A 57,671-nucleotide genomic window follows, 5' to 3' on the forward strand; every position below is an offset into this window, starting at 1 on the left:
CCATACCTGTTCTGCGCCCGCTTTATCCTCAAACCGCAGGGCATTGGCATTGTCCACGGAACCGTCTTTCGTGCGGCTCATAAAGCCCATCTGCGTCGCCGCAGCCGGCAGCGCCCACGGCGGCATGCTCGCGTCGTTGTACACGCGACCGGTAATGATCGGACGGTCCGGGTCGCCGTTGATAAAGTCCACCACCACCTCATCGCCCACGCGCGGGATTTGCACCCCGCCGTAGCCCTGGCCCGCCCACGCGCTCGACACGCGCACCCAGCAGGAACTGGTGTCATCGCCCTTCGCCAGACGGTCCCAGTGGAACTTCACCTTCACCCGGCCGTATTTGTCCGTCCAGATACTCTCGCCCTTCGGCCCCACCACTTTCGCCGTCTGCGGGCCGTAGGTGCGCGGCCACGCCGTGGTCTGCGCCGGACGGTACACCACCGCCGACGGGATGACCGTGAAATCGGTCCGGTGTATGGTTTCCCCCTCGCCGCTGGCGTAGCGGTTCTCTTCGAAGTGGTAGCCCGCCGCCGTCACCAGATACTCCCCGTTGTCGCTGAAGAACGGCGCGTTGGTTAAGGTGAAGGTGTGCCCGGGCGCAATCCCCGCCGCCGTGGCGGTGGCCTGAATCTGCTGATGCTCCACCTGCCAGCGCTCCTGACGGATACGGGCATAGAACTCCCCGTGCCCCTTGTCCACAAAGCGACCCGGCCAGTCGTACACGTCGATGCTGCCCGGCTTCGGCGACGCCGGGTTCTGCTGGGCCTGAAACAGCCACGCGTTCGGCTTGCGGAAGTCATAGTCGTCGAGGCTGTAAATCCCCGGCGTCACGCTGTCCTCCAGCGCCCACTGGCTGATGCCCTCTTCGTCCGTACTGCCGCCCGACGGCGTCTGGTGGTACGGAATGACCTCATAGCCGCTGAACGGCTGGTACTGCGTGGCGGCGTCGGTGAGCACCAGGGTGTGCTTGTCCGCCTCATGGCGGAAGTGATACGCAATCCCCTCCAGTTCCATCAGGCGGCTGATGAAGTCCAGGCTCGACTCCTGATACTGCACGCAGTAGTCCCACACCCGGTAGCTGCCGGTGAGTTTATCCTCAACGTTGACCTGATGCTCACCGAGCAGGGTTTTCACAATCTGCGGCACCGTCTGCCCCTGGAAGATACGCAGGTTACGGTCGCGCTTCATCGGCCACAGGTCCGGCTCCACCGTCAGCTGGTACACCGCATAACGGGTGCCCGTCAGCTCAACGGCGCTGACCGCCACGCGGGTAATCTTGCCGTTAATATAGCGGGACGTCAGCAGATTCTGCGTCGGGATAGCCACCGTGACCGGCTGGCCCAGCAGCTTACTGCGGTCAATGCGTGCGTCCGTGCCGAGCACGGTCAGCGTCAGCGCGAACGATTCGGACATCGCCTCGCGGCCCGTCAGTTTCCAGAACAGAAGCCCCTCCACCGGGAGCTGAACGGTAATTCGGTTGAGCATAATCTTTATTCCATCTAGCTTATGCGATGCAGAAAAGGGGTTCGCATCTGTGATAAAGCGTCATTCAAGAAAGGGGCTTTTCCCTCTTAATCATCCAAAAAACAAGAGAGTAGATTTTCAGTGACTCTGATGTGACAAATAAACCTACATTCAACCAGATGTTTGAAATATCAAACATACTTACTAAAAGAGGGAACAATGAGACCGAACATCTGAATGAAATCAAGCGAAATAATTCCTGAGCAAGGGCAAATTTAACCGCTCCAATCTTTCGCTTGAAGAATAACCAGGCCGAAGTAAACAAAGAGAGTAATAAAAGTAAGTCAAGCACAAAAAAAAGCATGACCAAAATGCTGAAACCATCACCTGCATAATAATGCAACGAATCACCAAACGCTTTTGCATCAGAAATGAATGGAATTCTGTCGTGGCGAACTGAATTCACGCAATAAAGTAACATTGCGAGAAGATCCATGCTTCCCCAGAAATACCATAGATTGCTATTTAAATGAGCGAGGTTGTTTTGTGTACGCCCGATATTATTATTTATAAAAATGGGGAGGCACATGTTGGCTTCAACTCAACTCTCCAGATTAGGGTTAAATTCAAAACGCATAAACAGGAGAGACAACCTTCTCACATTCCTTTGGATGTGAAGCCTCTGGCTTCGAAGATTGTACACTTCCATAGTATCTCCTGTTTATATTCCTACGGATTCACCAGCCAGGTGCCCGGCTTGGCAATATCCAGCGTCTGGCCACGCGTTCTTCCGTTGCCCTGCAGTTCAATCTTCGCCTCACCGGCCGGCAGCTTGAGCGATGCATAACCGTTGGTTCCCGGGCGCAGCGCTTTTGGCTCGCCGTTTACTTTCAGCGTTTCGCCCTCGAGGATGCGGATATAGACCAACGCAACAGGGCTCGCGGCAGGCGGTGGCGTCTGCTGTGCCGTCGCCGGTTCGCTCACCTTCGCCGTTTCTGGCTTCACGTCTGGGGCGTTCGCGGCGGTTTCAGTCGAACGCGTCTCAGCCGGTGCCTGCGCAGCCTGCTCTGGCGCATCGTTACCGCCGCTGAACAGCATCGCGCCAGCGACAACGCCGACCAGCACGCCTGCGGCAACCATGCCCGGGATCCTGTAGCGACGCCAGTCGAGCAGCGAAGCAGGTTGTTCCTCCTCCACCGGTACCAGCATCGTGCCGGGCTTTTTCGCGGTCAGCACATCGTTGATACCCGCGACCGGCATCTCAATCAGCGCGGCGAACTCGTCGATGGACTGCGGACGATCCTCCATGTGCAGCGCCAGCGCGCGGTCAATGGCCTGGAGTAGCGGGATGGAATAGCCCTGCGGCATGATTTCCACCAGCGGTTTGCAGGTATCCTGAATAGAGCGCACCACGCTGACCGGCGGCGGAGAACCCACAATCAGGGTACGCAGCACGGCGCCGAGGGCGTAAATATCCGTCCACGGGCCCTGCTCGCTTTCGTTGTCGTCGGTGTACTGCTCAATAGGCGCAAAGCCCGGGCGCAGCATGGTTTCCGTTTCGTCGGAGAGGTTACCAATCGTGCGGCGTGCGGAGCCGAAATCGAGCAGCACCGGCAGGCCGTTATCCTGAATCTGGATGTTATCCAGAGAGATGTCGCGGTGCAGGTAGCCTTCGTCGTGGATGGTCTTGATCGCACCGAACAGCATCGGCAGCGTGCGGCGGATCCAGGCTTCGTTGATCAGCTCCGGCTTTTCTTCACGCAGGCGTGACAGCGTGGTGCCGCTGTAAAACAGCGTCCCCATGTAGGCCGTGTCGTTTTGCACCCAGAAGCGCAGGACGTGCAGCAGGTTCGGGTGGTTAAAGCGCGCCAGCAGACGCGCTTCCTGAATGAAGCTGTTCAGGCCCGCGGAGAACGCTTTGCCAAAGCGCTCGCTGCGCAGCACCAGGGTCATGTCGTCGCCGCGAACGGCGAGCGAGGAAGGCATAAATTCTTTGATAGCGATAGTGCGTTCGAGCTGGTGATCCCACGCGCGATAGACAATGCCAAAACCGCCGCCGCCGATCACCTCTTTGATTTCAAACTCGTTGAAGCGGTACCCGACCGGGAGCGCGTTTGGGACAGTCCGATTGTTATCATTATCCGTCATCTTTTACAGTTCTCTTGATGATTATTACGCGGCAAACTGACAGTGAAACTCGCCCTGCTCGCAGGTGACATGCAGACGTCGGTACTGCTCGTCGCTGCGGCTGGCGGTAAGTAAGATCTGGCTCATCTGGGGCAGCAGGGTGTTGGTCAGAATAGCATCCACCATGCGTCCCCCCGACTCCACCTCGGTACAGCGCTGAACAATTTGTTCCACCACGCTGTCGTCAAACTCAGAAATAATGCTGTGATTCTCTTCCAGACGACGCTGAATGCGCCTGAGCTGCAGGCGAACAATCTGCCCCAGCATCTCGTCGCTGAGCGGGTAATACGGCACCACCAGCAGACGGCCCAGCAGCGCGGGCGGGAAGACCTCCAGCAGCGGCTGGCGCAACGCGCCGCTTAAGGCCTCAGGCTCCGGCATGAGGTCCGGATCGGCGCACATGGCGCTAATCAGCTCGGTACCGACGTTGGAGGTCAGAATAATAATGGTGTTGCGAAAATCAATGTGGCGCCCCTCGCCGTCCTCCATCCAGCCTTTATCAAAGACCTGGAAGAAGATCTCGTGGACGTCCGGGTGCGCTTTCTCAATTTCGTCCAGCAGCACGACACTGTATGGACGGCGGCGGACGGCTTCGGTTAATACCCCGCCTTCACCATACCCTACGTACCCTGGAGGCGCACCTTTTAAGGTGGAGACGGTGTGCGCTTCCTGGAACTCGCTCATGTTGATGGTGATGACGTTCTGCTCGCCGCCGTACAGGGATTCGGCGAGCGCCAGCGCGGTTTCGGTTTTACCGACGCCGGACGGGCCGCACAGCATAAAGACGCCTACCGGCTTGTTCGGGTCGTCGAGCTTAGCCCGCGAGGTTTTCACGCGGCGGGCAATCAGATCCAGACCGTGACGCTGGCCGATAACGCGCTGGTTCAGCGTGTCGGCAAGGTTGAGTACCGCGTCGATCTCGTTTTTCACCATCCGGCCCAGCGGGATCCCGGTCCAGTCAGAGACCACCGCGGCAACCACGTTTTCATCCACCGCGGCAAACAGCAGCGGCTCGTCACCCTGTAAGGCGTTCAGCGCCTGCTGCTGTTCCGCCAGCAGGCCGCGCAGCTCAGCGGTATCTTCCTCGCCCGCCGCGAACAGCGCGGCGCGCAGGCGGATAATCTCCTGCACCAGGCTGCGTTCTTCTTCCCAGCGCTCGGCCAGGGCTGCGCGTTTTGTCTCATACGCGTCGCGTTCGGCGCGTAATGCCGTGACGCGATCGGCATCACCGGCCCCCACGCGCGCTTCGCGTTCAGCAATCTCAATTTCCACATCCAGCGCGGCAAGATGGCGCAGGCAGTCTTCCAGCTGCGCCGGCGGCGCGCTCTGGCTGACCGCGACGCGGGCGCAGGCGGTATCGAGCAGCGCAACGGCTTTGTCCGGCAACTGACGCGCCGGAATGTAGCGATGCGACAGCTTCACCGCCGCGCTGACCGCTTCGTCGAGCAGCAACACCTGGTGATGCGTCTCCAGCGGCGACACGGTGCTGCGCAGCATCAGAATGGCTTTCGCTTCGTCCGGCTCGTGTACCTGCACCGTCTGGAAACGACGGGTCAGCGCCGGATCTTTCTCAATGTACTTTTTGTATTCTGCCCAAGTGGTGGCCCCGATGGTGCGCAGCTGGCCGCGCGCCAGAGCTGGCTTCAGCAGGTTCGCCGCATCGCCGGTCCCCTGCTGGCCGCCTGCGCCAATCAGGGTGTGGATCTCATCGATAAACAGAATGATCGGCGTGGCGCTGGACTGGACTTCATTAATGAGCGCCTGCAGACGGGCTTCAAACTCGCCTTTCATGCCTGCACCGGCCTGCAGCATGCCGATATCCAGCAGCCACAGCTGAATGTTCTGCAGCGGCTCCGGCACGTCGCCGTCGGCGATACGCAGCGCCAGACCTTCCACCACCGCCGTTTTGCCGACCCCGGCTTCCCCGGTCAGCAGCGGGTTGTTCTGGCGACGACGCATCAGGATATCGACCATCTGGCGGATCTCCTCGTCGCGCCCGACGACCGGATCAATCTTCCCTTCCCGGGCGCGGGCGGTCAGATCCTGGCCGTACTGGGCCAGCGTCCCCTGCGCAGCCGGTACCGTACCCGCCGGTGCATCGACGGCAGCAGCGGCCTGCTGCGTCTCTTTGCTGTTGGCGCAGATGATATCGAATTGCTCAATCAATACCTCCACGTTAAGGCGGGTAAACTGCGCCGAAACGCTTTTCAGCACGTTGGCCAGGTTCCAGGTTTTCAGCATGCCGATCAGCAAATGGCCGCCGCGAATGCGGCTGACGCCAAACTTCAGCGAGCCGAAGACCCAGGCGCGCTCCACGGCGCTGTCGATATGCTCCGAGAGATCGGAAACGGAACTCGCCCCGCGCGGGAGCACATCCAGCGCGGCAACGATATCGCGCGTCAGCTGCTGTTCATCAAGGGCAAAGTGGCGGATGACCTGCTGCAGATCGCCATCCTGCTGCTGCATCAGCTGATGCAGCCAGTGCACCAGCTCAACATAGGGGTTGCCGCGCAGCTTGCAGAACGCAGTGGCGCTTTCCAGAGAGGTAAATAACAGCGTATCCAGTTTGCCGAAAAGCACGGCACGGCTAATTTCTGACATGTTAGTTTCCATTAACAATGATTCGGTATACGGAAGGATTACCGCTCTGCGCGATACACCAGATCGCCGCGCGGGACAGGCTGCGGCTGAAGGCCCAGCCAGGTGTTATAGCCTAATCGCGCATGACTGCCGAGCGTGGCGCCCTGCACCGCGTCTGCGCGCAGGATCACCCGCGTTTCCCATTCAAACTCCACTCCGGCGTACTGACGCACCCAGTCGCGCAGCTCGGTGACCCACGCTTCACCCGGCAGAAAGCGGTTGTACTCCTCCGCGCTCAGCGGGCCAATCTCGATGCGAAACTTATGCTGCACGTCGCGGACGGCGACGCCGAGAAAGGCGGATTCACCCATGCGCGGCATGCGGCGTCCTGCTCCCAGCTGCGCCTGCTCGCGCGTGGAGAGTGGCATCCACTGCGGCACGTTGCTGACCAGTTTGACCGGCGCCTTAAAATAGCTGCGCAGGATCTTCTCCAGCCCCTCAGGATCCCGCCCGTGACGGGTCAGGTGCCCGGCGTGGGTAAAGCGCGCGTGTGAGCTCAGGCTGCCGTTGTCCATCTGACCCGGCTGGCCCATACCAATCAGCGACGCCAGATAGCCCTCAAAGCGCTTGTTATCGGCGCGGTCCAGCGAGACGGTTGGCTGCGCATCCGCCCAGGCGCGGTAAAACAGCAGCGCCAGACGATGGTGGAACAGATCGGCAAACGCGCTCAGGCTGGTGTCCTGATGATGATAAATACGCTCGCGGGCGTACTCGGTCATGTGGACAGGCAGCGGGCCGTTCGGGCCAAACAGGCCGAAGCTGAGGATAGACACCTCATGCAGCCCGCTCTCTTCCCGCTGACGCACCCTGGCCAGCGTCGACGGGGCAAAACTCATCGACGGCTGCTGGCCGATGCGCAGCGGTTCAAATTTTGGCAGCGGCGCGCGGCCCAGCGGGTAGCGCTCGCCGCCCTGGGCATCAATGCGCCTTAACAGCTGAAACAGATCGTAGCGCCAGGGCGTCTCACGGACGCCGTGCCAGAACGCATCCGGCAGCTTCGTCAGGCGATGCACGCGCAGCGGTGCAGTGGCAGCGTCACTCATATCAGCGCCCTTTTACCCATGCGCGGCGCCCAGTAGCCAATCTCGCCGCGCTGCTGACTTTTCAGGGTGAACTCGGTGAAGCTGTTGATAGAGACCAGACGGGCAAAGAGGCGCTCCATCACGCTGCCGAAGAGCCACGGACTGGCCCCCGAAAAGGCTCGCTCATCCACCGTCAGGGTAATGCCGATCCCGCGGGCGAACACCACCGGGCCGGGTTCAGGCACGCGGCGGTGAACCGGCTCCAGCACGCAGTGACGAACGCCTTCCACCTGGCGCGCAACGGGCGTTTCGGCCAGGTTGGCGTACAGCCCTAGCAGCTGGCGCAGCGCGGCAGCCCCCTCCTCATTGTCACTGTCCATCAGGCTGAGGTAGTTCATCTGCAGCTGGCTGATAAGCCGCCAGGTGCTGAACCCTTCCGCCAGCGCCGGACGCGGTGGCGTCGGGCCTTTACGCAGCGTGAGGGATTTCACCGGCATGGAGTCCGCCATAATGAACTGCCCGAGCTCCTGCTGCAGCATCAGCGGCAGGTCGCGGCTGGTGCAGAGCACCTCGGCAGAGATATAGCGCAGGTTTTCCTGCCAGGGTGCGTGCTGTTCATCCACCAGCGAGACAAAGACCTCCGAGCCGATATAGCCGGTACGGGTGCCGTAGCGCAGGGCATGCTCGGACAGCACGCGCTGTTCACGGCGCAGGGAAAAATAGGCTCCGTAGTTGCCCGCATCACCGCTCCAGGTACTCCAGAACGGGCGAAACGTCTGGTCATCGCGCTGACCATCCGCGCTGCCATAGATTTTTTTGACCGCGTAAATCTCATAATCCAGCGGACGGATGTTATCGACCACCAGATGGTATTCATGTTGGCCTTCATTCAGCTTCTGACGCGCCGCGACCTTTGGGAACAGGTTGATGACCGGGGTGCAGTGCAGCGCCAGGTGGCTGGCATCGACCACGCGCTCCAGTTGTTCATCCGACTTATCCAGCAGGATGAAGATGTCGAAGGCTTTTTCGCCTTCACAGCGCTGGATCAGCGTGCTCAAGCCGCTGAGGCTAATGAAGCGGAATCGGGCCGGAATGGCGAAATACTCCTGCAGCAGACGATAGCCGTCAAAGTTGCGCAGATCGTCCGGAAGCAGCGCCTGGTCAGGCTCAAAGCCCTCCTGACGCAGCGCGTCCGACGCCAGCAGCTGTCGCTGCGGCTGCGGGCTGACCGTCTGACAGACAATCCCGGCGTGGTGCTCCATCACCAGCTCCAGCAGCTTCAGCGCCTCGATATCCGGACCGGCGAGGAAAAATTCCAGTCGGTCGAAATCCAGGTGCCCGAGATTTTGCGGGCCGTCGCAGGCGATGCGGATCCGCAGGGCGCTGCCGATCCCCCGCTGACTCAGACCCAGCTGTGCGAGCGGCAAATCGGCGGGGACACCGCCCAGCTCGACCTTGTCGATTTTCAGCGGCAGCAGGTTGACCTCGTGCGCCGTGGTATAGCTGCAGGTCACGCCGGTTTTTTTCAGCGCCAGGCTGTCCATCATGGTGCCGCGCGGCACGATGAAGCCCTTGCTCAGGTCGCCCCGGCTGCTGTCGGGCTGAATCTCCGCAATCGCCATCGACGGCGTGGGCGCAAGATAGTTCGGCGCAATCATCTCCAGCAGACGCTGGGAGAAGCGCGGAAACTCCGCGTCCATTTTCATCTGCACGCGGGAGGTCAGGAAGGCGAACCCTTCCATCAGGCGTTCGGTATACGGGTCCGCCACGTCGATGCCGCGCATGCCCAGCCGTCCGGCGACTTTAGGGTAGCGTTCGGCAAACTCGGCCCCCATTTCGCGCAGGTAGGCCAGCTCACGGTTGTAGTATTCGAGCAGTTTACTTTCCATGATTACCCCGCATCTTTCAGTTCAAAATGGCCGTTTTCCAGATCGACATCGGTACGAAACAGAAACTCCAGCGGGTACGGCACGCACCATAAACGCCCTTTTATCTCGATGGAGAGCACGTTGTGCAGATCCAGCGAGGAGGTATCCGACACGCAGCGGACCTGCAGCCCCTGCGGCAAAATGCGTGGTTCAAAATTGATGATGGCCTCGGTGAGCTTGCGCTGAATGTCGTGCCATTCGATGTCCGACATTCTTTTCCCGGCCAGCGGCGCGACGCCGAAGTTAACCACCGAGCGGCTCACGTGCGGTAACGCGCTCAAATCACCGGAGGCATCGTGGTTGATGGTATTAAACAGCCACTGCAGATCCCGCAGCACATTGCGACGCAGGGCGGCGTGGGTGATCAGATTGCTGTTGGCCGACTCGCGTTTTTTTTCCGGATCGTTATCGGTGAGGCGATCGAGCAGCGAGGGCTGCATTTTGTCGCGCGCCCCCACCTTCTCCTGCTTGCTGCGGGCTTGCCAGCCGCTGCGCAGCAGATCGCCTTCGCCAGCGGGATTACTCATCGGCTCCATCCGTCGCGAACGTCACGAGGCTCAAGGACAGCAGCGGGCTTTCGCTTTGCTCGCTCAGCCAGGCCTTCTGGCCCTGGCCTTCATACAGCGTGCCGTCAGTATCGAGCGGGTGCCAGTCGGTGGTGCGCCCCAGTTTGACCGCATCGGAAGCATCGGCCGCAAACGGGTAACGCGCCGGGATCTGACACACCTGCTCCGTTCCGTCGGTCAGGCGCACCAGCGCGTGACGCCAGACCAGATCGGTGACGCTGGCAGGCGCCTGGAAACGGATCTCCGCGATGGCGTTAAACGGCAGCCAGAAATAGCGGCCGTTGACGATGGTTTCGCACACCGGGCCGAGACGGGCATCGCCGTCCATCAGCCACTCAAAGGCCAGCGTCTCCTCGTTTTCGAGGGTAATGTGGCCGGGGGTGGCCTGCGCCTGTTCAAGGGCTTCAAGACGCAGCGCCTGCGCGCGCTCGCCCTCCTCGCTCAGCGCCGCGGCAAGGGTGGTCAGCCACGGCCACTGGGTTTCAGGCATCGCCGGACGCGCCTGTCCCGCCATTACCTTCGCGCGCTGCAGCTCGCCCTGAATGGACTGCTCCAGCAGTGTGACGGTGGGCTTCGCCTGCGGCTTCAGCGCCAGCCAGCTTTTTAGCTGGGTCAGGGCACGCGTCCAGTTGCCGCTCAGGGTTAAAAACTGCACGAACGCGGCGCGGAGGTCGGCATCTGCCGGACGGGCTTTGATTGCTGCTTCCAGACGCGCGAGCGCGTCGTTGAGCGACTCACCCGCCAGGTGTTGATAGAGCGTATTCATTGCCATTCCTTAATTTGCCGCGCGCCATGCGCCGACGGCCGGATCGCGCAGCTGAGGACGCAGGGTGTCAATCAGAACGATATTCAGCGGAGTGCCGGGTGCCACCCAGGCGCTCCAGGTTTTTTTCACCGCCGCGATACGCGCCTGCAGTTTTGCATCATCGCTGGCGGTTTCACGGGAAATCTCCACCGCGACCGTGCCGTTGCTCTTCCAGCTGTTCAGGGCGTTGTCGTAAGGCAGGATCATCCAGCTCTGGTCGCTGTTTGGGGTGCTGAATACCATGCGCTCTTTATTGACGGAGGTGATCAGCGCGTTTTCCGGGTCAGCGCTTTGATTCAGCCCGGTGACCGGGAAGCCATGAATGTATGTCACCGCCATCTCTTTCTGCCCGCCGTTGCGGGACTGCGACACAACGGTGTGTCCGCTCAGCCAACTGCCGTTCCCGCAGCGGGTGGTGTCAGAATCCGGAATAAAGAGCGCCGGTGCAGAAGCGCCCCCTTCCCAGAAGGTGCGCAGGTGGCAGCCGTCCTGAAGCGTAAACTCCTGCCACGGCGTACGGTCGGCGGCAACGGTGCGGGAAGCCACGTTCTGATCGGGCGGCAGTAACGCGCCGCTGGCTGGGGTGGCGGTGACGGTCGCGGCAGACGCGGCCTGCTCCTGTTTCACCACCAGCGCCCAGTCCTGCGCTTTGCCAGCCGTGCCCTGCGCCAGCGTGGTACCCGCCGGATCGTTGAGCGTCCAGCTGAGTTTATTCACTTTGCTGCACTGGTGTTCCAGCAGTGAGCCAAGACGCGGCACAAAGTTTTCCAGCACGGAGACGTTTTTCTTGCCGTTCGCCACAATACGCAGCGCCACCTCAGGCTTACACCAGCTCTGCGGCGTGTTGTCTTTGATGTTGTCGATCCAGATATCCAGCTTCTGCGCAGGAGACTGCACGATGCGGAAATTTTCAGCCTGCGCGGTGGAGGTCGCCGCCAGAAGTGCCAAACCCGATAGCCAAAGTTTCATATCGTTCCTTGTGTGTCTAATCAGTTCCGCAGGGAAGAAATTGTGCTGCGTCAGAGAGGGTGTGCAGCAAAGTGGTGTCCTGAGGGTTGCCCATCCATACCGCCAGGGCAGTATAGTTATCCTGAGCATTCCCCTCCTGCTCGCCATTCTTTTGAATGATTTGGTTCATTAAGGTCAGCCACTCCTGCGGCGTATTCACCATGTGCAGCGACTGCTTCATTTGCTCTTCGCTGACGCCGTGCCAGAATCCGTCGGTGCAGAGTAAGAATGCATCGCCGTCTTCAACCTGTACCACGTCGCTGTAGCTCGCTTCCGGCCCGCCGTTTTCAATCCCGAGCGCCAGATAGAGCAGATTGCTGTTCAGGTTGTCGGTCTGGTGCCCGGCATCTTTCATCTGCTGCACCAGGCTGTGGTCAGTGGTCACATGCCACAGCCATCCGCGGCGGAACAGGTACAGGCGGCTGTCTCCGGCATGCGCCCAGTAGGCTAGCCCGTAATCACGGTCAATGAACAGGCTGACCAGCGTCGTGCCCATCCGGCGATAGTCCTGAACGGCCTGCTGTTCGCTGAGAATGGTGCGATTCGCCGTCTGCACGTAGTCGCGGATGTGCTGCGCATTAAGATGTTTGTCGCCATCGAAGCGGGAGATAATGCTGTTGCGGGCCAGCGCTGCGGCCACCTCGCCGCCCGGCAGCCCCGCGATGCCGTCGCAGACGACAAAGCAGGCTGAACGTTCCCCTATGGTTTCTCCCGTCTGATCCTGGTTGCTGGCGCGCGTCCCCTGGCGGGAGAGAGAAGCCGTTGCGATATTCATTTGTCTTCCGATCCGCTCTGTGAGTCTTTGTACTGATTGACCTCCATGTCATAGGCATGAAGGAAGGCCTCGCCGAACAGGGTGTGGAAGTCGTCCTCAATCTCGCCCGCCGTCTCGCCATAGCTGCGAACAAAGTAGTCCCACAGGGCGGCTTTGCGGCTGCCCGGCAGCGCCAGACGCGAGGTCATGCCGTTCTGCTTCGCCTGCTCTTCCAGCTGCTCCGGGTTAAAGGACTGCAGCATCGCGGCAATGATGGCGCGGATGCCAGAGATCATACCCAGTTGGTGCGCCTGCAGATCGATCAGCGCGTCGCGCACGGATTTGGTCGGCGGCATAAAGCCCGGCATCGGGGTGCCGAACATTTGGATTAACACGGTTTTGCCGGTCGGCAACAGCTTGAACGGGTTGTTGGCATCGTCGAGCACCATGGTCATGTCGGCTTTTACGCCGCGCTTGAGGATAGAGCGCGAGGAGAGCAGCGCCACTGTCCCCTGAGAGAACATACCGAGGATCTGTCCCAGCTGACGCATATTTTCACGGTCAAACTGCGGAACGGGCTGCATTTCACTGAGCCCCATCCCCTCCAGCAGCGCTTCCAGCAGCTCGCCCTGCAGCACTTCGCCCTTCTCACCGCTGTTTGCCGTGGCGGCTGGCGAGGCGGCGTTATTGACCGGGTCGATGCGCAGGCGGCCCTTCGGGGCCTGCGCGCTGCTGCGCGCAACGGCCTGTGGCGTCGGCATGGTGAAGCCAGCGTAATCCGGTCGCGCGGGTTCCTCTTCAGCACGCGGTTCTTCCTGCGGCTCAGGGGCGAACAGCGGGGAATCGGCCAGGACGTCCTCTTCCTGCTCAGGTTCCGGCACGGGGGCAGGCTTCTCGTTGATAATGTCATCCGGATGGGTTAACGGCGCGCCGCCCATCAGCCCGAGCGGGTCGTCATTGCGCGCGGCTGGCGCGCTGGCTTTACCGCCAAACAGGGCCAGCGGATCGAGCTCGTCCGTCGCCTCTTCTTCTGGCTTAACGGGGCTCGTCTCGCCCGGCGGCACCAGGGTTGACGGGGTGACGTCGTCAAAAATACTCTCTTTTTTGAACAACGCTTCATCGCTGAACAGCGTATCCGGATCGACATGCTTACGCTCGAGCGTCGGATCGCTGTCGTTGAACATCGCCAGCGGATCTTCGGCGTTACGCTCCGGAGCCGCAGGCTGGGAGAACGGATCGTGCGATGCAGCAGGCTGCGGCTTTGTGCGGTTACTGGAGATGCTGTCGGAGATGGAGAACTCCTGCATCAGGCTATCCCAGATCTCCGTTGGCACGGCGGTCGGCTCGGTTTTCCCGCGCGGTGCGGCATTCGCCGGTTTCGGCTGCTGCGCTGGCGCAGGGGCGACCGTCGGACGCGCCTGCTGGTGCAGGCTGGCCGCCATGCGGCTTACGGGCTGCGTATCGTGGATCAGTTCGGTCACTTCAATACGGTAGTCATCAATACCGAGAATATCGCCATCCTGCAGCTCAACCTGACGTCCCCGCTCCAGCGGAATGTCATTTAATACCACGCGGGTGACGCTGCCACGGTTGGTCACGCGGCATTCGCCCTGGGCGTCAACGTGAACAATGGCCTGCAGACGAGAGATGGTGCGGTCATTGTCCGGCAACACCAGATTGTTATCCGTACCGCGCCCAATGGTGCCGCCCGGGGCGTAAAAATCACAGCTGCTTTGCGGCGGCTGATGACCGGGTTTCGTAGAAATAATCGTGAATCGCATGGCGTATTCCTGCTGGTATGATTAGCGCTCAAACGCTGCCGCTCTCGGAGCGAGAACGGCGGCGTTTGGGGGCGATTCCATTGGTTCTATTTTGCGGTTTTGAGCGGACGAATCGCGTCGCTGTTGGCGATTAAGCTGCACTTTAAAACCTGATATTGACCCGGTTCGGTACCACCTACTTTCTCTTTCAGTAAAGAAACAATCACCTTGTCAGCTTTTTCAAAATTCTCAGCAGGGAGATTGCTTGCTTCCAGCCATGCAGCCGCACTGGCCTCTGCATCATCTTTGAGACTTTTACTGTCCGCAATCTTACTGATGCATCGATTTTGCACCCAGTTTTCAAAGATTTGTTGCTGAGAAAAAGCGCTGACATCAGGCAGGGTTTGGGCATAAACAGCAGGGGCATTTATAGCCAGGATCAGCAGTAATAAACGTTTCATTTCAGGCTCCAGAATGTTGCGTTGGTCGGAATAAATGAACCATTACCCGGTGAGCCCAGAAAATGGCAATCATCAGAGCAAATATTTCCATTCCAGAGTGTGACATGCCCGGTAGCGTCGCTCCAGCCGTGCCCGGTGAAGATGATAATGCCTTGTTTGCCTGCAAATTGCGCAGGAGTGGGAGAAGAGACAGACATATCGGCATTGCCCAGTACCGTGGGTAGAAATGCAATCATATCTTTAACGCGGAACATGTAGCGCTTTTTGTCGTTTCCGGTCACTGTCGCATATTTACTGTTAGAAGGAATCGGAATGCCACAGTAATTTAAAACGTAGCTCATACGAATTGGGCAGGCATTTTTAAAAATACCGGCGTCAATATTATGCTGAACTTTTCCACCCAACAATTTGCCAACCTGTTCTACGCTTACGTTTACTTCTCTGAATCTGTTCCAGGCGGCACCAAAAGCAGGACGCATTTGAGACATCTTGTTTCTCCTTGATAAGAAGCTCCGGATAAAGTGAGCCCTTTCGGGCCCACTATTATTACGCTTCTTTGTTCTCTTTGATGTTCCAGCCAGCGCTGCTTTCAGCACCTTTACCACCCGACGTGGTCTGCTCCCAGTACTGCTGTTTCACTTTCGCAGCCTGGAATGCATAGGTCACACCAACGGTATCGCCGTTGTCTGCACCGGTGTACTGAACAGAAGTTACCAGCACATCTTCCAGCGTGATGCGGGAGTATTCCACCTGCTGGCCACCGGCTTTACAGACGGACAGCTCAACTTTGGTCAGGTGTTTACCGCTGGCGCAGTGTTTCAGGATAGCGGTGGTGGATTTGTCGATCAGCGCGTTAACGTGCAGGTCGTTAAAGTTAACTTTACCTGCACCGCCGCCACCGCCAACGCTCATATTACCTGGCTGGGAAGCGCCCCAGGAGAAGGAGGTAATATCAGTCCAGCCGGTGTGGTTAGAATCTTTAGATTCGCCCGTAACACCCTCGACCTTCAGAAACATATCAATAGCCATAATATCTACTCTTCGTGGATGAACAATATTGCTTTCGAAAAAGCACTTATATGGCAAACAGGAAAGCATGGGGCTGAATAAAACCGTCCATATTTTACCTCTGCCTCACATCAAATGACCCGTGTCATTTGACAGTCTTACATTCCCCCGCAATAACGGAATGAATGTGAAGTCATTATTACCGTGCGTTATTCTGGAACTTGTTAAGGACGGCATTAACAACTTAGCCGTCTTTCTTGCCGGGTGACGCTGTGCTTACCCAGCCTACATTGAGCAACAATATCAATAAGTTGCACATTTCATTGTAGGCCCGTGCAAGCGTAGCGCCGCCGGGCGAAACTCACAAAACGCACGTTGCTCTTACGCGTCTTTCGTCTTCAGCGACGGCAGTTTAGATACCAGACGCAGGGAAACGGTCAGACCTTCCAGCTGGTAGTGAGGACGCAGGAAGAACTTCGCGGCGTAGTAGCCCGGGTTGTCCTCAATCTCCTGCACCTGCACTTCCGCAGCGGCCAGCGGTTTACGGGACTTGGTTTCCTGGGAGGAGTTCGCCGGGTCACCGTCGACGTAGTTCATGACCCAGTCGTTCAGCCAGCGTTCCATCTCTTCGCGCTCGCGGAAGGAGCCGATTTTGTCGCGCACAATGCACTTCAGGTAGTGAGCAAAACGGCAGCAGGCGAACAGGTACGGCAGGCGTGATGCCAGGCGCGCGTTAGCGGTCGCATCCGGATCGTGGTACTCCGCCGGTTTCTGCAGGGACTGCGCGCCGATGAAGGCGGCAAAGTCGGAGTTTTTACGGTGAACCAGCGGCATAAAGCCGTTTTTCGCCAGCTCGGCTTCACGACGATCGCTGATGGCAATCTCGGTTGGGCACTTCATGTCCACGCCGCCGTCATCGCTCGGGAAGGTGTGGCACGGCAGGTTTTCCACCGCCCCGCCGGACTCCACGCCGCGAATCGAGGTGCACCAGCCGTACTCTTTGAAGGAGCGGTTGATGTTGGCGGCCATCGCGTACGCGGCGTTCGCCCAGGAGTAGCTGTTGTGGTTCGCGCCGTCGGTCTGTTCTTCAAAGTCAAAGCTGTCGACCGGGTTGGTGCGAATACCGTACGGCAGGCGCGACAGGAAGCGCGGCATCACCAGGCCCAGATAGCGGGCATCTTCCGATTCACGCAGTGAACGCCAGGCCGCGTACTCGGTGTTCTGGAAGATCTTGGTCAGGTCGCGCGGGTTGGCCAGCTCCTGCCAGGACTCCATCTGCATCACGCCCGGTGCGGTACCGGTAATGAACGGACAGTGCGCCGCAGAACCGATGCGCGCCATTTCCCCCAGCAGTTCAACATCCTGCGGGCTGTGGTCGAAGTAGTAGTCGCCGACGATGCAGCCAAACGGCTCGCCGCCGAACTGACCGTACTCCTGCTCGTAGATCTTCTTGAAGATCGGGCTCTGGTCCCAGCCCACGCCCTTGTAGCGTTTCAGGGTGCGGCCCAGCTCCTGCTTGGAGATGCTCATAAAGCGGATCTTCAGCATCTCGTCCGTTTCAGTGTTGTTCACCAGGTAGCTCAGACCGCGCCAGGCGCTCTCCAGCTTCTGAAACTCTTCGTGGTGAATGATCTGGTTCACCTGCTGCGACAGCTGCTCATCGATACCGGCAATCAGGTTCTGAATAGTGCGGTAGGTATCGTTCGAGAAGGTGACGGTATTTTCCAGCGCCTGCTGCGCCAGGGTTTTAACCGCGCTTTCTACGGCGGAGCGGGCCTGGTCGGTTTTCGGGCGGAACTCTTTGTTCAGCAGCGCACTGAATTCATCCTGGCTGAACGCCTGACCCGCCTGCTGCTCGTGTTGTTGAGTCTGGTTGCTCATCGATTATTCCTCGCTACCTTTCGCACTTTCGTCATTTTTCGGCAACTGGCTCAGGGATTTGAGCAGCGTCGGATCCTGCAGAATTTTTGCGATCAGCTCTTCCGCACCGTTTTTACCGTCCATATAGGTCAGCAGGTTGGAGAGCTGGGTGCGCGCTTCCAGCAGCTTGTTCAGCGGCTCAACCTTGCGGGCCACCGCGTCCGGCAGGAAGTCGTCCATGCTGTCGAAGGTCAGATCCACGTTGAGCTTACCTTCGCCCGTCAGGGTGTTATCCACCTGGAACGCCACACGCGGCTTCAGCGCCTTCATGCGTTCGTCAAAGTTGTCGATGTCAATTTCGAGGAATTTACGCTCGTCGACGGCCGGCAGGTTTTCCACCGGTTTGCCGACCAGATCGGCCATAACGCCCATCACAAACGGCAGCTGAATCTTACGTTCTGCACCGTAGATCTCTACGTCATACTCGATCTGCACGCGGGGGGCACGGTTACGTGCGATGAATTTCTGCCCACTGTTACTCATTGCCATGATGTTCTCCATCAAAGATGCGCGGTGAAGGTGAAACGACAGGCTCCATGCCTGACGTCATAATGCCTGGACGCGCTATTCGCGGCGCCCAAAGATGTTTTCCAGTTGGTTAACGCCGTCTGGCGCCAGGTCGCGAATAATGTCCATAAAGTTAAGTTCTGACAGCCGCTGCACCCGTTCAATCATCAGCGGTGCGGGGTGGCTCGGTTCGTACTGCGCAAAATACTGCTTCGCTTTTTCCAGCATCAGCTGGGCATCGGCGCGGCTGGTGACCTGCACACTGCGCCAGTCGGTCACCGGCGGAACGGGCTGCGTTGCCGCTGATGGCTGCTCCGCCTGTGGGTCCGCCTGCGCCTCACGGTTCGGCAGCAGCTTGCTGATGTCGGTCACCTGACAGGCGCTGGCCACCAGCCCCACGGTTTTCAGCAGCTGCTCCATCTCGGGCACGCCGCTTTCACCGAGATGCCCGGTGAGCAGCTCGCGAATCGCCAGCAGACGTTCGTTGATGACGATAACCGCTGCGGTCCCCGGCTGGTCGCCGCGGGAAAGCTCGTCAATCAGCCGTGGACGGCCGCCGGGATAGTCGGGACATTCCGTCTTACTGCCGTCCATCAGGGCCTGGGCATCCCTGAGCAAAATTTCATCGCCGTTTGAACGCAGCAGCGAGGCGTTGCGTACCGCGACCGTCAGGTCGGATTTATCACTCAGCCCGGCGAGAGCGTTGATGCGGTAGAACGGGTCGGTTTCGCCATACTCTTCCAGCAGCGGATAGAGCGGCTCCCAGTAGCGGGCGATCGCCTCCTGCACCAGCAGTAATCCGTCCGCGTAGCCCGTCAGCCCGCGACGGCGGGTCCAGGCATGGGTTAACGCCAGCAGGACGCGAAGATCTTTGGTGCGGGTCAGCAGGCTGGTGGCGTATTTTTCGACCGTGTTCCAGTCAGCAGGCTCCGCCGGGATAATGGTGTCGCCAAACTGCTGTTCCGCTTTCCCAAGGCTTGCCTGGTTCATCGCCTGGAAGTCAGCGTCGTACTCCAGGTTTTCGCCGCAGGGCTTGTCGGCGCTTATCGGCGCGAGAAATTCTTCGATATTCATGTGATCCCTGCTTATTCAAACATAGGCGGATAGAGACCGTGACGGCCCGGACGGGCCCCCCCTGCCGGATCGAACAGCAGGGTGAAAAGCTGCCCGGTGAAGTTACCGCTGTGAACGTGGGTGTACAGCGGGTAACCGTCGCAGCGGTTGGTCCACCAGTAGCTGGTCTGACGCAGCGGATCAAAACACTCTGCCGCCTGCGGCCAGCCCAGCGTGCTCTGGCCGTCCTCGTCATAGCCAATCACATCCAGGATGTCGGAGCGCTTTTGCGGCTCGACCGGCTGCGGCGCCGGAATGGTCATCAGCATCTCATCCAGCTGCGAGGCGGAAAAACTGTTGCGCACCGCGTGCAGCCCCAGGCGCCCAATCTGCTGATACCAGCTTTCGGCCTGGCTGAGCAGGCTGGTCGACCATTCGGACGGCGCGAAGCTCAGCTGAAGACAAACCGGGTATTGTCGGCCAACGCTGTCGCGGCCGGGCAGCAGACAGCCCATCTGGATCATCTGGCTGCCCAGCATGGGCGGTACCACAAAATTCCAGACTGGCGCTTTCTGAAACGGGCGCTCGCCGCTGCGCTGCTCTTCCTGCTGCCAGGCCAGCAGACCGACCTGGAACCAGTGCGACCACTGGCGCTGTAAGGTGTCAGGAAAGCGACGCTGCAAAAAATCTCCGGCGCTGGGTAACTTGCCATACCAGCTGTAGCGGTTCATTGCAGGGGTATTCGTCATACGGCTGTCCTTGCGGTTATGGGCATGAGAAACGGGGAAGCTGGAACGGGTTACGAATGCTGTTCGGCGCAAACTCCAGCGTGACCTGATGTCCGTCGACGTTGAAGGTGGCCTGGCGGCTCAGGCTACCCGTGCCCGGGCTGGTGCTCGCTTTATCGAAAAAGCGGTTCAGCGCCCAGGCGCCGTTGGTGACCAGCGTCGCCGTACTGCCGTTCGCCAGCCCCAGCTGCATACGGACCTGGTTGGTGCCGCCCGGCCCCGGCCAGTTCATGATCTGCACGGCCTGCGGACCGTGGCTGTAGCGCAGCAGCTGACCGTCAACGTCCAGGGTCAGGTTCAGAATGGTGTTATCCATTCGCACGGTGCGAACCGTCACCTTGAAAGACGGCGTGGTTGCGCCGTTAGCAAAGAAGGCGTCGCGAATCGACTGGGCCTGCTGGAACGGCCTCAGCAGCCCTTCACTTCCCGGCAGCGTTTTCCCGTCAATGCCCGGCATAAAGCGCCAGTTGGCCTGCGTGGTATCCACCTTGTTGGTCAGGTTATCGCGAAAGAAGGTATCCATCAGCCCGGTTCCCGGTGCAAACATGCGCGCGAGATCGTCCGGCGTCACCTCGGTGCTGGCGCTGCGCACCAGCGGGTAGCGACCGGCAATTGCCTGACGGCAGAAACCCCCCACTTCAACGTTAATGCGCTTACGTACGTTTTCCAGGTCACGGCGCTGGGTGTCGCTGCTGGCGCCTACCGCCATGTTGCTGAACATGGTTTGCAGCCCACCTGGCAGACGACCGGCGCTGGCCTGCAGACGGCTGATCGCCTCCCCGCCCGGCGCAGGCATGCCGCTGTTGGCCGCATCCTGAACGGCGGTCAGGTAGCGATAGAGTTCATCCACCTGCTTGAGAAAATCATCAAACACGATGGTCTTCCCGCCCTTCTCCAGCGGCTGCGCCAGCTCAATCATCGGCGCATAGTGGTCGGTCACCAGCTGTTCCGGTGCCTGCGTAACCACCGCGGCCTGCGTCGGTGCAGCGTCGTTGTTGCTGAACAGGGCTTCCAGCGTACGGGTGGCGCGGTTGCTTTGATCCTGCGCTTTATCCGCATCTTCCGGCGCTGGCGCATTGCGTGACAGCGTCAGGACCTGGCTCAGGTTCTGCACCAGACGGCGCAGCGGCGAGTTGGCGCCGGAGAGCAGGCGCGCGGTGTTGATGCGCTGGGAAAGGTCGGCGCTGTTATTGAGCTGGATGTCGGCGAGGAAGCGATCCCAGTTGGCGATAAAGTCGCGCATATAGAGCTGGCGCACGGCGTTATCGATCTGCTGCTTATCTTCCTGCGCCGTGGCGGCCCCCAGCACCCAGGCGTCGTCCTCGTGCAGCGCCGTAGTGACGCTGTCAATCTGGCCGTTAAAGCTTTTCCAGTAGCCGTCCGGCGTATAGAGACCCGGTACGCCCTCGCTCACCGGCTTGCCGCTTTTGCGCGAAAACACCAGCTCGCTCTGCGGTCCGCCGAGGTCGGAAAGGGAGACCGGCTTCAGGTTGTCATCATGTTCCAGCAGGCGCTTGAGGCGGCCATAGACGCGCGTGGAAAGCGGCTGCTGGTTGATCATCGCTCTTTCGCGTGCGACCAGGGATTCGTCCTGCGCGTACGGCGAGGCCTGAATCTTCGGCTCTAGCAGCTGCGTCAGATGCCATTCAAGCTGCTGCAGCTGCGCCTTCGTGACGTTCTGCGGCAGGTTACGCTGCAGGTTGAGCATCACCCATGAATGCAGGAATTTGCCGTCATAGTGTTTCGGCTGATACAGCATCTGATAGGCTTTCAGCGCTTCATAGCTGTATTCCACATCGCTGCCGTTGTCGTTGCGCAGCCAGGTGGTGATGTGCATGGCGACGGCAGGCAGCAGCATCTGATCCAGCGCTTTCTGGTACAGGGACTGGGAGGCGTCGCTGACGTCATCCCCGCGATAAAGCCCCATGCGGCGGGAGATCGGCGGATCGTTCACATCAAAGGCGTCGCTTTTCGGCAGATCCACCAGGCTATTCAGCAGCGGCAGCAGTTCGAACAGATCACGCTGAGTCTGGTTCTGTAGGGCTTTGCTCTGCTGGTCGAGCAGCGGAACCTTCGCATCCACCTCTTCCAGATAGGCCTTGTTTTTGGCATAGCTGGTGAGCCACAGCCCGCCCAGGATCGCGAGCAGAGCCAGCAGCGCCGCATAGCCTGACCAGATCACCGCCCGGTTGCGCAACTCCCACCAGCGGTTTTCCCCGGCGATCCCGGCTTCCTGGAAGATGACGTTTTGCAGCAGGTTCTTGATGAAGAAACTCTGGCCTTTTGCGCCCGGGATTGGCGCTTCTTTGCTGACCGAATCCCAGTTATCGCTCTCTGCCCCTTCCGGCAGCGACAGGGCGCGGTTCAGTTCGCCCATCACGCGGTCGAACGGCATGCCTTCCTGCGTCCCGCTGGCGAAGTAGATCCCGCGCGGGGAGAATTCGGTTTCGAAGTTGGAGCGGGCGAAGACCGTGCTCAGGTAATCCGCCAGCAGCGGACGCAGCGCGGCGAACTCCTGCGGGAAGAGATACGCTTCGGCGCGGGTTTTCGCGTCATGCTCTTTGAGCATGGTTTCCGGCAGCCCGGCGTCGAGGCGCTGCTGCAGCAGAGAAAACTCCTGCTGGAAGTTGCCCATCAGGTCGTAATCGGCGTGTTTGGTTTGTTCCCACGGCAGCGTAAAGCCCCAGATCTGGTCGCGCTGCGCTTTATCGTAGTCGGCAAACCAGGCGCGGAAACCTTTAAGCAGGTCGGCCTTGGTCACCATCACGTAGACCGGGAAGCGGATACCCAGCTGTTCATGCAGCTCGGACAGACGCTGACGCAGGTTTACCGCCTGCTGGCGGGACGCCTCGGCAGACTGGGTAAGCAGGTCAGAAATGCTGATGGTAACGATCACGCCGTTGATCGGCTGGCGGCGGCGATACTTACGCAGTAACCCCATAAACTGCAGCCATTCCCCGGCATCCTGCACCTGCTCGCTCTCCTGGGTGGTATAGCGACCCGCGGTGTCCAGCAGCACGGCCTCGTTGGTGAACCACCAGTCGCAGTTACGCGTGCCGCCAATACCCCGCAGGGCGGTCTTACCGAAACGGTCGGCCAGCGGGAACTGCAGCCCGGAGTTGACCAGCGCCGTGGTTTTACCGGATCCCGGCGCGCCGATAATGACGTACCACGGCAGCTGATAGAGGTACTGCGTGCTGAAGCGCTGCGTCCACTGGGCGCCCTGTCCCGCCTTGCTGAAGTGCGCTTTTTTCAGCATCTGCGCGGCTTCATCAAAACGGCTGGCGAGGATCTGCTCCTCGCTGTTCAGTCGCTTCTGCGGATCCGCCGCTTCCGGGCTGGCGGTATTCTCTTTGAGCTTATCCATCAGCTTGCGGTTCAGCCAGGCGTTGTACAGGCGCGGCAGAATATGGCCCTGCGCCCAGAGCAGGTAGACCACCGCGATGCTGATGATGCGGTTCTGTTCAGATTCAAGCGGTCGGGTGTCCACGATGGACAACAGCGGTCCAATCATCCAGATCACCGCCGCCAGCGCCGTGACGCCGAGGAAGCTCCACAGAATGCGGTTAGTCAGTATGGAAAGAAGAGTCGTCAGCATTCCTTAGTTTCCTTGCGGCAATCCGTTCAGCTCGGCCTGGGTATTTTCAGGCGACACCAGCAGAGTAATTTCCACACGGCGGTTACGGGCGCGGTTTTCAGGCGTCGTGTTCGGCGCCACCGGGTTAATCTCGCCCCGCCCTTCCGCTTTCACGCGGCCAGGCTGAGAGAGGCTTCCCTGCAGCATTTTCTGTACCGAGCGGGCGCGTTCCAGAGAGAGTTCATAGTTAGAGGCAAAGCGCGCGCTGCGGATCGGCACGTTGTCGCTGTAGCCCACCACCAGAATTTTGCCGCTCACGTTATTCATCGCCTGCGCGATGCGGTGGATGACCGGTTCATAGCGGTCACGCACGACGGTCGAGGCAGAGGCAAACAGCCCGTCGCCTTTCAGGATAACCACGCTGCGATCCGCTTCGTCTTTCACCGCAACGAGGCCAGCCTCGATTTCCGGTTTCAGGAAGCCGCGCAGGTTCAGCACCGCCGGAAGCTGACGCGCCGGCTGCTGAATAGTGGTTTCCGGCAGCTGGGACTGGTAAATCTTCGCCAGCACCGGGTTGGTGCTGTCGCCAAGACGCCAGTTAAGCACGATATAAAACAGGCAGGCGATAAACCCGGCCAGCGCCACGCAGGCCCACAGGGGGACCATGGGCCGCCAGAGCTTGCGCAGCACCGGACGATCTTCCGGATGAGGAGAAAGCGGCGGCGGATAGCTGCCGCGCACGCCGCGGATCATCTGCCACAGCCGCTGCTTGATGGTCTCAAGCTGGGTGCGGCCATTGTCCAGCACCCGATAGCGCCCTTCGAAACCGAGCAGCAGACAGTAGTTGATCATCTCCAGCAGCAGAATGTGCTCGCGCGGGTTTTGCGACAGGCGCGCCAGCAGCTGGAAGAACTTCTCGCCGCCCCAGGTTTCGTTATGGAACGTCACCAGCAGGCCATTGCTTGACCAGACCCCGCTGCTGCCCCAGGGGGTGAGCGCGGCAGCCTCATCGAGCGCCGTACACAGGCAGTAGCGTGCCCCGACGATCACTTCGTAGGGCAGCCCCGCCTGCTGGCAACGGACTTCAAAACGGCGAATTTCATCGATCAGGCGCTGGCGTAGCGCCACCTGATCGTCATGCGATACCGAATGACGGATCTGCGGAATCGCATTGAGCAGCGGATTGGCGGCCGCCACCAGCTGATTGTTGCTACTGGCCCCGGTGAACGCGGCATCGCTGCCGGTATCCTGTCGTTCCTGCATATTAAGCGCTCGCTTTATTATTCTGTCGGGCTACGGATGGCCCAAAACTCCATATCCAGCCCCGGGAACTCCCCTGCAAGGTGCAGGGCGAATGCGCCGGACTTATCCATCTCGTGCCACAGCTCGCTGCCCTTCTCGAGCTCGAAGTAGCTGTAGCCGGCATGCCACGGGATCTGCGGCGGTGCGACCGGCATGGCGCGCAGCATAATGCCCGGCAGCTGAAGCTGAACCAGATCGCGGATTTTCGACACCGGTGCGACCTTCATCTGCGCCGGGAAATGGGTTTGCAGGTGTTCGCCCGGCACATTGGCTTTGACCGCCAGCACGAAGCCGAACTCGCGCACCATGCTGGTTTCAGGCACCGTGGCGATATTGAGGCCGTGAGAGCGTTCGTTAAGCGGCAGCTGGATCGCATGGTCTTCCATCACCAGCGACAGCCCCTGACGCAGCATCAGCATCAGCTTGCTGAAGCAGTTTGCCAGATCGTCATGATCGTAAATCGGCAGCACGCTTTCAGCGGTTCGCTGCGATGTCCAGGTGGCAAGTTCGGTCGCGAACGGCAGCCAGCTGCGCCAGAGCGTTTCCGGGTGCAGCAGCGGAAGGGTTTTTAAATGAGACACCTCGCCAAGGTGACGGTTAACCAGCGACAGCAGCGTGAACTCAATCAGTTCGGAGGTATTAAAGCGGCCGGGCTGGCGCAAACGGCCGCCAATTTGCTGGCTGCGCTGCACCAGCAAGCCGTGCAGATCGTTGATCATGCTGTAGATCTGCGGGCTGTTATTGGCATTCAGCATCGGCGGGATGTAGCTGTTGTCGAGCCGCACGTGGTTGTCGTTACGCTTCTCGGTCACAAACGCCACGCCGATGGCGGTCCACTCTGCCGTGAGGTCTTTTTCGAGCATCAGGGTCAGACGCAGGCGGCCAAACTGAACGGTGGCATCCCCCACCGACATGGCGTTATCGTCTTCCACCTCTTGCTCAAACGCAATAAAGCGCGCCAGCGAGGCTGGCTCTTCGCTGAAAATCACCTCTTCTCTCTCACCACGACGAACCGGCAGTGCGAGCACCACTTTTTCGTTGGTGAGATTGTCAGGAATTTTCAACGGTACAGGACCGTTGCGCCCATTACGGACCTGGAAAAAGGTGCCGTCCGGCAGCAGCCCACTGCAGTAGCTCAGGGCTATGCATCCCTGACGAAGCATCGCTTCATCCAGTTCTACGTCGAGAAAGCCCCAGAGATACGATCGCTGCAGCGCGCCCCATTCACGAACATGGTTGAGCAGATAGCTTTCAGTCCGCTGAAAATGGTGTGGACGCAGGAACATGCCTTCGGTCCAGACGACCTTTTCTGCTTTCGTCATGATGATGTGTTTCCTGTTTTGAAGCGCGTTACTGGCTGATGACCCGAATGCCGTTCACGTCGAGAAAAACGTTGGCCTGAAGTTCATCTGCGGACCATTTCCAGAACTGGTAGATATGATTTTCGCCAGGTACGGGCAGAGGGAGTGAAACGCGCCATTTTTTGCCATCCAGCACCTGATACTCCGCCATCACGCCGATATAGCGAGCCTCCGGCGAGCTTTGCCCGCTGAGGGTTTTTGACAGCTGTCCCGGCATCAGGAAGAACACATCGCTGTTCAGCAGATTCGCGCCAAGCGTAGCTGACGCGTTGTTCTGCAGGGAGTAGAAGTCGCTGGACATGAAATCCGCATCGGATTTCAGCAACAGTACCCGGACCTTAAGCGGCGCAGATTCATTGATTTGTGGATGAGCCTGAAACTGCAGATTGTAGCGGGAGGGGTCGCTGTGTGAAGACGACGTACAACCACTGACCAGCGCGAAAATCATCGCGTAAAAGGGTAACCACAGCTTATGAAAATTTTTATTATTCATAAAAATGCGCTCATGAAAGCCGTTTAGTTCAGGATCCAGGTACCGTTAGCGCTGTCTTTGCAGGCTTTGCTGTTACCGTCGACATCAACACAGGTCGCTTTTTTACGCGCCTTTGGACGAATAGCCTGTTTACGCACGGTGGCTTCGTACTGGTCGGCCTTGATAACAGCGCGCATCGGAACGTAACCAATCAGCTGTTCGTTACCTTCATCGGCAAGCGCCATCCAGTAGTGTTCAACCTGCCCCAGCACCACGTACGTTTTTCCGGTCTCGAGAGTGCGGATAACTTTACCGCCAAAGTCAGGACGGCTCATCAGGGAGGCCGGATACATGGCACGATACGGCTCGTTAACCGGGTTGAACTCCGTCGGCGCCGTCACAGCGTGACGGTGGGTTAAGGTGACGCCGTTGACCTGGCTGGTCTCGATCGTATCGTCGTTGATCACAGGTTTCTGCGGTGCTTTACAGCCCGCCACCGCCATTACAAACAGAAGTGAAAACAGTACGCGCATTTTCATATGCTTTTCCGTAGCGATATTTCGATGATGGAGATAAGGGGATGAAGTTTGACTTAAGTGCTATTGTTAAAATAGCCAGGATATTTTCGGGGCGTTACTACTTTAAGGGCATAGCTACCGCACGAGCCTTTCAGAATAAGGCCCAGTGTCTTCCTGACATATTTTGACAAACGGTAAACAAGTTTACATGAGCTTCGTATCAATTCAATATTTACCGCCGCGTAACTGTTGGTAAATGAAGCAGTCGGAAAATTATAGGATTAATCCTATGATAAAAAACGTTATGGCCCACCCTTTCTTATTTCTTCACCACAAAACGACATAACTGTATGTTTTATCTATCAAAAAATACAAAGGAGAACCACTTTCATTAACGCAATCACGCTATTATCGCCACTACCATAATTAGTAGAATTCGCGTTTTTTTGATGTCAAAGGAATATATCTCTGATGAATTATTTGTTGCACTAACAGGGTATCTTTAATATTGAAGACGCTTCATCCCCTGGGTGAGAATATTTCACTTATGCAGCCAGACGTTAATTTCATGCCGCAAAAAAACTGTATATTCACTCGGTGATAATTTCGCTGTACGGTATGCCTTATATCTATTATTCATTAAGCGTGAGTAAACCTTCCTGCCATTCTCTCAATTGAAAAATGCCTCGAGCAGCCCACCAGCCGCGAATCGCGGCGATATCTCCAGCGCATCAGCTTCATTCGAAGTTTTACTGGCGCTACATACTTTCCTGCTCACCGCCATCTATCTCGCCTACCGGACGATAGATAAGATTTATTATTAAAATGATAAAAATTCGTTATAATTTCTTTAAATATTTAAACACCAGACCAGATAAATTACTGTAATAAAAAGAGTTTGCGTTAAGGCACTTTTCCGTTCCGTATGTGCGTTGCCATTCGGTCGTCATTGCTTTCACCTATTGCTCTCGTCAGTGATTTTTTGAGCTCAGGCGTTGTGTGACCGAACAAATCAGGAGTGGGTATGAACAAGAAAAGACGCTCGGTGCCAGGCATCAGACACTATGACGGCCCTGCTGGCGGCTGGGGCGCATTGAAAGCAACGGCCATTGCGGTACGCACCCAAATGGATACCCTTGACGCCCCCGCGACGCTGCTGCGCACCAACCAACCTGACGGCTTCGACTGCCCGGGCTGCGCGTGGCCTGATAAAGAACACAAATCGACGTTCCAGTTCTGCGAGAACGGCGCCAAAGCGGTGACCTGGGAAGCGACCAGCAAACGCGTCACCCCCGCGTTTCTGGCCGAAAACAGCGTCTCCTCGCTGCTGGCAAAATCGGACTTTGAGCTGGAAGGCTACGGTCGACTCACGCACCCCCTGCGCTATGATCGGGCGAGCGACACCTTCCGCCCCGTCGACTGGGACGCGGCGTTTCAACGCATCGGCGAAGTATTGCGCGGGCTCGAGCCGGACCAGGTCGAGTTCTATACCTCCGGACGCGCCTCTAACGAAGCGGCTTATCTGTTCCAGCTGTTTGCTCGCGAATACGGCACCAACAACTTCCCCGACTGCTCGAATATGTGTCACGAGGCCACCAGCGTCGGTTTGCCCCGTTCGATCGGGATTGGGAAAGGGACCGTGTCGCTGGATGACTTTGATAAGACTGAACTGGTGATCTCCATCGGCCATAACCCCGGCACTAACCATCCGCGCATGATGGGGACCCTCCACGAGCTGGCCCGCCGCAACGTGCCGATTATCGTCTTTAACCCGCTGCGCGAGCGCGCCCTGGAACGTTTTGCGGATCCGCAGAGCGTGATTGAAATGGCGACCTACAGCTCCACGGATATCGCCTCGACCTATTTCCAGGTGAAGGCCGGAGGCGATGCCGCCGCGCTGAAAGGGATTGCCAAACACCTGCTGGAAATGGAGGCTGAACGCGGGGACGTGCTCGATCGCGCGTTTATTGCCGAACACACCCAGGGCTTTGAGGACTTTGCCGACGATATCGCACAAACCCGCTGGGACGACATTGAGCGCGAGTCGGGTCTGAGCCAGGGGGCACTCAAACAGGTGGCTGAGGCCTATGCGAAATCGAATGCCACCATCATTACCTACGGGATGGGCATTACCCAGCACAATAAAGGGACGGCCAACGTCCGCCTGATCGCTGACGTGCTGCTGATGCGGGGGAATATCGGCAAGCCCGGCGCGGGAATATGCCCGCTGCGCGGTCACTCAAACGTGCAGGGGAACCGTACCGTCGGGATTAGCGAGAAACCCACGCCAGCCTTCCTGAACAGTCTGAAGGATGTATTCGGCTTTGAGCCACCGTCTCACCACGGCCATGACGCGGTGCAGGCCACGCAGGCGATGATCGACGGCCGCGCAAAAGCGCTCATTTGCCTCGGCGGTAATTTTGCGGTAGCGATGCCCGATCATGAACGCGGCTTTCCGGCCATGGGCTCCCTCGATTTGAGCGTTCACGTCGGGACCAAGTTGAACCGTACCCATTTGCTGGTGGGCAAAGAGACCTTTATTTTCCCGTGTCTTGGCCGTACCGAGCTGGATATTCAGGCCACCGGCCGCCAGTCCATTACCGTCGAAGACTCGATGTCGATGGTGCACGCCTCATCCGGCAAGCTAAAACCCGCCTCGCCGTTGCTTCGGTCAGAACCCGCTATCGTCGCGGGCATGGCAAAAGCCACCCTGCCGGATACCCGCGTGGACTGGCTGACGCTGGTTGAGGATTACGACCGGATCCGCGATCTGATCGAGCAGACCATTCCGGGCTTTGAGAACTACAACGCGCGGATCCGCGTTCCCGGCGGCTTCCGTATGCCGCTGCCGCCAACGCAACGTCTCTGGCCAACGGCGACGGGAAAAGCGATGTTCTCGGTCTTCGACGGCGTACATGAGAACGCCAGCGGTGAAGGAGAGCACGTTCTGCGCCTGATCACGCTGCGCAGCCACGACCAGTACAACACCACCATTTACGCGCTGGACGACCGCTACCGCGGCGTGTTTGGCCGTCGCGACGTGCTGTTTATGAACGAAGACGATATGGCGCAGTCAGGGCTGGAACACGGCGACCGCGTGGATATCGAAACCGCCCTGCCCGGCAACGGACAGCGTCTGGAAGACATTACCGTGGTGGCGTACAACATCGCGCCGGGGACCGTCGGGGCCTATTATCCGGAGGCCAACGTGCTGGTACCGCTTGATTATCTGGATAAGGACAGCGGTACGCCGTCGTATAAATCCGTTCCGGTTCGCATCACCCTGCGCTCAAAAGAGATCCGCATGCTGTAAGGCTGTTCGCGCAAAGAAAAAGATGGATATTAAACAGTTAAAATATTTAATCGCGCTCGACGAGACCCGCCATTTTGGCAAGGCGGCCTCGCAGTGCAACATCACCCAGCCGACCCTCTCCATGCGCATCCGCAGCCTGGAGGAGGAGCTGGGGCTGGTGCTGATTGTGCGCGGGCAGCGCTTTGAGGGGTTTACGCCGGAGGGTGAACGCATCCTCGCATGGGCCCGCGCGCTGCTGGCCGCGCACGACGGGCTACAGGCGGAAGCCGCGCTGTGCAAAGGCCAGGTGGTGGGGGAACTCCGTCTGGGGATGGTGCCGCTGGCGAGTGTGGATCCGATGATCTTTATTCGCCTGCTGACGCAAAAATACCCGGAGCTGACCTATAGCCTCTATTCCATGTCCTCCGCGCAGATTGCCGACGGCGTCAGCCGCAATCAGCTTGAGCTGGGGATTTGCTATCTCAACAGCATCGACACCAGCCAGTTCGATATTATCCAGCTTCCCAAAACGAAGATGGGCCTGCTGCACGACGTCCGCCATTTCCAGCTCGGCCAGGAGAAATTGACCTGGCGTGACCTGACGGATTTTCCGCTGGGGTTCCTGACCAAAGGGATGCATTACCGGGCGCATATGGAGGCCAGCTTTCAGTCTGCTGGCATTGAACCGAGGTCCGTTTTCGAGAGCGACTCCACGTTCCAGATCATTCAGGCGGTGCAAAGCGGCGTATGCTGCGCCGTGATGCCGCTGAACAACGGACTGGAAGATCTGAACAGCCATTTCAGGATTGTCCCCATCGCCGATGCGAACATTGAGGCCCCTGTCGGCCTGATTATGCGCAGGCAAAAACCGGTCTCCTCGCTGGCGCTACGCTGCTTTACCGACGCGCAGGAGATTTATCACGCCAGCAATGAGGCGTAGGCCTGACGCGTCACGACGCTAAACCCCTCAATCAGTACCGCGTCGCAAACGGCCCGGTGTTCCGGCAAACTCACCAGCGCGTGGAGCGCATCGCGAAGGGCGTTCAGGGTGTCAGGCGAAGTGTGGGGCGAGGTAATGAGTGGCAGCCCAGGCGTCAGCGGGGTACGGTCAATGACCGCCAGCCCCGTCAGACCTTCCGGTTCGTGACGCTGCAGCAGTGCCCAGGTGACACAGTCGATGGCCGCGATATCCCCTGCTCCGCGTTTGACATCCTTCAGCGACTGGCGATGGCTGCCACTGAAGGACGTTTGCGCGAAAAACGGACCGTCCGCCGCCAGAGGCGCTATTTTTTTTCGCAGCGCATTGTAGCCGGACTGCGAGTCCGCAGAGTTACAGACCGCTCGTCGGCCGCGAAAATCCGCCAGCGTGAGATGCCGCTCCTCCTCGCGCACCACCAGAAAGCTGCGGTACTGGATCCCTTCGCAGCCCGGGGCCGCGTAGTGAAAACAGCCGACAACCTGCACGTCCGGAAGCTGCGTGACCAGCGGGTAACCGCAGGTCTGGCTGAGGATAAGCCCGGGCTGTTGCCAGTGCGTGAGCAGATCGGACTCCGGCCCGTCGGGGAGATCATCGACGGGCACACCGCGTGCGGCCAGCAGCCCCTTTACCGCCAGCCAGAGCGCGCGCGTGTCGGCGCGATCCACCGCATACATGGGAAACGCCAGCAGGTTACTCATACCCTTCCCCCTGTTGCTTTCCGGGGTGAACGGTGACGTCGACGGGACTGATCCAGAACCGGCGCAGCCATTCACCGTAGCCCCTGACCAGAAAACCGCGGTTTCGCTCCCGGTACGCCTCCCGGTTTTGCTGGTAGATCGCCTTCAGTCCGTACCACGGCACGCCCGGTAGATCATGATGTACTGAATGATAGTTGAGATTCAAAAACAAGATCCGCCAGAACAGCCCGGCCTCGTTAATGACGGAGCGCGCCAGCGGATCGTCCGCCGCACGATGTTCGAAAAACGATCGTACCTTGGTCAGCGCCAGCGCCGGATAACTGACCGCCAGCACAAACCAGACGGGTGAAAAACCGACGTGCGTCATCCAGGCGAAGAGTGCCGCCAGCAGCGTGATGTGAACCAGCCACATCGTCATCGCCCGCAGGTGAAGATGACGAAACGCCGCCACGGCGCTGCCCAGCGTCTGGACGATATCCAGCAGCGGCGCCAGCAGAAGCCGCCCGGCAAAGGTATTACGGGCCCGAATCAGGCGCTTCTGCCAGGGGGGAAAGCGCGCCCAGCTTGCCTCGGTAAAATAGTACGACTCCGGGTCATCCACCGGATGGGTCAGGCTATCGTACCGATGGTGGGCCAGATGGGAATCCCGGTACAGGCCGTACGGGTACCAGACCGCCAGCGGGAGCGTGCCGAACAGCTGGTTAAGCCAGGCAAAACGGGTGGGATGCCCGTGGATCAGCTCATGCTGCAGGGACATATACCAGGCGGTAAACCCGATGAGCAGCAGCGTGGCGGGCAGCAGGCCGAGCGTTTGCCAGAACGCCAGCGTGGCAAACCAGCCCGCATAAATCGTGAACATTAACAGCCAGGTGGGCAGTTCGCTTCGCCACAAGAAACCCGACGCGAGGCGGTGGATTTGATTGCGTTGTTGTGGATGTAAATAGAGGGAGCTTCGTTTACCCATTCCTTCAGACGCCGTTTCGCCAGAGACAGAGCCCTGAAGATCGGGGATAACGCCTGAAATAACAAAGAACTTAAATCGCTTTGCTTTGCCAGAAACACAGAGCGCACGCGTCGCTTGACTTATTCTGTATTAAAGGTACTTTTCAGGACATGAAGAAGATCCTGATTATCGTTCCCGACGGCGGCATGCTGTTTGAAGCCGCCGGTATCGCCGACATTCTGATGCAGGCCAACCGGCTGCATCCGGAAGGGCTTGCGCAGCCCCGCTACCGGATTATCATCGCCACCACGCAGCCTCACCAGGTGATCCACGGCCAGTCCGGTCTGAACCTGCTGGCGGACTATCGGCTTCCGGAGCTGGATCCGCGCGAACCGCTGGACACCATTATCATCACCGGACGCGGTATGAACGAGCAGGAGAGCACCGCCGTAGTCGACTGGCTGCACCTCGCTGCGCCGCACGCCCGGCGGATCGCCTCTATCTGCGGCGGCGCGATGCTGCTGGCCCAGACCGGCTTGCTGGACGGTCGTCGCGCCACCACCCACTGGCGGCTGCTGGAGACCATGCAAACCCTATATCCGGCTATCACCGTCGAAGGCGGCCCACTCTACATTCAGGACGGCCCCATCTGGACCTCTGGCGGCGTGAGTTCCGGGTTCGACCTGACCCTGGCGCTGGTGGAGGACGACTACGGATTTACCCTCGCCCGCGACGTGGCGCAGGATATGGTGATGTATCTGCGACGTCCCGGCGGACAGCTGCAGTTCAGCCGCTACAGCCTGCAGCAGCCCGGCACAGCAGGGCCGATAGGCGAGGTGCAAAGCTGGATCCTGCAGAATCTCACCGCCGATCTGTGCGTGGAGAACCTGGCCGAGAAAGCGGCGATGAGCCCGCGTAACTTCACCCGCGTGTTTACCCGCGAGGCCGGGGTCTCGCCTGCCCGCTACGTGACCGAGGCGCGTCTGGCCGCCGCCCGCCAGCTGCTTGAACAGACCCGCGATCCCCTTGAGCGCGTTGCTGAGCAAAGCGGCTTTGGTACCAGCATTAACTTGCGCCGCATCTTTGAGAAACAGCTTCACCTCACGCCCGGCGAATACCGCCAGCGCTTTCATTGCCGCAAGATGGCGTAATCTGATCCTTTTTTGTCGTTTACGCCAAGCGGCCCGACGCCTACAGTGACTCCAGACAACAGAGATAAGGAGTGCACCATGGTTAAGGTCGGTATTAACGGTTTCGGCCGTATCGGACGTAATGTCCTGCGCGCGGCGCTGGGCAACCCGGCGCTTCAGATTGTGGCCATCAACGATCTGACAGACAGTAAAACCCTCGCCCATCTGCTGAAACATGATTCCCTTCTGGGCAAGCTGCCCGCACCCGTTGAAGCGGCTGACGGCGCGCTGCAGGTAGACGGACAGCGGATCGCCGTATTTAGCGAACGCGATCCGGCGAATATCCCGTGGCGTGATGCCGGGGTAGACGTGGTGATTGAGGCCACCGGCTTCTTCACTGAACGGGAGAAAGCGGCGGTACATATCACCCACGGCGGCGCTAAGCGCGTCATCATTTCCGCTCCCGCGAAAAACGACGACCTGACGATTGTGATGGGCGTCAACCATGACCAGTACGATCCCGACCGGCACACGGTGGTAAGCAACGGGAGTTGCACCACGAACGGTCTGGCGCCGGCCGCTCAGGTGCTGCACCAGCAGTTCGGGATTGAGCATGGCCTGATGAACACGACGCACGCCTACACCAACAGCCAGGCGCTGCACGATCAGCCGGAAAAAGATCTGCGCGGCGCACGCGCGGCGGCGCTGTCGATTGTGCCCTACTCCAGCGGCGCGGCGAAAGCGCTGGGGAAAGTGATCCCCTCCCTGGACGGCAAGCTGACCGGGTACTCCCTGCGCGTGCCGGTGCCGGTGGTGTCGATTGTCGATTTAACCGTGACGCTGAGCCGCAACGTGACCGCCGAAGAGGTGAATGACGCGTTCCGCAACGCGGCCGCCAGCGGCCCCCTGAAAGATATCCTGGGCTATAGCGATGAACCGCTGGTTTCCAGCGATTACCAGGGCGACCCGCGATCGTCAATTATCGACGGGCTTTCCACGCTGGTGATTGGCGGGAACATGGTGAAGATCCTGGCGTGGTATGACAACGAATGGGGCTTCTCTAACCGCCTGGTGGATCTGGCGGTGCTGATGGATAAGAAAGGGCTGTAAGCCTGAGGCCGGGTGGCGCGAACGCTCACCCGGCTAAAAAATCACTCCGCTTTCACTTTCACACCCATGAACACAATCACCATCGCCGTCACCAGCAGGAAACCGCTGCCCGCGAACACGCCGCTGGCGCCGTTAAGATCAAACACTGCCCCACCTCCGGCCGCACCGGCGCTTATCGCCAGCTGGATTGAGGCCACCAGCAGCCCCCCTGCACTTTCGGCTTCATCTGGAACAGTGGTCGCAAGCCAGGTGGACCAGCCCACCGGAACCAGGCCAAATGCGAAGCCCCACAGCGCAACCAGCAGCCCGTCCAGCATGGCCAGATGACCAAAGGCGACCATCATGAGCGCGAGAACGCCCATCGCAAACGGCACCAGCGCCAGCGTCAGGCGCAGATTACGTGCCAGCAGATGCCCGGCCACGGAGGTGCCCACAAAGTTGGCGATACCAAAACCCAGCAGGATCAGTGAAATGGTCTCCACGCTCGCCTGGCCTACCGTCTCCAGGAACGGACGCAGGTAGGTAAAGAAAGCGAAATGGCCGCTGAAGATCAGGATGGTTGCCAGCATGCCGCCGATCATCCCCGGACGGCGCAGCACGCGGAACAGCGTACTCAGGCTACCGCTGCTCTCCGGCTTCATGGACGGCAGCACCCAGAGCTGCCACAGCAGCGCCAGCATGCTCGGCAGAATGCAGAGCACAAAGACGTTGCGCCAGCCGATCAGGCTGCCCAGATAGCTGCCCAGCGGCGCCGCGACTACCGTGGCAATCGATACGCTGGAGAAGATCACCGCCAGCGCTTTCGGCACTTTATCTGCCGGAACCAGACGCATCGTCGTGGCCGTCGACATCGCCCAGAATCCCCCGATCGCTATCCCCAGAAGCAGGCGCCCCATTAGCAGGACGTGCAGGTTAGGCGCAAAGGCCACCAGCAGGCTGGAGATAATTTGCAGCACCGAGAAAAACATCAGTACCCAACGACGGTCGATACTCTTGGTTGCCGGGGTGATCAGCAATCCGGTGACCAGCGCCACCAGCGCGGTGGCGGTGACAGCTTGTCCAGCCATCCCCTCGGTAACGCCCAGGCTCGCGGCCATGGGGGTTAACAAGCTGGCGGGCAGAAATTCGGCCGTAATCAAACCAAATACCCCCAGCCCCAGTGAATAGACGGCCCGCCAGGCGGGTTTTGCAGGCGCTACCGCCTCGCTCGCCGCGACACATGAACTCATCTGTTGATCTCCCGTTATAAAAATGTGACTAGTGTCGCAAAAGAATAGAAGGTTCACCCTGGACGATCTATGACATATAATCTCCACTTATTGATTATTCGTCCGGAGTTGCGCCATGACCGTACAGTCACCCGATTTGATCAGCGAACTTTTACGCGGCATGCGCCTGTCAGGCGTGAAATACCGGCGGATTGAAGCCAGTGCGCCATTTGGCGTCGCGTTTCATCAGGCTCCCGGCAGGGCGCAGTTTCATTTTGTGAGCCACGGTAGCGCCCTGTTGCGCATGGAGAGCGGTGCAACGTTCGAACTGAGCGGTGGCGACGCCCTCTTTATTCCCGGCGGAAATTCTCATGCCCTGCTCTCTGACGAACAGGCCACCCTTACCCCTGTCAACGCCTTTCCGAGCGAGCCTATCTGTAGCTCGGTCTGTGCTATCACCTGCGAGCCCTGCCCGGAGAGCGAGAACACCCTTATCTTTAGCGGATGCATGGATTTTGAGCTGGGCGGCATGCAGCCGCTGATCAAGGCGATGCCGGAAGTGATGATGGTCAGCCGGCTGATGTCCACCTGGCCGGAAATTCATCCGCTGCTGGCGGCGATGGAGCGGGAATCCGCGGCGCGTCAGGCCGGGTATGCCGGGATCCTTGCGCGGCTGGCCGATGTGGTGGCGGCGTTAATTGTGCGGGGCTGGGTTGAAGGCGGCTGCGGCAAAGCCACCGGCTGGGTGCAGGTGCTGCGCGACCCGCGCCTGAGCCGGGCCATTTACGCTATGCACCAGCAGCCAGGCCTGAACTGGAGCGTCGCCGATCTGGCAAAAGAAGCCGGGACTTCCCGATCCGTTTTCGCGGAACGGTTTCTCGCGGCGACGGGAACGACCCCGGCAAAATATCTCAGCGAGCTGAGAATGCGGCTGGCCATTCAGTATATTCGTCATGAGAACCAGCCGATCGAAACCGTCGCGCTGCGGCTGGGTTACGGATCGCTGGCGGCTTTTAGCCGGGCATTTAAGCGCATCATTGGCCATGCGCCGGGCACGCTGCGGGAAGCCAGCCAGACTCCGGAAGAAGCCTGACTGGCGTACGGCATCAGAAATAGTATTTAAAGCGTACGCGTCCGCCGTAGCGATCGTCGTTCTTATTGTCACCCTCTTTTGGAGAGGCGTTGACCCAGGACGCATACGCGCCCAGGTAGATGTTGAAGTTTTTCATCTTCATGACGTTCGGAATGAGGTACGACGTGTGGATGGTATGAATGTCGTACTCGCCCGGGTCGCTGATCCAGCAGTCGTTTTCACACTCGGCGTCAAAGGTTGAGGTATTAAACTCGTCGATTTCGTTATGAGCATAGATATAGCCCAGCTCAAAATTACGCCAAAGGGCATTGATGCCTGAGGTAAAGTCGGTTTCGCCCGTCGCGTCCAGGTAAGCCGTGTTGAAGTTCATGACCACCCCGTTTTCCGGATCGGTTTTAAGTCCGTCCCAGGTCATAGTAAACCCGTAGCCGGTCCGGTCTGACTGATCGACCCAGCGCCCGGCATCGTCACGATAGCCGTAAGCGTTGTTTACCAGGTTGGTCTCCATAGCGAACGCGGTTGAAAACGGTCCGCTCTGCCATGAGACAACCGGGCGCACGTAGGCGACGTTTTTATCGTTCTCAAGCTCCGCGCCGTGATAACGCTGGTCGACGTACAGATCGCTGCCGTCCTTAAACAGGGTATTCAGTTCGAAATACCAGTTGTCCAGCGTTTTGCTCACCAGGAAGTTACCGCCGCTGTCGGTTCGGCCACGCCCCTCTTTCAGCATATAGATATAGCCGTAGCCGTCGCTGTAAAGGTCGTCTGCCGTATTGCCCGAGTATTCCACAAAGGTATCCTGATTGAGCGGAAACATATCATACGCTTCGAAGCGACCAACCTTAATTTCCCAGTCTTTTTCAGAACCGAAGAAAAATACGGCGTCATCCAGATACATTTGCCCAGCAAGATCGCCGAGCGGCTGAACGGAGAATCCGGCATAATTTCCGTTATTCATTTTACGATAACCATCAAAACCCAGCAGAATACGGCCATTAATATCCCAGCGTTCTTTATCCCCGGGTGCCCAGTCGTTATTAGCGCTTTGCTTAACAGACGTCAGGCTACCCGTTTTACTGGCAGCATCCATATTAAGCTCAACGTCACCATAAAATTTAATATCGCCAAAACCTGACAGCGTCAGTTTCGGCGGCGCCTCGTTGTTGACCGGCTCCTCTGACTGCACGGTGACCGTCGCTGCCTGCTGTACCGTCGCCTGTTGCTGCTTAAGCACTTCGATTTGCGCTTCCAGCTGCGCCAGCTTTTCCTCCACGCTTGCTGAGGACTGGGCGGCTAAAAGCGCCCCGGAATAGAGTGCACCTGTCAATATGACCATTTTCTTTAATTTCATAGATTCCGTCCTGATTAAAAAGGAAATACCCAAAGATTGAGTTTCGCCATTTCGTACAAATACACGCAGGAACGCTATTATGTTTTTTGATAACTGAATTATGAATTTTAACTTGTGTGAACCGGGCAGAATAATTCCTTTATTATTAACGAGAGAAACACAACCCGCCTCACATTATTATTTCATCGACTTGCCCGACGTTAATTATATAAAATACAAATATAATTATTTAAGATAATAATTAGACCGGTTTCATTCCCACAACAAATTATCAAACGTCCTGCAGCCTGCCTGAGAACGCGGTAATTTGTCTGGTTCTGCGCAAAATGGGATATTCAACACGCGAAGCGGGCAATATTCGTCTAAGGTTTTCAGGTGATTGACAACAGCGGTCACGCTGCCCGGTAAAGACAGGAGACGAAAAGATGATAAAACCTCGTACATTGCGCCCCGCTTGTTTACATCTTGCGCTGGGAGGCGCGCTGCTCGGTGTCGCAACATTTGGCTATGCCAACGAACAGCCTGCGGCTCAGACAACCCCGCCCGATATTTTACTGGGGCCCCTCTTCAATGATGTGCAAAGCGCTAAACTGTTTCCCGATCAAAAAACCTTTGCGGATGCAGTCCCCAAAAGTGACCCGCTGATGATTCTGGCGGATTACAGGATGCAGCACGCGCAGTCCAGCTTTGACCTGCGCCATTTTGTCGAGATGAATTTCACCCTGCCCGAAGAGGGAGAAAAGTATGTTCCACCGGCGGGGCAATCGTTACGTGAGCACATTGACGATCTCTGGCCCGTACTGACGCGCACCACCGATAAAGCCAGCAACAAATGGGATTCCCTTCTGCCGTTACCGAAGCCTTACGTTGTGCCCGGCGGTCGTTTCCGCGAGGTCTACTACTGGGACAGCTATTTCACCATGCTGGGCCTGGCTGAGAGCGATCATTGGGACAAAATCAGCGACATGGTGGATAACTTTGCGTATGAGATCGACACCTTCGGCCACATTCCCAACGGCAACCGCAGCTATTACCTGAGCCGCTCCCAACCGCCGTTTTTCTCACAGATGGTTGAACTGCTGGCGACCCATGACAGCGACGCGCTGAAGAAATATCGTCCGCAGATGGAGAAAGAGTATGCCTACTGGATGGACGGCGTCGATGCCCTTCAGCCGGGCCAGGCCAACAAACGCGTGGTGAAACTGGATGACGGCGCGATCCTCAACCGCTACTGGGACGATCGCGACACCCCGCGCCCGGAGTCCTGGCTTGACGATGTGAATACCGCGAAAAGTAACCCTAACCGACCGGCAACCGAGATCTACCGTGATTTGCGTTCCGCCGCGGCCTCGGGATGGGACTTTAGTTCCCGCTGGATGGACGATCCGCAAAAACTCGGCACCATCCGGACCACCAGCATTGTGCCCGTGGACCTGAATGCCCTGATGTTCAAGATGGAAAAACTGCTGGCCCGGGCAAGCCAGGAAAGCGGCGATGCCGCCAGCGCAAACAAGTATGAGGCGCTGGCCACCGCGCGCCAGAAAGCCATCGAGAGCCACCTGTGGAATGATAAAGAGGGCTGGTACGCCGATTACGATCTGAAGAGTAAGAAGGTACGCAATCAGCTCACGGCTGCGGCCCTGTTCCCGCTTTACGTGAAGGCGGCGGCGCAGGATCGTGCCGATAAAGTCGCTGCGGCAACCTCCTCACGTCTGCTGCAGCCGGGCGGAATAGCGACCACCACCGTCAACAGCGGTCAGCAGTGGGATGCGCCAAACGGCTGGGCTCCGCTGCAATGGGTGGCGGCGGAAGGGTTGCAGAATTACGGGCAAGAGAAGGTCTCGATGGATGTGACCTGGCGCTTCCTGAAAAACGTTCAGCATACTTATGACCGGGAAAAGAAACTGGTCGAGAAATACGACGTGTCGACGACCGGTACGGGCGGCGGCGGCGGCGAGTATCCGCTGCAGGACGGCTTCGGCTGGAGTAACGGGGTGACGCTGAAGATGCTGGATCGGGTCTGCCCGAAAGAGAAACCGTGCGACAGCGTGCCGGAGAATCGGCCTGCCGCGAATGATGAGGTGGCGCCAGTGAAGGCGACGGCGCAGTAAGTGAGTATTGCCGGGTGTCGGCTACGCCTTACCCGGCCTACTTTTTAAACTCACAGGGCTTAGCTTAGAAACTGTAACTCGCCCCTAGCTGATACGTTCTGTCGCGCCCAATCCAGCAGTTGGTCGCGTCGTAGCAGGTCAGCGTCTCTTTGTTGGTGATGTTCTGCGCACTGGCCTTAAGCGTCAGCCCTGCCAGCGAAGGCAGGATTTCGCCCATCCGATAGGATGCCGCCAGATCGTACTGGGTGGTACCGCCCAGCTTACCCGCATCGTTAGCCGGTGAGATTTCCATCGGGCCGGTATAGCGCGCCCCCGCCCCCAGCATCAACCCTTTCAGCGGCGTGTTCTCAAAGGTGTAATCCCCCCAGAGATTGAAGGCATTCTCCGGCACCTGCGTTGGACGTTTCCCTTTGTACTTATCATCTTCCGTATTGATCGCGTGGGTGTAGGCATAGTTCGCAATCAGCGTCAGGTTGTCCGTCGGGCGGCTGATGGCAGACAGCTCAGCCCCTTTGGATTCCACCTCCCCGGTCTGACGATAGTTCAGGAAGCCCGGATCGGAGGTGACGACATTTTTCTGACGGATGTTGAACACCGAGGCGGTAAAGGTAGTGGCGTAGTCGGCCAGCAGATATTTCACGCCGCCCTCCACTTGCTTGCTGGTGGTCGGTTTGACGTCTTTCGCCGCGAGCGTTCCCTTCGGCGACACCGGTGCAAAGCCTTCGGAATAGCTGATAAACGGTGACAGACCATTATCAAAAGCGTAAAGCGCGCCCAGGCGTTTGGTGACGCGATCCTGAGAGACCCAGTCCTTATCACCGTTTTGCAGATAATTGGTGGTCACGGAGCGATAATCGTCGTAGCGCAGGCTGCCCAGCAGATTTAAGCCCCCCCACTCCACCTGATCCTGCAGGTAGTAGCCGTTCTGCTGATAGCTCAGACGGTTTTTCTGGGCGGTATACAGGCCCAGCGCGCTTTCGCCGATCTGCGAATAGTCAGGATGACGCATATCCATGCCCGGCGTGGCCGACGCGTAACGGTAGTGGAAATGGGAATTCAGCTTCTGATAGTCAAACCCGGCCAGCAGATGGTGTTGCCAGTCGCCCAGCGCCACGGTTTTAGTCACCTGGTTATCGATGTTGAAGCTCTGCAGATCTTCATCGGTGGTGTAGGCAAAGCGGTTAAGCTGATAGACCTCGCTTCCCGTGCCCGTCGCATAGACGCTGCGCTGATGCGTATCGACGTCGAAATAGCGCGCCTTCTGGTTAAAGCCCCAGCCGCTGTCGAATGCATGTTCAAAGCTGTAGCCCAGCATCCACTGGCGCTGCTTAAATCCGTTCCACTCATCACCGGCAAAGTCGCGCTTGCCCGCGTATTTCGAGCGCAGGTAGGCGAGCGGCAGCGGGTTCGACGGCGTCAGGCTCGGGGAGTTCTGCGCCAGCGCATCCAGAGTCAGGCGGGTTTTGCTGTCGGGTTGCCAGGTGACGGACGGGGCAACCAGGTAGTTTTCATACCGGGTGGTGTGCGGCTGATCGTCATTTTCCGTCGCTTTACCCAGCAGGCGATAGTTCCAGTCGCTATCGGCGATCTGCCCGGTTGAGTCGAGATAGCCCTCTTTCAGGTTGCGGTTACCGGTGTTAAATCCGAATTCGGTTCGCGCTTCTCGCTGCGGCTTTTTACTCTGGATATTCACCAGCCCGCCCGGCGAGCCGCCGCCGTAAAGCACCGATGAGGGGCCCTTCAGGATATCAACGCTGTCAATCAACAGCGGATCGATGCGGGCTTTGGTATTGCCGGTGACGTTATAGGGCAGCTGCAGCCCGTTGTAGAACTCCTGGTCGACGGTAAAGCCACGAATTTTATATTCGCTCATGTAGGAGGTATTTCCCCGCACCTCGGTTGAGACCCCTGGCGCATAGCGCAGGATTTCATTCACGGAATTCGCATGGCGCTTGTCAATTTCCGGCGCAGAGAGGGTCGTGATGACCTGCGGCGTTTTACTTTCAGCAACGGCCGATTTCGTGGCGCTGTTCGTCCAGGCCGGCAGCGCGCTGCCCTGCTCTGCGCCGGTGACGACGATAGTGGATTCTTCGGCGAATGCCGGAACATGCAGTGCGAGCGAGACGGCGCCTGCCAGGGCGCATAGCGTAAAACGTGAAGGAGTCATAATGTCGTCTTGTTGTTAGATGCAATACGGAACGACAATTATTATCATTTAGATTAACAAATCAATACACAGGCAAAAAAACGGCCCTCCGCAGAGAGCCGTTTACGTCATGTTATGCTCGTCGCAGTAACCTGAATATGCCCAGCACCACAATGGCGCCCACGACAGCGACCAGAAAACTGTGCAGGTCAAAACCACTTATGTTGCCTCCGAAGCCAAACATCGTCGCCAGCCAGCCGCCCACAACCGCACCAACGACCCCGAGTACACAGGTCAAAATAAAGCCGCCGCCATCGTTTCCCGGCATGATCAATTTCGCGATAGCGCCAGCAATAAGACCAAAGATAATCCAGGCGATGATACCCATAGCGATGCCCTCTTGCAGGTTTAACGCATGCGCAGAAAACCTTCTGCACAGCTAACATAAGTATAGGTCATCGCCGGAAAATCATTTTCTTCTCACCGACTTATCTTTGTCTAAACAGGCAAAAAAAACTCACCGGTTTGTATTAAGTTTCATCGCAGATTGCCGATAACGCTAAGACAGTCTGTCATCTATCAAGGAGCCATCCGGCGTGAGTCATTACAGTGAGCAGTTCCTCAAGCAAAATCCGCTGGCTGTATTAGGGGTATTACGCGACCTGCAAAAAGGTGAAGTGCCGCTGCGCATCAGCTGGTCGAATAATCAGTTCATCAGCAAGATCCTTGACGCCTCGCAGGAGCGGCTGGTGATTGATTTGGGCAGCCAGGAGTATGAAAACCGCGCGGCGCTGAAGGCGGAGAATATCGCCGTGATGGCCGAAACGCAGGGCGCCAAAGTGGAGTTTGTCCTGTCGCGACTGGAACTGAGCGAATATCAGGGGCTTCCGGCCTTTGTGACCCCCCTTCCTGGCAATCTCTGGTTTGTCCAGCGTCGCGAATATTTCCGCATCAACGCCCCGCTTCATCCCGCTTACTTCTGCAAGGCCAAAATGCCGGACAAAAAAGAGATCCGCTTCCGCCTCTTCGATCTGTCGCTGGGCGGTATGGGTGCGCTGATGGATACGCCGAAACCCGACGGACTGGTAGAAGGCATGCGGTTCACGCAAATTGAGCTGGATATGGGGGGCTGGGGGCGCTTTTATTTCGATGCACAGCTGATTGCCATCAGCGACCGCACCGTCGTGGACAGCAAAAATGAAACCATCACCACGCCGCGTCTGAGCTTCCGTTTCCTGAATGTCGGGCCCGGCGCAGAGCGCGAGCTGCAGCGCATTATCTACTCCCTGGAGCGCGAGGCGCGGGAACGCGCAAATAAAGTTCTGTAAGGAACATCGGGCAGCGTGACCGCCGCCCGTCTGCGGCATTACATGGCATCCATCGCTTTCTGTACTTTCCAGATATAACGAGGCGCCTGTGGTGCCGGGTGATTTTTCGCCACATGCTCAAAGAATTCGTCTTTGTCCATGCCGTTAATCTCTTCTATCGCCTCTTTGCGGTCAGAGGAGAAGGTTCTCAGCAACGCGCCGGCACCGTTAACGTAAGAGACCACCAGCGCGTACTGCATCACCTCCGGATCCTTAATGCCCTTCAGCACGCCGTGCTCCATGATGCTTAGATAGGCCGTGCCCATTGAAATGTTGCGTTCCGGATTCTTCAGCTCGCTGGTCGACGGCTGACCGCTCCAGCCCATATAGCGGTAAACTTCTTTCCCCGCCGTTGACGCTTTAAGCTGCATCAGCCCCACCGCGTTGGATTTGCTGACAAGCGTGGGATTACCGCCGGACTCCACCGCAATGATCGCCGTGATGAGACGCGGACTGACGCCCCAGGCTTTCCCGGCTTGTTCACTGATCGGCATCCACTGCATCGCGCGCTTCACCGGCACTTCCGGGTTCCAGGGCGGGTTTTGATAATCATGTTTTGAACTACAGCCAGCGAGCAACACAATCAAAAAAGCAAACCATCTCAATTTCACGTCATCTATCCTTATAGCCGGTCATCGCGGTGCGCCGCTCTTGAAGCAGGCGGCGTATAAGCGGCATGATATAGACAATTAGTTTCTCATTCAGCAAGGAATTGCCATGTCTCAGTTTCATCTCATCGCGCCGTCGGGCTACTGCATTAACCAGGACGCGGCGCAGCGGGGCGTTCAGCGTTTGCTGGAGTCGGGCCACCAGGTAGAAAATCAGACGATTATCCCCCGCCGCCAGCAGCGTTTTGCCGGTACCGAAGCGCAGCGGCTGAATGATATCAACAGCCTGGTGAACCTGAAGGGTGAAAACAGCATAGTGCTGGCGGTGCGCGGCGGATATGGCGCGAGCAGGCTGCTGGAGAGCATTGACTGGCAGGGCCTGGCGCAGCGCCAGCAGCAGGATCCGCTGCTGATATGCGGCCACAGTGATTTCACCGTCATCCAGCTTGGGCTGCTGGCGCTGCATAACGTCATCACCTTCAGCGGCCCAATGCTGGCCGGTAACTTCGGCGCGCCGGAGCTGGAAGCGTTCACCGTGGAACATTTCTGGCGCGCGCTGCGTAATCCTACCTACAGCGTGGAGTGGCGGGGCTTTGGACCGCACTGGGAATGTGAAGGCCAGCTCTGGGGCGGCAACCTGGCGATGCTGGTTTCGCTTATCGGCACGCCGTGGATGCCACACATCGAAGACGGCATTCTGGTGCTGGAAGATATCAACGAACATCCGTTCCGCGTCGAGCGCATGCTGTTGCAGCTCTATCATGCCGGTATTCTTGAGCGCCAGTCCGCGATCGTGCTGGGCAGCTTCAGCGGCTCTGCCCCGAATGACTATGACGCGGGTTACTCCCTGGAAACCATGATTGAGTTCATTCGCTCGCGGCTGGATGTTCCGGTGATCGCCGGTCTGGATTTCGGCCATGAGCAGCGCACCGTGACCCTGGCGCTGGGGGCGCACGCCTCCCTGATCCATAATGATTCCGGCTCCCGGCTGACCATCAGCGGCCATCCTGTCATAAAGGCATAAAAAAGCCGTTATACCCCCTTAATAAAACGCTGTTGCCGTCGTTAATATGTTAGGGTTTTAGTAACAGCGTTAACATTGAGGTGGGAGTAAGAGAACATTGGATGCCGCAGCGATAATCAGCCTTTTCATTCTGGGTTCGGTCCTTGTAACCAGCAGTATTTTATTAAGTTCATTTTCATCGCGTCTCGGCATACCTATTCTTGTTATTTTCCTCGCCATCGGCATGCTGGCCGGCATTGATGGCATTGGCGGTATCCCATTCGATAACTATCCTTTCGCCTACATGGTGAGTAACCTGGCGCTGGCGGTGATCCTGCTGGACGGCGGCATGCGCACCCAGGCGAGCTCCTTCCGCGTGGCCTTAGGGCCCGCGCTGTCGCTCGCGACGGTTGGCGTGTTGATAACCTCCGGCCTCACCGGAATGATGGCCGCGTGGCTCTTCCATCTCAATATCATGGAAGGTTTGCTGATCGGCGCGATTGTCGGCTCAACCGATGCGGCAGCGGTGTTTTCTCTGCTTGGTGGAAAAGGGCTCAATGAACGTGTTGGCTCCACGCTTGAGATTGAATCCGGCAGTAACGACCCGATGGCGGTGTTTCTCACCATTACGCTTATCGAGATGATTCAGCAGCACGAAAGCGGGCTGAGCTGGACGTTTGCGTGGCATATCCTGCAGCAGTTTGGCCTGGGGATTGTCATCGGCCTGGCGGGAGGCTATCTGCTTCAGCAGACAATCAACCGCATATCGCTGCCGTTGGGGCTTTACCCGTTGCTGGCGCTGAGCGGCGGCATCCTCATTTTTGCCGTTACCACGGCGCTGGACGGCAGCGGCATTCTCGCCGTCTACCTCTGCGGGTTCCTGATGGGCAACCGCCCTATTCGCAACCGGCATGCCATTTTGCAGAACTTCGACGGTCTGGCCTGGCTGGCGCAGATCGGCATGTTCCTGGTGCTGGGGCTTCTGGTCACCCCCTCAGACCTGCTGCCCATCGCGGTTCCGGCGCTGCTGCTGTCCGCGTGGATGATCTTCTTCGCCCGTCCGCTGTCGGTATTTGCTGGCCTGCTGCCGTTTCGCGGCTTCAACCTGCGCGAGCGGATATTCATCAGTTGGGTGGGCCTGCGCGGCGCGGTGCCGATTATCCTTGCGGTCTTCCCGATGATGGCGGGTCTGGATAACGCCCGGCTGTTCTTTAACGTGGCGTTCTTCGTGGTGCTGATTTCGCTGCTGTTCCAGGGAACGTCCCTCGGGTGGGCGGCGAAAAAAGCCAAAGTGGTGGTGCCTCCCGTGGGCTGGCCAGTTTCCCGTGTGGGGCTCGACATCCATCCGGAGAACCCGTGGGAACAGTTCGTTTATCAGCTGAGCGCCGACAAATGGTGCGTGGGGGCTTCGCTGCGCGATTTGCACATGCCGGCCGAAACGCGCATTGCCGCCCTGTTCCGCGACAATGTTCTGCTGCACCCTACCGGCAGCACCCGCCTGCGCGAAGGGGACATTCTCTGCGTGATTGGCCGCGAGCGCGACCTGCCCGCACTGGGCAAGCTGTTCAGCCAGTCGCCTCCGGTGGCGCTGGACCAGCGTTTCTTCGGCGATTTCATTCTGGAAGCCAGCGCCAGGTTTGCCGATGTGGCGCTGATTTACGGCCTGGATGAAGGTGCTGAAGACGGAGATAGCCAGCAAACGCTGGGTGAAATCATCCAGCAGCGGCTTGGCGCTGCCCCGGTCGTGGGCGATCAGGTCGAGTTTGCCGGGATGATCTGGACGGTAGCAGAGAAAGAAGATAACGCTGTGAGGAAAGTCGGTTTGAGGCCGATGGAAGAGGAAGCGGAGTAGCGGTTTTTTTGCCGGGTGGCGCTAACGCTTACCCGGCCTACCCTCGAGGATTTGGTAGGTCGGGTAAGGCGAAGCCGCCACCCGACACAAACATTTGTTACACTGTCACAACCGGTACCCTTGGTGCCAGAGCACACATCAGTTCATACCCCACCGTGCCCGCCGCGGCCGCCACGTCATCAATTTTGATTTCGTTACCCCACAGCTCAACCGGCGAACCGATACCCGCCTGCGGACATGGCGTCAGGTCAACGGCCAGCATATCCATTGATACGGTGCCTACCGTCCCCGTGCGAACCCCATCGACCCACACAGGCGTGCCGGTCGGCGCAATGCGCGGGTAGCCGTCGGCATAGCCGCCCGCCACGATACCAATCCGCTGCTCGCCCTTTGCCCGATAGCGGCTGCCGTAGCCCACCGTGTCGCCAGCCTTCAGGGTTTGCACACCAATGATTTCGCTGCGCAGGGTCATTACCGGCTTCAGGCCGCTGTTGGCGATATCCTGCCACTGGCCCGAGGGCGACGCGCCGTACAGAACGATCCCCGGACGCACCCAGTTGTAGTGCGCCTCGGGATGCCAGAGCGTGGCCGCCGAGTTGGATAGCGAGCGCGGGCAGTCCAGCCCTTCTGCCGCCTGCTCAATGCGGACCATGGCATCGGCAATGCCGTCCGGTTTTTCCGCGTCGGCAAAATGCGCCATCAGCGTCATTTCACCTACGTTCTTCAGCGCGCGCAGCTGCTGCCAGACCGTATGCACCCGCTCAGGCTGGAAGCCCAGGCGGTTCATGCCGCTGTTCACCTTGAGATAGATATCCAGCGGCGCGTGAAGCTTCGCATCCTGAATCGCTTTGATCTGCCAGTTGCTGTGAACGCTGGTGGTCAGCCGGTACTTATCCAGCAGCGGCAGATCGTCGGCGTGGAAGAAGCCCTCGAGCAGCAGTATGGGCCCTTTCCAGCCGCGCTCGCGCAGCAGAATGGCCTCTTCCAGATTGAGTAAGGCAAAACCATCGGTGGCGCTCAGCGCGCTCCAGATACGGTCAATGCCGTGGCCGTAGGCATTCGCTTTCACCACCGACCACACGCGTGCGCCAGGTGCCGCCCGGCGAACAATCTGCAGGTTATCCTTCAGGGCCTGCAGGTTCAGCTGAGCCAGAACAGGACGGGACATGACAACTCCTTAGTTATGCGCGCCGTGCAGGTGCTGTGGACGCGACGGCGTAAACCCCGATTGATAGCGCGCGGCGCTTAAATCGTCAAACGGAATGGCTGGCGTGCGTCCGGAAATCAGGTCGCTCAGCAGCTGGCCGGAGCCACAGGCCATCGTCCAGCCAAGGGTGCCGTGTCCGGTATTGGTCCACAGGTTTTTGAACGGCGTGCGCCCCACAATCGGCGTACCGTCCGGCGTCATCGGACGCAGGCCGGTCCAGAACGTCGCCTGCTCGACAAAGCCACCGCGCGGGAAGAGATCCCCTACCACCATCTCCAGCGTTTCACGACGCGGTTTCAGCAGCTCGGTATTGAAGCCGACGATCTCCGCCATGCCGCCTACGCGGATGCGGTTATCGAAGCGGGTAATGGCGATTTTGTAGGTTTCATCCAGAATGGTAGAAACCGGTGCGCCGCTCTCCTCTTTTACCGGAATGGTCAGCGAGTAGCCTTTTAGCGGGTAGACCGGAATATCGAGAATGCCCTTCAGCATGGCGGTGGAGTACGAGCCAAACGCCATGACGTAAGCATCCGCTTTGATCACCTCTTCGCCACACTTCACGCCGTAAATTTTTTCCCCTTCCGACAGCAGCTTGTCGACAGCGGTGTTAAAGCGGAACTTCACCCCCGCCTGCTCGCACATCTGCGCCAGACGCTGCGTAAAGAGCTGGCAGTCGCCGGTTTCGTCGTTCGGCAGGCGCAGGCCGCCCGTCAGCTTATGCGCCACTTCCGCCAGCGCCGGTTCAACCTGACCAAGCTGGCTGGCTTCCAGCAGCTGGTACGGTACGCCAGCATCTTCCAGCACGGCGATATCGCGGGTGGCATTTTCGTACTGCTGCGCCGTGCGGAACAGCTGCAGCGTTCCGCCCTGACGACCTTCGTACTCAATCCCCGTTGACGCGCGCAGCGCTTTCAGGCAGTCGCGGCTGTATTCCGCCAGGCGCACCATGCGCCCTTTATTCTCCATGTAGTGGCGGGTGTCGCAGTTGCGCAGCATCTGCCACATCCACTTCAGCTGGAACTGCGTGCCGTCAAGGCTGATGGCCAGCGGCGCGTGGCGCTGGAACATCCATTTAATCGCTTTCAGCGGAACGCCCGGCGCTGCCCACGGTGCCGCATAGCCGGGAGAGATTTGCCCGGCGTTCGCCGCGCTGGTTTCCAGCGCAGGGCCTGACTCACGATCGATAACGGTGACGTCATGTCCCGCCTGACTTAAATACCAGGCGCTGGTTACCCCAACGACACCACTTCCCAGTATGACAACACGCATAGCCACTCCATTATGTGCAAAAGAACAATCTTCTAATTACAGATTGATAACCTAGTTGAAAATATTATTCAACATACGACTTTTTTATGGTGACTTACCTCACACATCCCCCAGCATCAGGGGATAGTGCTAATTTGGGATCTCCTGCTGCGCGTTATTTTTAACCAGCATAATATGCTGAGGGACGCCCGTTTTTTGCCGTATCAAAAACGCGAAATCGCAAAGAAAAAATTTCTGCCTCAGCACGCTTTTTAACGCGTTGATCTATGCTTGAAAGGAGGCTCTCCAGACAGAGAGAGCACCCACAACGAGGGCGCGCTAATGGCTACTATTGATTCCCTGAACAAGGACAACACACGTCTGAGCGATGGACCCGACTGGACCTTCGAGCTGCTGGATGTTTACCTCGCCGAGATCGACCGGGTCGCAAAACTGTATCGCCTGGATACCTACCCCCATCAGATTGAAGTCATTACGTCCGAACAGATGATGGACGCCTACTCCAGCGTCGGGATGCCGATCAACTATCCGCACTGGTCGTTTGGTAAGAAATTTATTGAAACGGAGCGGCTGTATAAGCACGGCCAGCAGGGTCTGGCGTATGAAATCGTCATCAACTCCAATCCGTGTATCGCCTATTTAATGGAAGAGAACACCATTACCATGCAGGCGCTGGTGATGGCGCACGCCTGCTACGGGCATAACTCTTTTTTCAAGAACAACTATCTGTTCCGCAGCTGGACGGATGCCAGCTCCATCGTCGATTACCTGATCTTCGCCCGTAAATACATTACCGACTGCGAAGAGCGCTACGGCGTGGACGAAGTGGAAAAACTGCTCGACTCCTGCCACGCGCTGATGAACTACGGCGTTGATCGCTACAAACGTCCGCAGAAAATCTCCCTGCAGGAGGAGAAAGCGCGGCAGAAAAGCCGCGAAGAGTATCTCCAGAGCCAGGTGAACATGCTGTGGCGCACCCTGCCGAAGCGTGAGGAGGAAAAAACGATCGCCGAAGCGCGTCGCTATCCGTCCGAGCCGCAGGAAAACCTGCTCTATTTTATGGAGAAGAATGCTCCGCTGCTGGAGCCGTGGCAGCGTGAGATCCTGCGCATCGTGCGCAAGGTGAGCCAGTATTTCTATCCGCAAAAGCAGACGCAGGTGATGAACGAAGGCTGGGCGACATTCTGGCACTACACCATCCTCAACCACCTGTATGACGAGGGGAAAGTTACCGAGCGGTTCATGATGGAGTTTCTCCACAGCCATACCAACGTGGTGTTCCAGCCGCCTTACAACAGCCCGTGGTACAGCGGCATTAACCCGTATGCGCTTGGTTTTGCCATGTTCCAGGACATCAAGCGTATCTGCCAGTCACCGACGGAAGAAGACAAGTACTGGTTCCCGGATATCGCTGGATCTGACTGGCTGGAAACGCTGCACTTTGCGATGCGCGATTTTAAAGATGAGAGCTTCATTAGCCAGTTTATGTCGCCGAAGATCATGCGTGACTTCCGCTTCTTCACCGTGCTGGACGATGACCGCAACAACTATCTGGAGATCTCCGCAATCCACAACGAGGAGGGATACCGTGAGATCCGCTCTCGCCTCTCTTCCCAGTACAACCTGAGCAACCTTGAACCGAATATTCAGGTCTGGAACGTGGATTTACGCGGTGACCGCTCCCTGACGCTGCGCTATATCCCGCACAATCGCGCGCCGCTGGATAAAGGGCGTAAAGAGGTGCTGAAGCATGTGCATCGCCTGTGGGGCTTTGACGTGCAGCTGGAGCAGCAGAATGAAGACGGGAGCGTCGAGCTGCTGGAACGTTGCCCGGCGCGGTTGAATACGCTGTAGTGCAGCCTTTTTTGCCCGGTGGCGCTACGCTTACCGGGCCTACAAGACCCGTAGGTCGGGTAAGGCGTAGCCGCCACCCGACGAAAAAAAACCTCTCATACGAGAGGTTTTTTATTTCAGCGGCTCTGAATCGCCAAATCGCCCGGCAGCGTTTTCTGCATACGGTGCCAGATTTCACCGGAATCGTGACCGTAGCGGCGCACCGTCTCATAAACCTGATCGTGCAGGCCTTCAGAGCACAGCTTGCTCAGCTTATGGTAGAAGCCCAGCGCCAGGCTGCGGGCTTCTGGATTGGCAAAGTAGTGGCGGCCAATGCGGGTGTAGAGCCCTTTCATGCCGTTGAGGATCAGACCGTACACCGGGTTGCCGGAGGCAAACGCCAGCCCACGGAAGACGTTGTAATCGAGGGTGGCAAACGCGTCGGCGTGATCTTCCACTTCGTTGGCACTGGCCAGTACCGCAAGCGCATCTTCCGGATGCTGACGGAAAGCCGTACGAATGAAGATCGTCGCGATGTTGGTGCGAACGGAGAGCAGATTATCAATGAGCTGTGGCACGCTTTCATGATCGAGACGCGCCAGCGTTTCAAGAATGTTCAGCCCGGAGGTTTCCCAGAAGTTGTTCACTTTTGTTGGCTTGCCGTGCTGGATCGTCAACCAGCCATCGCGCGCCAGTCGCTGAAGCACTTCACGCAGCGTGGTGCGAGTGACGCCAATCAGTTCAGAGAGTTCGCGTTCAGCCGGAAGAATGGACCCCGCAGGGAAACGATTATTCCAGATGCTTTCAATGATGTACTCTTCCGCGAAACCCGCCGGGCTCTGCGCCTTAATGACCATAGTGAGATTTCCATTACACAGCTTTAGCAAATTGGACTCATCATACCAGAGGCACGCAGTGGCAGGTAGCGCGGCAAAGAGAGAAAAGAGGGATCGCCGTTTCATTTTTGTGAAATTTACACTGCAGCGTTATCCGCCTCCGGCCCGCGATTTTTGCGTATACTGATGTTTTGTCTTACTTGACGGGGAAGGACGTCTGTCGTGGAAATTTCATTTGGGCGCGCGCTGTGGCGCAATTTTTTAGGCCAGTCTCCTGACTGGTACAAGCTTTTACTTCTGGTGTTCCTGGTCGTAAATCCCCTCCTCTTTAGCGTGAACCCGTTTATGGCCGGGTGGCTGTTGGTGGCGGAATTTATCTTCACCCTGGCGATGGCGCTGAAATGTTATCCCCTTCTGCCGGGCGGACTGCTGGCGTTTGAGGCCGTCGTCATCGGCATGACCCGCGCTGAGCACGTCAAGGCCGAGCTGGCATCCAATCTTGAAGTGCTTCTGCTGCTGATGTTTATGGTGGCGGGCATCTACTTTATGAAACAGCTGCTGCTGTTTATCTTCACGCGCCTGCTGCTCAGCATTCCGTCGAAAATGTTCCTCTCGCTGGCATTTTGCCTTGCGGCTGCCTTCCTGTCGGCCTTCCTGGACGCGCTGACGGTGGTCGCGGTAGTGATAAGCGTAGCGGTGGGGTTTTACGGTATTTATCACCGCGTGGCCTCCTCTCGTCCGGGCGAGGATTTGCAGGATGACAGCCACGTCGATGCGCATAACCGTGAGGTACTGGAGCAGTTTCGCGCCTTCCTGCGCAGCCTGATGATGCATGCCGGCGTCGGTACCGCTCTGGGGGGCGTGATGACGATGGTGGGCGAGCCGCAAAACCTGATCATTGCCAAAGCGGCGGGCTGGCACTTCGGTGATTTCTTCCTGAGAATGGCGCCAGTGAGCGTGCCGGTGCTGATCTGCGGTCTGGCGACCTGTCTGCTGGTGGAGAAGTTTCGCCTCTTTGGGTACGGAGCACAACTTCCGGAGCCGGTGCGCCAGGAGCTGCATAAATTTGATCTGCAGAGTCGACGCCAGCGGACGCGCCAGGAGACGCTGCGCCTGATTGCTCAGGGGATCATCGGCGTCTGGCTGATCGCCGCGCTGGCGTTCCATCTGGCTGAAGTGGGGCTGATTGGCCTGTCGGTCATTATTCTCGCCACCACCTTTACCGGCGTAACGGGTGAGCATGCCATCGGCAAAGCCTTTACCGAAGCCCTGCCGTTTACCGCCCTGCTGGCTGTGTTCTTTGCGGTCGTGGCGGTGATTATCGACCAGCATCTGTTCGCGCCGATTATTGCCTTTGTCTTAAAGGCGTCGCCGGATGCTCAACTGTCGCTGTTTTATCTGTTTAATGGCCTGCTCTCGTCGATCTCAGATAACGTCTTTGTCGGGACGGTCTACATCAACGAGGCCAAAGCGGCCATGGAGCAAGGCGTTATCAGCGCCGGACAGTTTGAGCTGCTGGCGGTGGCGATCAACACCGGCACCAACCTGCCGTCGGTGGCGACGCCAAACGGCCAGGCCGCCTTCCTGTTCCTGCTGACCTCCGCCCTCGCCCCCCTCATACGTCTTTCTTATGGCCGGATGGTGTGGATGGCGCTGCCCTACACGCTGGTGCTCACGATCGTGGGATTGCTTTGCGTCAAAATTACCCTCATTCCCTGTACGCAATGGTTGATACAAGCGGGTATACTTGCGGCGCAGTAAATACTGCAACTCGGGCAGTTCGCTGCCCGTTTGCCTTTTCGCACGATAAACATCCAATTACGTTTTATTTCGCCAGGTACAGGTGGCGCGAAAAACGAATTCGTTTACACTGCGATTTCTAAGCATGTTCCAGGGAAATGATTATGTTGAGATTTTTAAACCAGTGCTCCCGCGGTCGCGGAGCGTGGTTGTTAATGGCCCTGACCGCCTTTGCGCTGGAAATGGTGGCGCTATGGTTCCAGCACGTGATGGGACTCAAACCTTGCGTGCTCTGTATTTACGAACGCTGCGCCCTGTTCGGCATTATGGGTGCGGGCCTGGTGGGCGCGATTGCCCCGAAATCGCCGCTTCGCTACGCCGCTATCGCGATCTGGCTGTACAGCGCCTGGAAAGGCATTGAACTCTCCTGGCAGCACACCATGATGCAGCTGCATCCGTCACCGTTTATGACCTGTGATTTCGCCGCCCGCTTCCCGAGCTGGCTGCCGCTGGATAAATGGCTGCCGCAGGTGTTTGTTGCATCCGGTGACTGTTCCGTTCGCCAGTGGGAATTCCTGACCCTCGAGATGCCGCAGTGGCTGGTGGGCATTTTTGCCGCCTACTTCGTCGTGGCGCTGCTGGTGCTGATTGCCCAGCCGTTCAAACCGAAGAAACGCGATCTATTTGGGCGCTAATTCGCCCGGCGGCGCTTCGCTTGCGCGGGCCTACGGTTTTGTAGGGCGGGTAAGCGCAGCGCCACCCGACATAATAAAAAACCCGCCTCGGCGGGTTTTTTAATCTCAGCGGGTCGGGTGGTTCATGATGTGGTCTTCCCAGTCACGCACCTCGGACTCTTTCACCGCAATATGGCGCACGGAGATACGCTCGCCGTGCATCGCCGCTTTTGAACCGGTCAGCAGCGGATGCCAGGCCGGCAGATCTTTCCCTTCCGCCAGCAGGCGATACGCGCAGGTATGCGGCAGCCATTCAAAGGTGGGCAGATTATCCCGGGTTAACTTGATGCAGTCCGGCTCAAACTCAAAGCGGCGCTCATAGTTGCGGCACTGGCAGGTCTTAATGTTGAGCTGCTTGCAGGCCACGTTGGTGAAGTAGATTTCATCCGTGTCTTCATCCATCAGCTTGTGCAGGCAGCACTGACCGCAGCCGTCGCATAAGGATTCCCATTCCGCATCAGTCATGTCGTCGAGAGTTTTGCTTTGCCAGAAAGGGATGTCGTTCATCAGGATGTCCACACGTCAAAAGAAAGCGCACCTTATAACGAGTCTGGCACGTCGTTGCAAGTTTTGCCGCCCTTTTCAGGCGGCAAGAGGAAGTTACAGCACGCGGGTTTTCAGCGACAGGCCGTTAAAACCGACCTCCAGTTCATCACCGCTCACGAGCGGACCAACGCCTTCCGGCGTGCCGGTCAGGATCACATCACCCGGCTTCAGGGTAAAGAAGCGGCTCATGTAGGCGATCAGCGGCACAATCTTATGGATCATGTCTGCCGTGGTGCCCTGCTGGCGGATTTCACCGTTAACCTTCAGGCTCAGCGCGGTGTCCTGCGGATCGCCGGTAAATTCGCTCACCGGCACAAACGCCGAAATCGGGCAGGAATTATCAAACCCTTTGGCTTTTTCCCACGGCTGTCCGGCTTTCTTCATTTTGCCCTGCACGTCGCGTAGCGTCAGATCCAGCGCCACGCCGTATCCGGCAATCGCTTTCTGAACATGCTCTTCGGAAGCCTGACGCAGCGTCGCGCCGATCAGCACGGCGAGTTCAACCTCGTGATGCACCGAGCCGAGCCCCTGCGGCAGGGCCAGCGGCTGGCGGATATCGCAAAGCGCCGTTTCAGGCTTAATAAACAGAACCGGCTCTTCTGGCGTCGCACTGCCCATCTCCTGAATATGTTTTGCATAGTTGCTGCCCACGCAAACCACTTTGCTGACGGGATAATCCAGTAATGCACCTTGCCAGTTATGATGTTGATACATGGTCGCCCCCTAAACGGTTGATGTGTTGTGCTCAAAAACAGTTGAGACTATTTTTTTCCGTTCGCCTCAAGATGCTGTTTTAATAAATTCTCCGGTGGCGGCGGAAGCTGTAAATAATAGCCCTGCTCGGCTAATGCCGTTTTCACTTTCTCCAGATCGGCATTCACCAGTTTCTTGCGACCATCAAGCGGCAGCAGCATCGCCATCTGCGGTCGGCCAAAGCTCTTCATTAATTCTTCAGGCACGCGTGAAAAATCGTCTTTCTTTTCGACATAAAGATAGGTCTGGTCACGGGTTGTACTTCTGTAGATCACACAAAACATGTTTTTACTCTGAATTAATGGGTGGTTGCTTGCCTCAATATACTCCTGACTATAACATGCCTGATACTCTTCGGAATATCGCAGCGAGTGGTTGCGGTTAATAGCAAATTGAGTAAGGCCAGGATGTCAAACACGCCCATCGAGCTTAAAGGCAGTAGCTTCACCTTATCAGTGGTACATTTGCATGATGCAAAACCCGAGGTTATTCGTCAGGCGTTAGAAGACAAAATCGCCCAGGCTCCCGCCTTTCTGAAGCACGCCCCTGTTGTGATCAACGTCAGCGGTCTTGAGGCGCCGGTTAACTGGAAACTTCTCCAGCAGGCCGTCTCCTCTACCGGACTGCGTATTGTCGGCATCAGCGGCTGCAAAGATACTGAACTGAAAGCGGAAATCGACCGTGCGGGGCTGCCGCTTCTGAATGAAGGCAAAGAAAAAGCCCCCCGTGCGGCACCCGTTGCCGTCGAAACGCCCCCTCCTGCG

49 protein-coding genes (2 of these 49 running past the window's edge) are annotated in these 57,671 nt (G+C 58.1%); 13 read left to right on the plus strand and 36 right to left on the minus strand.

What is annotated here, in order from left to right; all coding sequences use genetic code 11:
* From tssI to F3J31_RS02775, 23 genes are all read right to left on the minus strand, one after another.
* On the minus strand, positions 1-1,482 hold the 5' portion of the coding sequence (gene tssI / locus F3J31_RS02665) for a type VI secretion system tip protein TssI/VgrG (protein WP_167211196.1). Its footprint begins 447 nt before the window's first position; only the first 1,482 of its 1,929 coding nucleotides appear in the window; the start codon lies at positions 1,480-1,482; the stop codon falls past the left edge of the window.
* Between the two features lie 64 nt (positions 1,483-1,546).
* Entirely contained in the window at positions 1,547-1,957 is a 411-nt protein-coding gene (locus F3J31_RS02670; protein WP_223539133.1) for a hypothetical protein, read from the minus strand.
* 233 nt (positions 1,958-2,190) lie between these two features.
* Entirely contained in the window at positions 2,191-3,609 is a 1,419-nt protein-coding gene (locus F3J31_RS02675) for a serine/threonine-protein kinase (RefSeq protein WP_167211201.1), read from the minus strand.
* Positions 3,610-3,633: 24 nt separating this feature from the next.
* Positions 3,634-6,249, minus strand: a complete 2,616-nt coding sequence (tssH, locus tag F3J31_RS02680; RefSeq protein WP_167211204.1) for a type VI secretion system ATPase TssH — start codon at positions 6,247-6,249, stop codon at positions 3,634-3,636.
* 38 nt (positions 6,250-6,287) lie between these two features.
* Complete coding sequence (gene tssG, locus F3J31_RS02685) at positions 6,288-7,331, minus strand: type VI secretion system baseplate subunit TssG (protein ID WP_069719027.1); 1,044 nt, start codon at positions 7,329-7,331, stop codon at positions 6,288-6,290.
* Entirely contained in the window at positions 7,328-9,199 is a 1,872-nt protein-coding gene (gene tssF / locus F3J31_RS02690; protein WP_167211207.1) for a type VI secretion system baseplate subunit TssF, read from the minus strand. Before tssF ends, tssG begins: the two co-directional genes overlap by 4 nt.
* A gap of 2 nt (positions 9,200-9,201) precedes the next feature.
* Positions 9,202-9,765 carry a type VI secretion system baseplate subunit TssE gene (gene tssE, locus F3J31_RS02695; RefSeq protein ID WP_024909842.1) on the minus strand — a complete coding sequence of 188 codons (564 nt, stop codon included), beginning with the start codon at positions 9,763-9,765 and terminating at the stop codon, positions 9,202-9,204.
* Positions 9,758-10,570, minus strand: coding sequence for a type VI secretion system accessory protein TagJ (locus F3J31_RS02700; RefSeq protein WP_167211210.1), 813 nt, complete (start codon positions 10,568-10,570; stop codon positions 9,758-9,760). The genes tssE and F3J31_RS02700 overlap by 8 nt, the downstream gene beginning before the upstream one ends.
* Positions 10,571-10,579: 9 nt before the next feature.
* Entirely contained in the window at positions 10,580-11,578 is a 999-nt protein-coding gene (locus tag F3J31_RS02705; protein ID WP_167211213.1) for a hypothetical protein, read from the minus strand.
* Positions 11,579-11,594: 16 nt separating this feature from the next.
* Positions 11,595-12,392, minus strand: a complete 798-nt coding sequence (locus F3J31_RS02710; protein WP_008502637.1) for a protein phosphatase 2C domain-containing protein — start codon at positions 12,390-12,392, stop codon at positions 11,595-11,597.
* On the minus strand, positions 12,389-14,152 hold the full coding sequence (tagH, locus tag F3J31_RS02715) for a type VI secretion system-associated FHA domain protein TagH (RefSeq protein WP_167211216.1): 1,764 nt from the start codon (positions 14,150-14,152) through the stop codon (positions 12,389-12,391). Before tagH ends, F3J31_RS02710 begins: the two co-directional genes overlap by 4 nt.
* 86 nt (positions 14,153-14,238) lie before the next feature.
* The gene (locus tag F3J31_RS02720) at positions 14,239-14,592 is read right to left on the minus strand and encodes a T6SS amidase immunity protein Tai4 family protein (RefSeq protein WP_045908268.1); all 354 of its coding nucleotides are present in this window, start codon (positions 14,590-14,592) and stop codon (positions 14,239-14,241) included.
* The gene (locus F3J31_RS02725) at positions 14,589-15,080 is read right to left on the minus strand and encodes a type VI secretion system amidase effector protein Tae4 (protein WP_032645536.1); all 492 of its coding nucleotides are present in this window, start codon (positions 15,078-15,080) and stop codon (positions 14,589-14,591) included. Before F3J31_RS02725 ends, F3J31_RS02720 begins: the two co-directional genes overlap by 4 nt.
* Before the next feature lie 58 nt (positions 15,081-15,138).
* Complete coding sequence (locus F3J31_RS02730; protein ID WP_008502640.1) at positions 15,139-15,621, minus strand: type VI secretion system tube protein Hcp; 483 nt, start codon at positions 15,619-15,621, stop codon at positions 15,139-15,141.
* Positions 15,622-15,981: 360 nt separating this feature from the next.
* The gene (gene tssC / locus F3J31_RS02735; protein WP_021240385.1) at positions 15,982-17,481 is read right to left on the minus strand and encodes a type VI secretion system contractile sheath large subunit; all 1,500 of its coding nucleotides are present in this window, start codon (positions 17,479-17,481) and stop codon (positions 15,982-15,984) included.
* Positions 17,482-17,484: 3 nt separating this feature from the next.
* Entirely contained in the window at positions 17,485-18,009 is a 525-nt protein-coding gene (tssB, locus tag F3J31_RS02740; protein ID WP_008502644.1) for a type VI secretion system contractile sheath small subunit, read from the minus strand.
* A 75-nt stretch (positions 18,010-18,084) separates the two neighbouring features.
* Positions 18,085-19,101, minus strand: coding sequence for a type VI secretion system protein TssA (gene tssA, locus F3J31_RS02745; RefSeq protein ID WP_167211219.1), 1,017 nt, complete (start codon positions 19,099-19,101; stop codon positions 18,085-18,087).
* A gap of 11 nt (positions 19,102-19,112) precedes the next feature.
* Positions 19,113-19,829, minus strand: a complete 717-nt coding sequence (gene tagF, locus F3J31_RS02750; protein ID WP_045908265.1) for a type VI secretion system-associated protein TagF — start codon at positions 19,827-19,829, stop codon at positions 19,113-19,115.
* A 16-nt stretch (positions 19,830-19,845) separates the two neighbouring features.
* A complete protein-coding gene (tssM, locus tag F3J31_RS02755; protein WP_167211222.1) occupies positions 19,846-23,466 on the minus strand; it encodes a type VI secretion system membrane subunit TssM in 3,621 nt (1,206 codons plus the stop codon).
* A 3-nt stretch (positions 23,467-23,469) separates the two neighbouring features.
* A complete protein-coding gene (locus F3J31_RS02760) occupies positions 23,470-24,708 on the minus strand; it encodes a DotU family type VI secretion system protein (RefSeq protein WP_045908263.1) in 1,239 nt (412 codons plus the stop codon).
* Between the two features lie 17 nt (positions 24,709-24,725).
* Positions 24,726-26,069, minus strand: coding sequence for a type VI secretion system baseplate subunit TssK (gene tssK, locus F3J31_RS02765; protein WP_029740099.1), 1,344 nt, complete (start codon positions 26,067-26,069; stop codon positions 24,726-24,728).
* Between the two features lie 28 nt (positions 26,070-26,097).
* Entirely contained in the window at positions 26,098-26,601 is a 504-nt protein-coding gene (tssJ, locus tag F3J31_RS02770) for a type VI secretion system lipoprotein TssJ (protein ID WP_023618341.1), read from the minus strand.
* 23 nt (positions 26,602-26,624) lie between these two features.
* Entirely contained in the window at positions 26,625-27,119 is a 495-nt protein-coding gene (locus F3J31_RS02775) for a hypothetical protein (protein ID WP_023344390.1), read from the minus strand.
* Between the two features lie 1,003 nt (positions 27,120-28,122).
* Between F3J31_RS02775 and F3J31_RS02780 the strand changes: the two genes are divergently transcribed.
* The gene (locus tag F3J31_RS02780; RefSeq protein ID WP_167211225.1) at positions 28,123-30,411 is read left to right on the plus strand and encodes an FdhF/YdeP family oxidoreductase; all 2,289 of its coding nucleotides are present in this window, start codon (positions 28,123-28,125) and stop codon (positions 30,409-30,411) included.
* A gap of 22 nt (positions 30,412-30,433) precedes the next feature.
* On the plus strand, positions 30,434-31,330 hold the full coding sequence (locus tag F3J31_RS02785) for a LysR family transcriptional regulator (protein WP_063621963.1): 897 nt from the start codon (positions 30,434-30,436) through the stop codon (positions 31,328-31,330).
* Here the strand turns inward: F3J31_RS02785 and F3J31_RS02790 are convergent.
* Together F3J31_RS02790 and F3J31_RS02795 are read right to left on the minus strand one after the other, a co-directional pair.
* Entirely contained in the window at positions 31,309-32,067 is a 759-nt protein-coding gene (locus F3J31_RS02790; RefSeq protein ID WP_167211228.1) for a PhnD/SsuA/transferrin family substrate-binding protein, read from the minus strand. The two genes, F3J31_RS02785 and F3J31_RS02790, sit on opposite strands and share 22 nt — an antisense overlap.
* Positions 32,060-33,031 carry a fatty acid desaturase gene (locus F3J31_RS02795; RefSeq protein WP_048029463.1) on the minus strand — a complete coding sequence of 324 codons (972 nt, stop codon included), beginning with the start codon at positions 33,029-33,031 and terminating at the stop codon, positions 32,060-32,062. The genes F3J31_RS02790 and F3J31_RS02795 overlap by 8 nt, the downstream gene beginning before the upstream one ends.
* Positions 33,032-33,180: 149 nt before the next feature.
* On the opposite strand from F3J31_RS02795, the gene F3J31_RS02800 reads away from it, so the two are divergent.
* Positions 33,181-34,161: a helix-turn-helix domain-containing protein gene (locus tag F3J31_RS02800; RefSeq protein ID WP_167211231.1), complete on the plus strand. Its 981-nt coding sequence runs from the start codon at positions 33,181-33,183 to the stop codon at positions 34,159-34,161.
* A gap of 78 nt (positions 34,162-34,239) precedes the next feature.
* Positions 34,240-35,250, plus strand: coding sequence for a type I glyceraldehyde-3-phosphate dehydrogenase (gene gap, locus F3J31_RS02805; RefSeq protein WP_045908256.1), 1,011 nt, complete (start codon positions 34,240-34,242; stop codon positions 35,248-35,250).
* A 41-nt stretch (positions 35,251-35,291) separates the two neighbouring features.
* Here gap and F3J31_RS02810 read toward each other — a convergent pair whose 3' ends face one another.
* Positions 35,292-36,479, minus strand: coding sequence for an MFS transporter (locus tag F3J31_RS02810; protein WP_032675011.1), 1,188 nt, complete (start codon positions 36,477-36,479; stop codon positions 35,292-35,294).
* Positions 36,480-36,594: 115 nt separating this feature from the next.
* On the opposite strand from F3J31_RS02810, the gene F3J31_RS02815 reads away from it, so the two are divergent.
* Positions 36,595-37,551 (plus strand): AraC family transcriptional regulator, encoded by a 957-nt coding sequence (locus F3J31_RS02815; RefSeq protein WP_048029460.1) that lies wholly within the window; start codon positions 36,595-36,597, stop codon positions 37,549-37,551.
* Positions 37,552-37,564: 13 nt separating this feature from the next.
* Here the strand turns inward: F3J31_RS02815 and F3J31_RS02820 are convergent, their stop codons facing one another.
* Entirely contained in the window at positions 37,565-38,902 is a 1,338-nt protein-coding gene (locus tag F3J31_RS02820; protein WP_048029459.1) for a carbohydrate porin, read from the minus strand.
* Positions 38,903-39,327: 425 nt separating this feature from the next.
* On the opposite strand from F3J31_RS02820, the gene F3J31_RS02825 reads away from it, so the two are divergent.
* The gene (locus tag F3J31_RS02825) at positions 39,328-41,013 is read left to right on the plus strand and encodes an alpha,alpha-trehalase (RefSeq protein WP_167211234.1); all 1,686 of its coding nucleotides are present in this window, start codon (positions 39,328-39,330) and stop codon (positions 41,011-41,013) included.
* Positions 41,014-41,077: 64 nt separating this feature from the next.
* Here the strand turns inward: F3J31_RS02825 and F3J31_RS02830 are convergent, their stop codons facing one another.
* Both F3J31_RS02830 and F3J31_RS02835 read right to left on the minus strand, forming a co-directional pair.
* Entirely contained in the window at positions 41,078-43,180 is a 2,103-nt protein-coding gene (locus F3J31_RS02830; RefSeq protein ID WP_167211237.1) for a TonB-dependent siderophore receptor, read from the minus strand.
* Positions 43,181-43,292: 112 nt separating this feature from the next.
* A complete protein-coding gene (locus F3J31_RS02835; protein WP_008502662.1) occupies positions 43,293-43,547 on the minus strand; it encodes a GlsB/YeaQ/YmgE family stress response membrane protein in 255 nt (84 codons plus the stop codon).
* Positions 43,548-43,755: 208 nt separating this feature from the next.
* Between F3J31_RS02835 and F3J31_RS02840 the strand changes: the two genes are divergently transcribed.
* On the plus strand, positions 43,756-44,487 hold the full coding sequence (locus tag F3J31_RS02840) for a flagellar brake protein (RefSeq protein WP_048029456.1): 732 nt from the start codon (positions 43,756-43,758) through the stop codon (positions 44,485-44,487).
* A 38-nt stretch (positions 44,488-44,525) separates the two neighbouring features.
* Here F3J31_RS02840 and emtA read toward each other — a convergent pair whose 3' ends face one another.
* Entirely contained in the window at positions 44,526-45,137 is a 612-nt protein-coding gene (emtA, locus tag F3J31_RS02845) for a membrane-bound lytic murein transglycosylase EmtA (RefSeq protein ID WP_024909815.1), read from the minus strand.
* 106 nt (positions 45,138-45,243) lie between these two features.
* Between emtA and ldcA the strand changes: the two genes are divergently transcribed.
* Together ldcA and F3J31_RS02855 are read left to right on the plus strand one after the other, a co-directional pair.
* Positions 45,244-46,158, plus strand: coding sequence for a muramoyltetrapeptide carboxypeptidase (gene ldcA, locus F3J31_RS02850; RefSeq protein WP_126533693.1), 915 nt, complete (start codon positions 45,244-45,246; stop codon positions 46,156-46,158).
* 97 nt (positions 46,159-46,255) lie between these two features.
* Positions 46,256-47,989: a potassium/proton antiporter gene (locus F3J31_RS02855; RefSeq protein WP_045908249.1), complete on the plus strand. Its 1,734-nt coding sequence runs from the start codon at positions 46,256-46,258 to the stop codon at positions 47,987-47,989.
* Positions 47,990-48,086: 97 nt separating this feature from the next.
* On the opposite strand, the gene dadX is transcribed toward F3J31_RS02855, so the two are convergent.
* Together dadX and F3J31_RS02865 are read right to left on the minus strand one after the other, a co-directional pair.
* The gene (gene dadX / locus F3J31_RS02860; RefSeq protein ID WP_008500515.1) at positions 48,087-49,157 is read right to left on the minus strand and encodes a catabolic alanine racemase DadX; all 1,071 of its coding nucleotides are present in this window, start codon (positions 49,155-49,157) and stop codon (positions 48,087-48,089) included.
* Positions 49,158-49,166: 9 nt separating this feature from the next.
* Positions 49,167-50,465, minus strand: a complete 1,299-nt coding sequence (locus F3J31_RS02865) for a D-amino acid dehydrogenase (RefSeq protein ID WP_045908248.1) — start codon at positions 50,463-50,465, stop codon at positions 49,167-49,169.
* A 321-nt stretch (positions 50,466-50,786) separates the two neighbouring features.
* Between F3J31_RS02865 and F3J31_RS02870 the strand changes: the two genes are divergently transcribed.
* On the plus strand, positions 50,787-52,319 hold the full coding sequence (locus F3J31_RS02870) for a SpoVR family protein (RefSeq protein ID WP_023293929.1): 1,533 nt from the start codon (positions 50,787-50,789) through the stop codon (positions 52,317-52,319).
* Between the two features lie 116 nt (positions 52,320-52,435).
* Here F3J31_RS02870 and fadR read toward each other — a convergent pair whose 3' ends face one another.
* Complete coding sequence (gene fadR, locus F3J31_RS02875; protein ID WP_008500512.1) at positions 52,436-53,155, minus strand: fatty acid metabolism transcriptional regulator FadR; 720 nt, start codon at positions 53,153-53,155, stop codon at positions 52,436-52,438.
* Positions 53,156-53,356: 201 nt separating this feature from the next.
* Here fadR and nhaB point away from each other — a divergent pair, with 201 nt between their 5' ends.
* Positions 53,357-54,895: a Na(+)/H(+) antiporter NhaB gene (gene nhaB, locus F3J31_RS02880; protein WP_167211240.1), complete on the plus strand. Its 1,539-nt coding sequence runs from the start codon at positions 53,357-53,359 to the stop codon at positions 54,893-54,895.
* Between the two features lie 143 nt (positions 54,896-55,038).
* A complete protein-coding gene (dsbB, locus tag F3J31_RS02885) occupies positions 55,039-55,569 on the plus strand; it encodes a disulfide bond formation protein DsbB (RefSeq protein ID WP_045908244.1) in 531 nt (176 codons plus the stop codon).
* A 105-nt stretch (positions 55,570-55,674) separates the two neighbouring features.
* On the opposite strand, the gene F3J31_RS02890 is transcribed toward dsbB, so the two are convergent.
* From F3J31_RS02890 to F3J31_RS02900, 3 genes are all read right to left on the minus strand, one after another.
* The gene (locus F3J31_RS02890; protein ID WP_045908282.1) at positions 55,675-56,115 is read right to left on the minus strand and encodes a YcgN family cysteine cluster protein; all 441 of its coding nucleotides are present in this window, start codon (positions 56,113-56,115) and stop codon (positions 55,675-55,677) included.
* A gap of 93 nt (positions 56,116-56,208) precedes the next feature.
* Positions 56,209-56,868, minus strand: a complete 660-nt coding sequence (locus tag F3J31_RS02895) for a fumarylacetoacetate hydrolase family protein (protein ID WP_167211243.1) — start codon at positions 56,866-56,868, stop codon at positions 56,209-56,211.
* Between the two features lie 47 nt (positions 56,869-56,915).
* Positions 56,916-57,191, minus strand: coding sequence for a YcgL domain-containing protein (locus tag F3J31_RS02900; protein WP_008500507.1), 276 nt, complete (start codon positions 57,189-57,191; stop codon positions 56,916-56,918).
* Positions 57,192-57,314: 123 nt separating this feature from the next.
* Here F3J31_RS02900 and minC point away from each other — a divergent pair, with 123 nt between their 5' ends.
* Positions 57,315-57,671, plus strand: the 5' portion of a protein-coding gene (gene minC / locus F3J31_RS02905; protein WP_045908243.1) for a septum site-determining protein MinC. It continues 351 nt past the right edge of the window; only the first 357 of its 708 coding nucleotides appear in the window; the start codon lies at positions 57,315-57,317; the stop codon falls past the right edge of the window.

This window comes from Enterobacter sp. Acro-832 (assembly GCF_011752745.1).
Lineage (GTDB): Bacteria > Pseudomonadota > Gammaproteobacteria > Enterobacterales > Enterobacteriaceae > Enterobacter > Enterobacter quasiroggenkampii.

Bases quoted from the DNA above. Each gene is read 5' to 3' on its own strand.
- F3J31_RS02760 (WP_045908263.1), bottom strand. From the start codon at position 24,708: ATGCAGGAACGACAGGATACCGGCAGCGATGCCGCGTTCACCGGGGCC.
- tssK (WP_029740099.1), bottom strand. From the start codon at position 26,069: ATGACGAAAGCAGAAAAGGTCGTCTGGACCGAAGGCATGTTCCTGCGT.
- F3J31_RS02710 (WP_008502637.1), bottom strand. From the start codon at position 12,392: ATGAATATCGCAACGGCTTCTCTCTCCCGCCAGGGGACGCGCGCCAGC.
- F3J31_RS02835 (WP_008502662.1), bottom strand. From the start codon at position 43,547: ATGGGTATCATCGCCTGGATTATCTTTGGTCTTATTGCTGGCGCTATC.
- tssG (WP_069719027.1), bottom strand. From the start codon at position 7,331: ATGAGTGACGCTGCCACTGCACCGCTGCGCGTGCATCGCCTGACGAAG.
- tagF (WP_045908265.1), bottom strand. From the start codon at position 19,829: ATGACGAATACCCCTGCAATGAACCGCTACAGCTGGTATGGCAAGTTA.
- tssF (WP_167211207.1), bottom strand. From the start codon at position 9,199: ATGGAAAGTAAACTGCTCGAATACTACAACCGTGAGCTGGCCTACCTG.
- tssJ (WP_023618341.1), bottom strand. From the start codon at position 26,601: ATGAATAATAAAAATTTTCATAAGCTGTGGTTACCCTTTTACGCGATG.
- tssC (WP_021240385.1), bottom strand. From the start codon at position 17,481: ATGAGCAACCAGACTCAACAACACGAGCAGCAGGCGGGTCAGGCGTTC.
- F3J31_RS02785 (WP_063621963.1), top strand. From the start codon at position 30,434: ATGGATATTAAACAGTTAAAATATTTAATCGCGCTCGACGAGACCCGC.
- F3J31_RS02775 (WP_023344390.1), bottom strand. From the start codon at position 27,119: ATGAAAATGCGCGTACTGTTTTCACTTCTGTTTGTAATGGCGGTGGCG.
- F3J31_RS02720 (WP_045908268.1), bottom strand. From the start codon at position 14,592: ATGAAACGTTTATTACTGCTGATCCTGGCTATAAATGCCCCTGCTGTT.
- F3J31_RS02900 (WP_008500507.1), bottom strand. From the start codon at position 57,191: ATGTTTTGTGTGATCTACAGAAGTACAACCCGTGACCAGACCTATCTT.
- F3J31_RS02820 (WP_048029459.1), bottom strand. From the start codon at position 38,902: ATGAAATTAAAGAAAATGGTCATATTGACAGGTGCACTCTATTCCGGG.
- F3J31_RS02675 (WP_167211201.1), bottom strand. From the start codon at position 3,609: ATGACGGATAATGATAACAATCGGACTGTCCCAAACGCGCTCCCGGTC.
- F3J31_RS02830 (WP_167211237.1), bottom strand. From the start codon at position 43,180: ATGACTCCTTCACGTTTTACGCTATGCGCCCTGGCAGGCGCCGTCTCG.
- tagH (WP_167211216.1), bottom strand. From the start codon at position 14,152: ATGCGATTCACGATTATTTCTACGAAACCCGGTCATCAGCCGCCGCAA.
- F3J31_RS02795 (WP_048029463.1), bottom strand. From the start codon at position 33,031: ATGGGTAAACGAAGCTCCCTCTATTTACATCCACAACAACGCAATCAA.
- fadR (WP_008500512.1), bottom strand. From the start codon at position 53,155: ATGGTCATTAAGGCGCAGAGCCCGGCGGGTTTCGCGGAAGAGTACATC.
- gap (WP_045908256.1), top strand. From the start codon at position 34,240: ATGGTTAAGGTCGGTATTAACGGTTTCGGCCGTATCGGACGTAATGTC.
- F3J31_RS02825 (WP_167211234.1), top strand. From the start codon at position 39,328: ATGATAAAACCTCGTACATTGCGCCCCGCTTGTTTACATCTTGCGCTG.
- F3J31_RS02700 (WP_167211210.1), bottom strand. From the start codon at position 10,570: ATGAATACGCTCTATCAACACCTGGCGGGTGAGTCGCTCAACGACGCG.
- F3J31_RS02780 (WP_167211225.1), top strand. From the start codon at position 28,123: ATGAACAAGAAAAGACGCTCGGTGCCAGGCATCAGACACTATGACGGC.
- F3J31_RS02800 (WP_167211231.1), top strand. From the start codon at position 33,181: ATGAAGAAGATCCTGATTATCGTTCCCGACGGCGGCATGCTGTTTGAA.
- F3J31_RS02790 (WP_167211228.1), bottom strand. From the start codon at position 32,067: ATGAGTAACCTGCTGGCGTTTCCCATGTATGCGGTGGATCGCGCCGAC.
- tssM (WP_167211222.1), bottom strand. From the start codon at position 23,466: ATGCTGACGACTCTTCTTTCCATACTGACTAACCGCATTCTGTGGAGC.
- tssB (WP_008502644.1), bottom strand. From the start codon at position 18,009: ATGGCAATGAGTAACAGTGGGCAGAAATTCATCGCACGTAACCGTGCC.
- tssE (WP_024909842.1), bottom strand. From the start codon at position 9,765: ATGAGTAATCCCGCTGGCGAAGGCGATCTGCTGCGCAGCGGCTGGCAA.
- F3J31_RS02815 (WP_048029460.1), top strand. From the start codon at position 36,595: ATGACCGTACAGTCACCCGATTTGATCAGCGAACTTTTACGCGGCATG.
- F3J31_RS02810 (WP_032675011.1), bottom strand. From the start codon at position 36,479: ATGAGTTCATGTGTCGCGGCGAGCGAGGCGGTAGCGCCTGCAAAACCC.
- F3J31_RS02890 (WP_045908282.1), bottom strand. From the start codon at position 56,115: ATGAACGACATCCCTTTCTGGCAAAGCAAAACTCTCGACGACATGACT.
- dadX (WP_008500515.1), bottom strand. From the start codon at position 49,157: ATGTCCCGTCCTGTTCTGGCTCAGCTGAACCTGCAGGCCCTGAAGGAT.
- F3J31_RS02730 (WP_008502640.1), bottom strand. From the start codon at position 15,621: ATGGCTATTGATATGTTTCTGAAGGTCGAGGGTGTTACGGGCGAATCT.
- F3J31_RS02870 (WP_023293929.1), top strand. From the start codon at position 50,787: ATGGCTACTATTGATTCCCTGAACAAGGACAACACACGTCTGAGCGAT.
- F3J31_RS02895 (WP_167211243.1), bottom strand. From the start codon at position 56,868: ATGTATCAACATCATAACTGGCAAGGTGCATTACTGGATTATCCCGTC.
- tssA (WP_167211219.1), bottom strand. From the start codon at position 19,101: ATGAATATCGAAGAATTTCTCGCGCCGATAAGCGCCGACAAGCCCTGC.
- ldcA (WP_126533693.1), top strand. From the start codon at position 45,244: ATGTCTCAGTTTCATCTCATCGCGCCGTCGGGCTACTGCATTAACCAG.
- dsbB (WP_045908244.1), top strand. From the start codon at position 55,039: ATGTTGAGATTTTTAAACCAGTGCTCCCGCGGTCGCGGAGCGTGGTTG.
- F3J31_RS02725 (WP_032645536.1), bottom strand. From the start codon at position 15,080: ATGTCTCAAATGCGTCCTGCTTTTGGTGCCGCCTGGAACAGATTCAGA.
- tssH (WP_167211204.1), bottom strand. From the start codon at position 6,249: ATGTCAGAAATTAGCCGTGCCGTGCTTTTCGGCAAACTGGATACGCTG.
- F3J31_RS02705 (WP_167211213.1), bottom strand. From the start codon at position 11,578: ATGAAACTTTGGCTATCGGGTTTGGCACTTCTGGCGGCGACCTCCACC.
- F3J31_RS02865 (WP_045908248.1), bottom strand. From the start codon at position 50,465: ATGCGTGTTGTCATACTGGGAAGTGGTGTCGTTGGGGTAACCAGCGCC.
- F3J31_RS02670 (WP_223539133.1), bottom strand. From the start codon at position 1,957: ATGGATCTTCTCGCAATGTTACTTTATTGCGTGAATTCAGTTCGCCAC.